We start from the raw sequence: 54,874 nt of genomic DNA, 5'->3' as shown, positions 1-54,874 counted from the left end.
CCGCCACCTCCACCGCTCCCGGCATCTTCGCCGGGGCGCTGAATTTGGAGCGTCTCCTCGCTATCGTCGTCGGTCAGCGCCACGAACTCGTCACCCGCATCTTGCTTATCGAGGTACCGCGTCCGAGAGAGGCTGTACAGGCCGTACTGTGTCCCACTCGATGCCGGATACCACTTGTACGTCACGTCAGCGCCGACATCCTCTCGGCCGGCCCCGACCTCGATCTCCGGCGTATCCGGGTCCGAGACGTGGATACCCACATCGCCGCTCTTGAGGCCGACCTCCATCGGGATCGTCGTCACCCGCGTCGTTCCTCCCGGCACCGCGTCCGGCAGGTACAGCGCCTGGTTACCGTCGGCGTCCAGGATCGTCTCGTCGTCCTCGTCCCACGAAGCGTCGTAGACGTAGTGAACCCGGTCACCTCGGTACGAATCGCCGACCGAGATGTGGAAGCCCAGCGCGACATCGTCGACACGAATCCCGGCGTCCAGCGACGGATCGCTCGGCTTCGTCGGGTCCGTCACCGTGATCTCGCCGTTCTCTACCTGAACCTTATAGCCCGCGGTCCGGACCGAGAGCTCGTCGCCCGCCTCGAAGCCCGGATCTCCATCGGTGTCATCGGCCTCGAGCGTGAGCGTGGTGCCGTCGGTCAGCTCCCACTTGTCGCTGGAGACGTTCGACCACTCGCCGCCGGTCACCGAGGTCTCGACGTACCGGATGTCGTGGATCGTTCGCGAGAACGGGATCGTCACGGTCATGTCCTCACGATCGCCAGCAAACGTGTGGTTAATCTCGTAGGACTCTTCCCAGCCGTTTGCCACGTACGAGGTTGATGCTTGGACTTCTGCGGAGTGGCGGTAGTCGAACCCGACCGCTGGCGTGGGTGCGTCGGACGAGAGCGACCCGTCACCGACCGAGACGTTGATCCTGTTCTGGCCGTCCTGAATCCAACTCGTATTTGTGTCGAGTTGGGCCGTCTCGCCTTCAGCGAGCGATCCGGTATAGTTGGCCCAGCGTCCGTTCACTTCGACAGAGGGGTCCCGGGTCTCGACCACCTCCTTGAGGCGCACGTCGACCCCGACCGTCGACCCGCCCGCCGTCGAGATCGTCGCCGTATCGTCGCCCGGCGAGAGACTCGACGCCTGATAGGTCGCCGTCTCGCCGTCCATCAACAGGCCCGAGTGCGAGACCTCATTAGTTCCGTCGCCGTCAAGGTCGACCGCTGGGTCCTGAGTCGCCGAGCGGTCGACATAGTCGAGCTTATAATTGAACTCGCCCGTCCCCGAGAAATCAAGTTGGGTCGCACTCGCCGACACATCAAACTCAGTGGTTGCCGTCTCTCCGTCCGCGAACGATCCGAAGTCGTGACTCGTGCCGTCATTGGCACTTGCAGAGATGTCCGGTTTATTTATCGCGGTTACATCGCCATACAAATCCCTCGTGAACGTCCGAGTTGTCAGATACGTCGACGACGCACCATCATCGGCCTGAATCTCCCAGGCTCCAGTTGACGAGTCGCCGCCCCCTGTCGTCTCGAACTCAACCGTTATCGGCCCTGAACCAACCTGATAATCCTGAATGTCAATCGTCTCAGATGATTGCACCGACGGACTCCAGCCCTCTTTGACCAGCGTTCCCTCTCCGTGATCGGTATCTGGCGTTTCCTCGACGATATACACATTTGCTGTGACGTTGCTCGCTCCATATCCTCCCCATCCAATCCGGAGGTCGGTTATCGTGTCTGGCGGCGAATCTAACCTGACCTCGCCCCCTATCTGGAGATTGTTGTCATACGCATTCCCGAGGATAGGCTTCGCGTCGAAATTCGACGAGAAATGACTGAACTCCTGATAGTAACCAGTCACTTCCAGGACGGGCTCACTGCCCGCGCTCGGCCCAGTCGGCTCAAGATTCCCGTCAACAGCAAGACTTGTCGAGTGCGGCGGGGAAACGCTCGACGCACTCGCCGTCTCCGACGTCTCAAATCCCTCGCCCGTTAGAACAACCTCGGGATCCCCGCCAGCCGGCCCGTGGACCTCGTGGCCCGCCGACTCGACCGCGAGCGTGTCGCCGTTCGCAAGACCCGACGCACTCGCGTTGTCCCACTCGGTCGTTTCTCGGCCGGTCACGTTGATATGGTAGTTTCCAACCTCGCTCGGGTTCCCCACGTCCACCGAGTAGCTCGAGCCATCCACCGCCGGGTCGCCCGTGATCGACACGGTCCCCTCGAAGGTGACCGAATTCGCCGAGAACTCTGGAATCTCGAAGATCAGCAGGCCATTGCGCGCTTCGACCTGCGCCGTCCACGACTCGCCGCTCTCGTGGACGCCGTGGACCACATTCGGCGTATGGCCGACCGCCTCCCGGATCGCCGACGCCGGCACCGCAACCTCGCGGCCCGCGTGGTTCGTCTCGTCCTGGAACACCAGCGCCGTGTCCCCAGACGCCCCGACCTCCGAACTGTTTACGTATTCGCCGGCTCGCTCCGGCGTCGTTACGATCACCTGGAGCGAGCTCGCGTTGTCGCTCGCCATCACCGAGCCCTTGAGGTCGCTCGCCGTCAGCGAGCGGTTCTCGGTGACCGGTAGGTCTTCGACGATGTTCGTGTCGGGTACGCCCACGAATCCGTCCGGCGCGTCCTGGGCGCCGACCGTCCCGATCGCCCCGACCATCGGCGACGCCACCAGCAGCACGACCACCAGGAGCGTCGTCGCTCGCGGTGCCAGCCGATTCATCGCGCCACCTCCAGCAGGGGGAGGGGGGTTGGCTTTACTCTCCTAGCTACGCGCGCGCCTGTACTGGCAGCCAGCGCCCGATTTCTCGACTCGCGTCGAATCGCTCCAGAAACCGATTTTCGGACTATCTCGCCGCCGTATTCGGCACATTCAGCATTCAGCACGTTTCGAGCACCTCCTGAACCTCCGGGAACCGGATATGGAGCTGGCCGGGGACCTTGAACTCGCTCGGCACGTCGGCCCAGCTGAACTTCGCGTGGTTCTGGCTGTTCCACGACAGCGCCTGACCCAGCTTGTAGTTCTGGGTGTAGTTGCGGTTCATCGGGGCCTCGCCCATCCCGAGCGTCTTGCCGGTCGGGTTGTCGATGCCCGCCATCGTGATCCGCCAGCGCATCTTCTTGCGCATGAGGTTGTGAACGTCGTCCATCTCGTGACCGACGCCGAACTGTGAGAACTTGTTCCGGCGAGCGTCGACGTACTTGTCGCGGTACGCCGAGATCCTGTCGTGGAGCTGGTGGTAGTCGTTGCTGGCGTGTTCGGGCATGAGGTTCCCGATCTCGTCGCAGAGCCACGACACCCAGATCGGCGGGCCGTGGTCGATCTTGTCGATCGCCCAGGCGAACCACCACATCTCGGCGGGCGTCACGTCGCTGGGCGCGAGCTCGTCGTCCACCGCCGCCGTCCACGCCGAGACGTGGCCGACCTCCTGGATCTCGTCGGCCTCGCGAAACGCCTCGGTCGCGCCGCGAAACTTCGGGTCCGGGTAGACGACGTGGAGCATCCCTTCCTCGAGGACCTCGTGGTTCAGTTGGCGGATGTCGTCGTACCGGACGACCTCGTGTACGGTCTCCTCGAGGTCGACCGAGATCGGGTCCATCTCGTCGCTCGGCGGGTCCAGCACGGCCTCGACGTCGAGCCCGCTCGGGAGACAGAGGCGCGTCCAGGCTCGGAGCGGGAGCCACTCGGCACGCGCCGGTGAGCCACGCCAGACCACCGCGTCCGGGTTGATCTCGAGGTTTCGGATCACCGGGAGCGCGATCGCCATCGTGCTCTTTCCCGAACCCTTCGGCCCGTAGGCGAGCCAGTCGGTCCCGCCGATCCGGAGGTCCGAGACGAGCTCGGGACGCTCGGCGAGCCACTTGAACAGCGCTCGGCGCTCCCGCGAGAGTCCCGAGAACTCCTCGTGCTCCAGCCTGAGCTTGTCCATGTCGTCGAGATGGATCAGATGATCGAGCATCGCTCGCGGATGCTCGACGATCGGGTGGCTCCCGTCCTCTCTCGCAGGATGGTCGGCGCGCTCCAGGCGCTCGAGCACGTCGCTCCACCGCGAGAAACCGAACGCGTGGCGGAGGTTCTCGCCGACCGTGTGGCGGTCGCCCTTGCCGGTGACCTCCCGCGTCTTGTCGAGATTCGGCGCGTCCATGCCCTCGATGCGAGCCTTCAGTAGCTCGCGGTCCTGCACGACCTCCAGCAGATCGTAGTCCTGTACGTCCGACTCTGCGACCGCTCCGGGCCGCGTCTCTTGGTCTGTCTTGCTCATGAGATAGATCCGCCTCCGGTTTCGCCGTGATACGCTTGCCCGGCCGTGACCTCGGTCGCTCGCTGGCCGAGCGCGTCGGCCGCTCGGTTGAACGCCGGGAGCAGGAACTCCGCCGCCCAGCTCTCTCGGATGAACTGGTCTTTCTCGCTCGGCTCGGTCCCGACGAGCCGCCGTCGGAGCCCCTGCTCGAAGTACGGCCGCGTCACCGTCTCGCGCTCGATCTTCGCGTAGCTCGCCCCGACGACCTGGAGCGACCACGCCAGCAGCGCCTCGGCGTTCTCGAAGCCCTCGAGCAGCTGCTCCAGCGCCGACTCCTGTTGGCCCGCGATCTCACCGAACGCCGGCCGCATCAACGGGTACTGCTGTTCCTGCGGGTCGATCGCCTCGGGATCGTCACCGTCGGCGTTGTCGTCCAGGTGATCGACGCGCTCAACAGCCGCCCAGCGAGCGACCTCGTGGCCCGCGTGGAACGCCGGCAGCAGATCCTTCGCGACGATCCCGCGCCGGATCTCGACGGCGAGCTCAGTCGGCATCGCCTCGCACGGCCCCCACGGCTCGCCGAGGAGCGCCGCGACCGTCGGGGCGTCCGAGGCCGTCCTGGTGAACCACTCGTCCTCGAGTTGGCCGACCGTCTGGATCACCAGCTCCTGCTCCCACTCCAGGATCTCCCGCCGACTCTCGAACCCACCGAGCAGATCCACCAGCAGGTCGGTCTGGTCGTGGGTGAGCTTCGCCGTGGCTGGCCGCGTCGGCGCGTCTACGCCAGCGCCTTCGAGCGCCGCGTGAATGCCCTCTCGGAGCTCCTCGGCTACGATGTCCGGGGTCGCGTCCGGGGGCTCGCTCGATTCACTGATAGCGCTCTCTGTGGCCTCCATCACCGTCTCGAACTCACCGACCATGTCCGCGCCTTCGACGCTCTCGGCCGGAAACGCCCCCTCCTCGAGCGGATCCTGCGCCTCAGTCATCCGCCGAGGCCTCCTGGCCGTTGTCGCGGACCGGCGCGTCGCCGTCGTCCTTCGCGACGTAGCGGTTGTACAGCTGCTCCAGTTGGCTCTCCGAACGGTCGTCCATCAACTCCTTGCGGTCCGCGTGGGTCTCGGCCTCGCTCTCGGCGTAGTTGCGGAACCAGTCGTCCCACGATTTGGCGTCGGCGAGCCCGCGGGCGTGGGTCAGCATCGATCCGACCGCGTGGTGGTAGTGGATCGGCGCGAGGTTCGCCGAGAGCTCGCCATCTCGGGGCTTCGCCACTTTGAACGCGAAGATCCCGAGCCCGCCGAGGAACAGCCCCAGCAGGCCGGAACCGGCCGCGAGTTGGCCCGCCATCCACGAGAACCCGAGCGTGACGCCGCCAGCGAGCCACGGCACCGGGTGGAGCTGACGGTTCCCGTCCTCGTCGTAGGTCACGAGATCGGGGAACTCGATCGCGTGATGCTCGGGCGTGTACTCCATCGGCTCCTCGTCCTCGGGATCCAGCAGGTACAGCTCCTCGATCGGGCCGTCCACGTCGATCTTCGTCTGCATGTTCCCGTCGGTCTCGAGGTCGGCGCGGGCGCCTCGAGCCCGCGCCCAGAACTTCCGGATGCCCTTCCGGATCACCGACCGCTCGCCCATGTCCCCGCGGGCGAACTTCGCGATCTTGAACCGGGCTTTCAACACGCCCGGCGCGTCCTTCGGGTCGCCCTTCGCGTCGTCGCCAGCGTCTTTCGCAGCATCCTCCACCGCATCCGGGTCGGTCGGGTCGAACCCGTCGGCGAGCTTGAACTGGAGGAACCCGGCGCCGTACGTCCGGCGCCCGAACCACTCCACCGCGATCACGCCCAACAGCACCCCGCCCGCGGCCGCCACGAGGTAGGGCGCTCGGATCAGCGTCGCCGAGAGCCAGTCCCACGCGACGATCACGAATAGGATGCCGGCGATCGCGACCAGCACCCACCAGAGCGCCGAGATCTGCGGGCCGGCCTTCGCCTTCTCGACCGCTTTCCGACCGCCGTAGAGGGTCACGACCGTGCTCCCGAAGAACGGCAACAACAGCGACAGGATGCCCCAGCCAAGTCGAGCGCCCGCGCTGTTCGTCTCGATCGGCAGCGTCGCCTTGCTGGACTTGTGGTAGAACGTCCAGCGCGTGTCCCCAGGGTTCGCGAGGCACGACGCCTCTCCGGGGTCGCGAGCGCACATGACCGTCCGGACCTGGCCGTCGTAGTGGCTCCGCAGGTCGATCTCAGCGTAGTCGTACCCGCCGCCGATCGAGACCGTCCGCTCGTAGGTGGTGACGTTCTTCGCGGCCTTCCGAGTCGCCGTGTCGCCGTTCTCGGTCGTGTACCGCTCCTGGCCGACCGAGTAGTGAGCGATCTCGACCACGTAGTCCTCGCTGTCCGCCCCGTAGGGGCGCTTGCTCCACAGCTGGAGGTGGTTGCGTTTGACGGTCTCTCCGGGACGGAGATACCGCCAGCTCTGGCTGTTCTCCGACTCGTCGACCATCAACCCGGTCGGCAGTACCTTCACGGCGAACTCGCCGTACCGGCCGTTCTGGCGGATGCTCGCCGGCGCGTTCGTCGGCTTGGTCCCGCCGGGCGCCAGCTCCTCCAGGGTGAGCTCGCGGGCCGCCGCGCCCGCGTCGCCGTCGTCTTGGGCGATCGCAACCATCGGCGCGGCGGCTCCACTCACCAGCAGTACGACGAGCGCCACGAGCGCGGCGGACCGGCTCACTGGAGACCGGCCTCCCCGAAGTCGGTCTTGAACGCGATCGCCACCAGCAGCGCCGCGCCCGCCAGCCCGAGGAAGTGGACCGGCCGGAGCACGATCACGTCCGAGAGTCCGATCACGCCCAGCGAGATGTTCACGATCGAGGCCGTCAGGATCGGGAAGTTCGGCGCCAGACCGAGCACGAATTGAATCGCCTCTGTGGCCGTGCTGAACGTCGTCGCTGCCCAGCCGGTGAACGTCACCAGCGTCACCAACACGACGTTCAGCGCGCCGCCGGTGCCACTCTTGGCTCGCGAACCGAACCCCTCGAGGGCCTCTCGGCCGTCGTCGGCCTCGTCGTAGGCCTCGTACGCCCAGACGATCGCGACCAGCGCCAGCACGCCAGTCAGCACCAGCGCCGGATTGGCCATCACCCAGGTGATCGGGTTTACTGCCACAAGTGGCTCACCTCTATTCGGTCGTTCTGTACGTCTCTCCGTCTGCACCGCCTGTTGTTGCATTTCATAGGTTCTCCGTTACTTCGTCTCGTTCGTCCCAGAGATCTGAGAGTCGGAAGCCGATGTACACCAACGACAGGAACAGGAACGGACCCCGGAGATCGGGGAGCCCCAGACCCGGTGCAAGATACCGGACGTAGGCCCCCGCGATGCTCATCCAGATCTCCTCGGTCTGTGCCATCCAAGCGAACAGGTTGCCGGCCACGCCTGCCACGGCCAGCGCGAGGTCTTTCGCGTTCATCGTAGCGACTCCAGACCGCCTTCAACGGCGTCACTGCCGGGAATCACTTTCAGCGTCGCGTACGCCACGACCGCCAGCACCGTCATCACGGCCATGACCGCGATCGCCGCCGCCGGTGGCCCGGCGAGCCCGGCGGCGTTTGCGACCCCTTCCGCGGCACTGTACACGACATTGATCGCTCCGACCGCCCCATTGCCGATGATCTCGAACGGCGTCGCGAGCGGACCTAGCCCGTCCAGGACGATCGTCGTCGTTCGCTCGATCGCGAAGAACGCCCAGCCGAGGGCGTACTGCACGGAATCGAGAATCCCGCCGACGATCCACTCCGCGACGATCTCCCGGACCCACGTCTCCGGGTCCGACGCGATCATGGTGAGCGTCGAGACCGCCCCGACGAGCGGCTTTAAGTTGAAGATCCATGTCGGCAGGACGTTCCCGCCGCTTCCGCCGCCGTCGTCCGGCACGCCCTCCACGGGCCCCGGCATCAGACCCACCTCCGGCGGGCGTACAGCAACAACGCCGCGACCAGGACGACTTCAACGCTCAGGATCACCGGGGCGAGGAGTCGGTTGGTCTCGACGGCCGCGCGGAACGCCGCGCCCCAGCTGGCCTGGACGGTCTCGGCGCCGCCGCCGACCGCGGCCTCGATGATCCGGACGTACATCGCGGCCACCGCGTCCAGAACCCGGACGTGGGCGGTGACGACCGCCTGCATGACCATGATCCAGCCCGCCGCGACGGTCAGCCAGGCCGCGCCCAGCAGCGTGCTGACGAGCTTCGCGATCTTGATCTCGCCGCCGTCGACGAACTCCCCGGCAGTCACGTAGTTGTCGCTCGACCCACCGAGGTCCGCTGGCTCGGAACCAGGCCCCGGCATCACCGCACACCTCCGACTATCCACCCGGATCCGGGTGGGGTCTCGCCGGCCGCGGTCCGAGGATGGCGGGCCGCCGACATGGTTAGAACTCGTCGTCCTGATCGCCGCCCTCGTCGAGCCCGATGACGGGGAGGTCGATCCCGGTGATGGTGTCGCCGTCGATCACGTCGAGATACCACAGCGGGATCGCGAGCCCGCCGACGAACGCCCCGCTGGCCGCCATAATCACGAACGGCCCGAGCGACAGCCACGGGTCCATCCCGAGCGCGATCGCCGCCGTGTTCCAGGCGTCCTGCAGGAACCGCGCCGGCGCTCCGAAAATCGCCTGGATCGATTCCGCCGTCACGACCGCGAACGCGTCGGTCGGCCGGATGATCAGGCCCGCGAGCGCCTCGCCGATACCGATAACGATGGTGAAGAACGCGACCACCACTCCGCCCGCGCCGTTGACGAAGCTCTGGCCGAACCCCCCGAGGGACTCGGACTTGTCGATATACGTCATGGCCTTCGCCAGACGCGGCCCGTCGTCGCTCGCGCTCATGACGGATCAGCTCCCTCGGGAGCCGAGACCGATCATCGCGAGCAGACCAGCGATGCCGCCCGCGATCCAGTTGTACATCGAAGCGAACGGACCGCCACCGCCGCCCGAGCTACCCCAGAAGCCTCCGCCGCCCTGCGTCGGCTGGAGCGCGTCGTACTGGCTTTCCTGGAGCTTCGCCTCCATCTGGACTACGTAGGTGGTGTCACTCTGGACCGTGCTGTCGGCGACGATCGTCTGGTTCCGGTCGCCGAGTTCGCCCGAGAGGTCGATCCACGAGCTCTCGCCGATGTCGCCGGTCTCAGTGTCACCGACACCCTCGGCGTAGCGGAACTGCGTATACCGTTCGCTCAGGAACGACTGCTCGGTCTTGAGTTCGAGGTTGCCGTGGGTGAGATCGTACGCCGTCGGGATCGTCTGGCGGTACGACACGTCGATCAGGTTCGGGTAGTTCGGGTAGTTGCTCGCTTCGGGGAACTCGATCGTCGACGCGTCCGCGTCGTCCTGCATCCGGTACTCGACGTTCAGGTACCGGAGTTTGTTGATCGCCGCGTCCGAGAACGTATCGCCCATCCCGGTCAGGTCCGAGGCGTTGATCTCGCCGCCCTCGGGCCGCTCGTACACCGTCTGGTCGGTGTAGTCGTCCTCATCGTCAGTCGACGTGTCCGGGACCCGCTCGTCGCCGAAGTCCCAGCGGCTCTTCTTCTGGACGTTCAGGCCCGTGATCGTGGCCGTCGCATCGCCGTCCTCGGCGACCACGCGGACCTCCTCGATCGCGTCGAGCGAACCGTCACCCGAGCCCGCCACCTCAAGCTGACCGAGCTGCTCCTGGAAGATCACGCCCGAGGCGGTCTGGTTCGCGATCACGTCGCCGGCGGTCGCGTCCCGGCTGGAGTTGACCACCGCGGCGACGTAGTCGCCGTCACCGTCGCGGACCTGGACCGAGAGCTGGGCGCCGCTATCGAGATCGTCGACGTTCGCGACGAGCTGGAGGTAGCGCTTTTCGACGTCGCTGGTGATCGACTGCTCGGTGTACGCGACGTGAGCGCTTGAGCCGTCGGTCAGCGAGCCGTCGGTCGTGACCTGGACGGCCTCCACGTCAGCGGCGGTCGACCCGTCGGCGTCAGTGACGGAGATCGACGCGCCGGACGCCGTCCAGTTGCCGGCGTTCAGCCAGGTGACGCTGTTGTTCTCCTCGTTGGAGACTCGCGGGTACTGACCGAGCTCGTCGGCGTCGATTCGGTCGGCTCGGTAGGCGACCATCGCGCCGCTCTCGGTTCCGTTGACGTGTGCAGGAACGGTCTTGATGTTCCCGTTGTCACCCTCGTACTCGAGCCAGTCCATGCTCGAGCGGTCGTGACTCTCGACAGTCAGCTGGTCTTCGACGAACTTCGTCTCGGGGTACTGGTCCGCGTCGGGGTTCGCGCCGAGGTCGCCCGCCGCGCCAGCGACAGGCGACGCCACGAGCGCGAACACCGCCAGCAGCGCCAGCACCGTCTTTCCGTTGAATTCCATGATTTCAGTAAGTGTTTCGGCGGTTCTGATCGCCACCCGCGTTCGCTTTGCTCTGGTCGATCGTTTCGTCTTGAACGTTCATGCGCGAGCTCTCCCGGCGATCGCCTTCGGCGCGAACCGAGGCGCGGCCTCCCCGTTCTGAATCAGCACAGCCTCGAGGTGACCGTCGCATAACTCGACCCGGACGCCGGCGACCTCGCAGACGGTCCCCTTGTCGCCGCACGGTCCCGCCGGTGTCTCGTAGAGACAGCCACCCTCTGAGTCTGGTTCTGCATCGATTCTCTCCGCTCGATCCTCCGAAAAGGAGGTTTTCGGCCTTAGCAGGCCGTTTTCTCGGGTCATAGTGTGAACCCCGGTCGCCGCCGCGGAGCTACCGAGACGACTGACCGTTGCTCACCGGTATGCGACGCGTTTGCCTATAATATCGGAAAATCAATACTTATAGGGTATAAAAGTGAGGCGAACTGAGCAGTTACGTTTTATGAGCCCCTCACCGGAATAGTGTATTCATGAGTACAGAACAACGAGAAGGAAGCCAGACAGGAGATTGCCTCTCTGAGAACGTGATGGAAAGCATGAGCGTCCAAGAGAACGACGGGACGTATCACGTCTCTATCCCGAAGGACGCTGCCCAGAGCCTCGGGCTCGAGAAGGGAACGCAAGTGTTGATCACGGGTGAGCAGGGCGCTCGGTCTCTCCGACTCCGGCCGTGTGTCGCGGTCCTCGGTGACGACTGATTTCCGGAGCAGCTGGTCCTACGTTAGCCCGACTTTTTTAAATGCTCAGAATTCCAAATCACATATTGAATATAGCGATTATAGATGAGTGAGAGCCAGAGAATCACTGTTTCGACGACGTATCACCAGTCACGAAATCATTGCCATCGTGCATGGAATCTTTCCTGTTTTGCGATAGCCAGTTCTTCTCCTCCCCCTGTATGTGAAGTTGACTCCGTTGAAGATGTCAATCATTCCTAGAAAAATACGATTGATTATATAACTAAGTTTAACACGCTCGATAGTCAACTAGCTGTTATATGGTACGGCGGACACGTCGCGAGTGGCTCCGAGATCTTGGATTAGTTGGTACTTGCAGTATAAGTGGTTGCATGTCTTCTGATGACAGTTCTCCAGCCGAGGAGACCGTAAGCCCAGAAGACGTAGCTACGGAAACAAGAGAGCGAACTAAGACTGAAACCGAGACAGAGACCGAGACTGAAACCGAGACAGAGACCGAGACTGAAACGGAACCCGAAATAAGCGGTTGGCCAATGTATCAGTCTGATCCGGCCAATGGGGGAACAACTACAGAATCTGGTCCTTCGGGAAAAGTCACCGAATATTGGACCTTCGAGACAGACGAAGATATACATTCATCGCCGGCAGTTATGAACGGGACTGTCTATGTAGGGAGTAACGATGAGAACCTCTATGCGGTGAATGCGGCTACCGGTGAGGAACAATGGGTGTACAAGACAAATAGTTCCATAGAATCCTCTCCAGCGGTCGTAGATGGGACTGTCTATGTAGGAAGTAATGACACTACTGTCTATGCTCTTGATGCGACTACCGGAAGCAAAGAGTGGTCGTTCAGTGCAGATGGTCCAGTAAAGACTAGCCCGGTAGTAATGGATGGCACAGTCTACATCGGAAGCGACGATACTAACCTCTATGCGATCGATGCCGCTACTGGAAACAAACAATGGGTATTCAATACTGGCGATGCTATCACGGCTTCTCCGGCAGTAGCTGATGGTACGGTGTTCTTCGGAAGTGAGGACTATCATCTCTACGCTGTGGATGTTGCTACTGGGGACAAACAGTGGTCCGTCGCATCTGAGAGCTACATAAATTCAGCACCAGCAGTCGCAGATGAAACAGTCTATTTCGGATGTGGGGATCACAGTGTGTACGCAGTCGCGGCCGAAACAGGTGATCAGCAGTGGTCCTTCGATACCGGTGGCCCGGTATGGGGGTCGCCAGTAGTGACCGAGGATTTAGTATATATTGGCAGCTACCACGACGCCTATACAAGGAATGTGTACGCAATAACTCGAGATTCCGGAGACCAACGCTGGGACTTACCTCTGAATTCAGGCATACCGGTGTCACCGGCACTAGCCGATGAAACAGTTTATCTCGCAACTACCGGAGGGAGTCTACACGCACTTGAGACATACACCGGTGATCGGGAATGGGATTTCCAGCTCGGGTCACGAATACATTCCTCGCCAGCGATAGCGGATAAACGAATCTATATCGGCTCTGGAAATACTCTGTATGCGCTTACTGAACAGGAACAATAAGCGCCCAGTAGGCACCAGATTTTAAATCCTTCTCACACTTTCGGTGGAGGATAAGATCTCGTTACGTATCAGTTGTTGCAAATGCGATTTCTTTATCCAGTCTTCGACGTGATTTTTTCGTGCCGATTCTCCCGTCACCCATGAGTTATCTCACCCGGTGATCTTCGTCTTCTTATCGGGCTTCTGACACTAATTCGAGCGAGGTTCGACGGGCTTCACTCGGAGCTCTCCGAAGCCGTACTTCGAGTGACTGCCGACCCGGAGTATGCGGCTCTTCGCGGTCTCCACCGGGCGGTCGCCCTCGTAGGCGACCACCTGCCCGTGATCCACCGTCTGGAGCTTGTACACCTCGCGTTGCTCCAGCACCTTCTCCTCGCGTTCACGGAGATCACGGCGATCCTCTTTCCACCACCACGGCACGTCCTGGTCGTGAGCGTTCGGGTACTCCGACTCCAGCACGAACGGCGTCACGAGTTCGAGGATGAACGCTTTGCCGTCTTCGAGACGGGAGTAGTCCAACGCCTCCAGGTCCACGACCTGCGTGTCTTTCGGCCGCGTGATGCCGTAGCCGTAGTTAGGCTTCCCGCCGAATTGAAGGCCATCCAGGGGGTTCCTCACGGAACGCGATCGGGAGTTGCTTGCTGATAAAGAGGGTGGGAACCGTTGGTATCAGGCTATCTCAGAAATCCGTTCTCGGATTGAAGAGAAACTATCAGCCGACGCAGAATTCCTCAAGGGGAATCACCCAGAACTTCTCGAAGGGCTTCGAGAAACCGTATGTGAAGGCCTAACCGCGGTCAGCGGTATGCCGCGCGGACGGCGTCCGCGAGGACGTCGGGGTCCCGGTAGTGCTTGGTCACCGGCGGGACCGTCTCGTCGAGGTCGAGCAGGTCGTAGACGGCGGTCATCGCTGACCGGACGGAGTACTCGACGGTGAATACGACGTCACGCGGCTGCTCGGCGTACTGTCCGAGGAACGCCAGATTGTTCGAACCGTCCGGGACGACCTCGGGTCGGTCACCGGGCTCCCGAGGCTGGAAGTGCGCCGTGATGAACGGCATCATCGCCGGGATACAGGTCACGTCGTCGAGCATCTCTGGGAGTTGGTCCTCGCACTGCAAGTGGTAACACAACTCCTCGAGAATCTCGCGGCCGGTACACTCGGACATCGGTTTCTCCACGTAGTTCCCCTCGCGATCCGGGAACAGCGCGTACCCCCAGAACACCTTCACGTCGTCGGGCTGGTTCTCGAAGTGCGGCTGGCCGGCGACGACCGTCGACAGCAGCCAGTTCGACCCGAGGTAGGTGACGAGGCCGTTGCCCGGTTCCTCCTGGGTGAACTCGACGATGTGGTCGAACAGTTCGGTGTTGTGCAGGGTGACGGTGAACGACTCCCACTTTGTCTCCGTGATATTGTCCGCGAACACCGACGGATTCCCGAACTGGGGGTTGTCCTCGGCGATGGACTTCCACAGCTCCCACGACGCGCCGGTCTCGTTCAGCTCGGGGGCTTCATCCATCCCGCCGATGGACGACCCGTCGGTCATCGACCCGTTCGTCACGAACACGAGGTCCGACGCGTCGACCTCGACGGACTCGGTCCCGCTGTCGGTCTCACAGTAGATGCGTTCGACGGTCCGCCCTCTCCGAGACGGGACGATGTCCATGTCCGTCACCTCGTGGCCGTACTCGAAGTTGACACCGCGGTCTTCGAGCCAGCGCCGGAGCGGGAGAATCATCGAGTCGTACTGGTTGTACTTCGTCCGGTCAACGCCCTCCATCGTGTGTAGCTGCGGGAACTCGTGGAGGAACCGGTACATGTACCGCCGGACCTCGGCGACGCTGTGCCAGGGCTGGAACGCGAAGATGGTCGCCCAGACGTACCAGAAGTTCGTCTCCAAGAACGACTCGTCGAACCACTCCTCGATGCGCGTGTCCCCGAGTTTCGCCTCGGGCGTGAGCAGCAGTCTGGCCAGCGACTGCCGGTGCTGGTCCGTCAGCCCGTACTCCGAGGCGTCGATTCGCTCGCCCTCGTACATCAGCCGCGTCTCCGCGTGCGAGGGGTTCGCGTCGTTGAACTCGTCCATCACGTCCTTGACCGACCGCGAGTCGTCTTCGAGGGACGGAATCGTCTCGAAGAGGTCCCAGGTACACTCGTAGGTCGGGTAGTTGAACATCCTGCCGCCCCGGATGAGGTACCCCTCCTCCGGGTCGCCAGCGCCGTCCATCGCGCCGCCAGTGACGTCCAGTTTCTCGTAGACGTGGATATTCTCGCCCGGCATGTTCCCGTCCCGAACGAGGAACGCTGCGCCGGCGAGCGAAGCGATACCGCCACCGACGAAGTGGGCGTGCCGGTCCGCGACGTGTGGCTGCTCATGGATTGTCATCGTTGGATCTCCTCACGTACTGCTACGCCCGAGTCACAGGTAACCGTTCCCGACATATATCCAGCCGTTTATGGGGGATGTCGTGTTGGCGGACGGCAGTCGGTCGGGGGCAGCTCGCGGTCACTGCTCGGAGCTGGCGACTGTGTGATCGACGAGCTTCCGCGTACCACGACGGAGCCGCTCAGAGAGCGCGGACGTGGTCACGTCGAGTTCCGCCGAGACCTCCGCGAGGTCGGCTGTCCGAGGGATGTCGAAGTATCCGTGCCGGTAGGCGGCTAACAGGGCTTCACGCTGAGGAGGCGTCAGCCCGTAGTCGTTCGGTGAGTGGTCTGCGGTGCAGAGACGGTGGGGCTGGAAGTCGATGGCGTCGCGCTGGCAGACATCATGGAACGCTTCGAGGTCGGTTCGGTCGGCGAACTCCGTGCTGACCTTCCACCCGTGTTCAGTCACGAACGCGCCCATCGGGTACGTCTGCCTGTCTACGAGGGCCGCGTACGTCTCGACGTGTGGCGTGTCGACGGCGACCCGGTACCGGGACTCGACGATGGCCGACTCCATGGCGACGAACTCGACGACGCAGTCATCGCGCAGCAGGGCCGCTTCGACGTCGTCCGGGTCGATCCGGGTCACGGAGAACACGAGTGCGGGCTGGCCGCTCGTTCCGGAGATAACGTTGTCGACCGTGAGCATTGCGTCGAGTTCGGCCGCCGTGTCACACAGCGGCAGGTCCGAGGACTCCAACTCGAACTCACAGACGAGACTCATGTTGGTCACTTCGAGCCGACGGAGCGTAAAACAAGGCCCGGTGATTTTCACGAACTAGTATCGGGATGCCGCAGTACATCTTGAATAAAGAAATCGCATTTGCAACAACTGGTAACGCAGCGACAGCTTCAGGGGCACGGATTTCCTGAGACATCTATTCTTTGAACGCTGTGAAATCAAGTTTGAGCACGACCACCGGGGGTTGTAAGACGACACAAATCGATCCCCGAAATTGCACACATCATTCGCGATCTACGTGTGCAAATCTGCGCGCGCGCCGCACCGCACACCCCGCGACCGCGTCGATCAGGCCGGGGCTCAAAACCTCTTTTATAAACTCCACCTGCTTCAGTTACCCGATAAAACTAGGAATCTGGAGGTCGTGTGCAAAAATATGCGACTCCGAATGACCGACTCGCGCGAACGACGACTCGACAACCTCCAAGAGGCGACCGGCGAGAACACCAAGAGCAAGGCGCTCGATCGCGCGGCCGAGTTCTATCTGCGAATGCGAGGGGACACCACCGCCGTTCCGACCGGTGCATTCACTGAGCTCATGGAGCGTGCTGAAAAGCAAGGGAGCGTCACGCCCGAGGAGATTGCCGAGATTTTGGACACTGACGATCTTCCCGTTAAGGCCGAAATCAGATGGTCTGTAGGAGATTCGTGATGGAGCGCGTTCTTCGGGTTTACCGCGTTTGATTCTTGCGACGACGAGTTTCCCATGAGTACGATCTGCCAGCCGGATGGTTAGTGAACCGAACGACCTCGAGTAAGATGGCATCTACTTTCGGATAGTACGCACATCCTAACTCTTCTCTAAGAGTGTAAGAGGATTCTTTAGGCACCTTAACACAGTTTTCTGGCAGCTTATTATCATTAGGCGGAGCATTGTCGACTGGGATGTCGGTTCGATACCGGCGGAAAAACGATGCAACGGCGAAAGTTCCTCAAGACGACGGGGAGTATAGGCGCGGCGGCGGCGATCGGTGGTAGCGGCATTCTTGCAATGTCCGGTGGCGCCGCAGCTTCCGACATCTCGATTACCGCAAGCAGTCCGGCCACCGTCCAAAACGACCGTGGTGACGTGAGTAAGGTCACCACTAATCCGCAGTTCGACGTTTCGTGGAAAAACCTCGACGACGCGGTCGCGAAAGTGTTCTTCCTGATCGAAGCCAACGTCGGCGGTCAGGGGTTCGTCCCTATTTACCGGGCTACCCCGTGGCTTCCGGCTGGCACCGAGAACAACAGCTACCTGAAAGCCGAGTCGGGGACGACCGGTCAGTACACCCTCAAGCATCCGCTCGTGAAAGTTCTCAATCAAGACGACCGGTTCGATGATGGAACTCCCCCGAACGAGTCCGCGAGCCCACTCGTTATCGCAGACGAAGACGGGAACCCCGATTACTCGGGTGCCGACTGGAGCAATTACGGGCCCGCATCCGAAAGCTCCTACATGAACGGTGTCTCGGTGGGAAGTGCTTCCGAGGCGGAAGCTTTCCTCGTCAATGACGAAGGGCTGGTGCTCCAGAACAACTATCCGGACATCGACTCCGGGTACTACGGTGCAGCCTCCGATACGAGCGTCCTCGATCACGAGACGGACGGCAAGAGCGACGATACGAAAGTCGTCCTCCGATACACGTTTGAGCTACAGCGTCCGAACAAATCGTGGGCAGCCAGCCGAACCAGCCTCGATTCGAGTGCTTCCAAGGAGGAGCTGGCCGCCGAGCTAGACGGGATCCAGCCTTCGGACATCGACGGCGGCAACTCGAAGATCGTGATGAACGGCGAGGACGGAAACACGAACTTCAACAACCCCGACGGCATTCCGTACTCGAACCTGCAGGCGAACGCCGACAGTCACGTCGGCATTCTCTCGACGACGGCCACGTTCAAAGTGACCGCGAAGAACGAGGGCGCCGAAAGCGGTGTGACGGGCAGCTCGAACACCAACGCCTCGTAACATCCGCGTCTTTATTTTTCAGAGCTCTCGTCGAGTCGTCGGTCTGGACTACAGAAAGTGTAGTATCACGAAAACTCGTCGCGGTACCCGAGACGAGATGTGAGTTCGAGTACGCAAAACTCGACTTACGGGAAGGTAATCATATCTGTGGGAAAACTTTAGCGTATTCCCGTCCATAGATGACGTACGCCATGTCGAAGTCCACAGACGAACGAGGACGAATCTACCTCCCGAAGGACGTTCGAGAGCGGTTCGGCGACCAGTACCGTATCGTTGAACTCCCGAGCCACATCGCACTCTTTCCCGTCGATGAGGATCCGCTGGAAGGGCTTCGAGACGCCGTCGGTGACGCCTTCGAAGGGGACGACACTGACGATCTGAAAACGGAGGCGCGCGAGGCCATCTCTCAGGAGGTTCGAGAGGAGAGCGAAAGCCGGTCGCGAGACACCGAGGAGTAGCTGTGTACGTCGAGACCGACTTCCTCACCGCGCTGGTGAAGGACGACGATTGGCTCCAAGAGGCGGCGGTTCAAGCCCTCGAAGAACGCGACGACGTCCATACCTCGATCCTCGCGTACGCCGAGGTCCTGGTGCTGTTCTACGACCGCGAAGCTGCAGAGTACGAAATCGACCCGACACGGGCGATCACCAACCTCCTGGAGCTCGTCCCGATCGTTCCCGAACATCACGAGGACACGGTTCTGGCCGCCGCAACGTTCCTCGACGAGTACGAGCTGACACCATTCGACGCGCTCCACGCCGGACTCGTCACTACTGGCGACGGACGTGTCCTTTCGAGCGAACGCGATTACGACACCGTTGGCCTCGATCGCATTCCGCTGGAGCCCGATTCGACCGAATAACTGCTTTCATCGGAGGGTGTCATAGAACAGTTCTCATACACCTCAGTCGTCACGGAGTGAATCGGTAGATACAGAGCGTCCATCTATCGTAGTTCGGCTGACCGATTGTCTCCGCTGGGTTTCCAAAACGCGATGACTATTCCAACGAGCATAATTACGGCGGCAATTGGTTCGATCCACGGGAGGAGCGAGGACTCAGTGGAGAGGAAATTGTGATAAAACACTCCAATGGATGCACCACTGAGGAACACAAGCATTCCAACTGTCCGACTTACAGTCCAGTCCTCCGTCCATGATTGATAGAGTGTGATAAGCCACGCAAGAGCAAATAGTCCAATAACCAGAAGCGTTATCCAGTCCATAGCCACCGATACCGAGTGCAGAACGAAAAATCCGGGTGATAAATTCGCACGCTCGTGCAAACGGCTGATTCACTCAGTTGTGGGTGCAAAGAATATCTTGTGAGTCGTTCTATGACACCCTCTTCGTCGACCTACGTGTGAACGTGTGGCCCCTGTTCTCATCGTTGTCATCATCGATACGCTGACCTGTTACTTTCACTTTCACTGTACTATCGAGCTTTCTTTATTACCTAACCCTCGGTAGAAATTGCTCGCATGGGAGTCGCTCAAGTGCAGATCACGAAGCAGTCCCAGAAGTGGCGGTATCGGTGTCCGAACGGCCACACCTCGTGGGAGATGACGAACAACCACATGTGGTGTCGGGCCTGCGCGAACCAGTTGGACGTCGACCCCGAGTTCTGGGAAGTCTACGATCAGAAATCCGGCGAGACGATTCCGCGCGAGCAGATCGTGCTGAAGGAGTAAGCGACCGTGCGAACCGCTTCGACTCTGAGTCGCCGGAAAGTCCAGATTGGAAACCGTTTTAGGCCGACCTAAATAACTACGGATGTCTCATGACGGTCACGAATTCGGAGGGATTAATGACAAGTGAGGGTGACGGACGATTGGCCGAGGGCGCGGTCGAATCTGTAGCGTTTCTTGCCCGTTCGAAACACCGCCTTCATGTGCTCGATCTCTTGGCCAACGGTGCCCGCCCCCGCGAGGAGCTAAGCGAACGGATGGATGCAACTCGAGTGACGCTGAGCCGCATCCTCGGTGACCTCGAAGACGAGGGTTTCGTCGAGCAAACGAACGCCGACCGCGAGTACGAGCTGACCACCTTCGGCGAACTCGTCTACCGTGATTTCGCCCGGCTACTGGGAACGGTATCAGTCGGTCAGATTCACCCCGATCTGGTCTCGCGGCTGCCGACCGACTGGTTCGACTTCGATCTCCGGTGTCTCGTCGACAGCGAGCACGTCCGCGGGAAGAGCGCGGATCCGTTCGCGGCCGCTCGCGTCGTCGCAAACGCTCTCAAAGACGGCTCCTCCTGTGAGGCGATCGTCGGTACGTTCACTTCGCTTCCGATGTACGCGCACGAGCAGGACATTCGGGACGGAACCGAATCCGAGGTGCGAGTCGTCTTCGACTCGGACGTGACCGCGACGATGCTTGAAGACCCATCGCTTCGGTCCAAGTGGCGCGAGATCGAGGCCGCCACCGACTCGACGGTCTATTACAGCCTCGACGAACGGCTTCCCTGCACGGTCGATCTCATCGACGGCGAGACCGTGTTCTTCACGATCGACCGGGTCGAAGACACCGGTTTCGACATCATCTCCTGTTCGCATCCCGACGTGCTGGCGTGGGCCGATCGTGTATGCAGTGAGCACCGCGACCGCGCAGTCCCGCTCCGTCAACTGGCAAACGACGCAGACTGACGGGACGAACGAACACGTCGTGTTACGGTTAACGCGCCGCGAACACCGTTCGCGGTATGTCACACTGAACAGCGAGAATCACTAAGTTGTTTTAGGCTAGCCTAAAGAACATGGTACGCAGACGCCAGTTGCTCGCGAGCAGTACCAGCCTCATCGCCGCCGGTTTTGCCGGCTGTTCGGGAAACACCGACGATGCATCGAACAGCACAGCACAGTCCACAGAAACCCGGACGAAGACCGGAACCGAAACGGAGGCCGAAGAAACCACAGCCTCGGGACCAACACCGTACACGGTCCACATCGAACCGAACGATCCCTACACCTTCGAGGAGGTACCCGAAACCTACGGCGTCGTCTCCGGCCCTATGCTCGATATCGGCATGGCGCTTGGCATTCATCCGAGCGCGACCACTGGTCTCGAACGCGCTCCCTTCAAGTTCTACGACCTCCTCGACCTCGAATTCGACGAAAGCCAGGTTGTCAAGCTCGCCAGCGACGCCGAGTCCGGCTACGATAAGGAAAACTTCTACACGGCGAACGCCGACGTCTGGCTCATTCCGCGATCGACCCTCTCCCGGTTCACAAACTGGGATGAGTCCGATTACCAGGAAATCGAGTCCCAGACCGGTCCCTTCCTCGGTACTCCACTTCGCTTCGCCCCGACCGCCGCCGTCTCCGACGACCCGAACCCCTACACACTCTACGACGCCTTCGAGAAAATCGCGACGGTCTTTCAGCGACAGAAACGGTTCCGAGCCTGGCGATCCCTCCACGACGATCTCATGAGCACCATCGAGGAGGGACTGCCTCCGGAAGACGAACGACCCACCGTCGCCGCAATCTGGCGGGGAGTCCGTCCTGACTCCGGCCAGTTCCGCGTCGCTCCGCTCCACCGCCTCGGCAACAACACCAAGTCATACTATCGCGTCGGATTACGGGACGCCTTCGAGGGGCAGTACCCCGACGGCCCTATCGGCTACGAGGAACTCCTTCGAGCCGATCCCGATTACATCGGCGCCGTCGGCGCGCTCACGTTCTCCACTCACGAGCAGTTCGTCACCAACGTCGTCGAACCGTTCGAAAACAACGAAAACGGACAGGATCTCACGGCCGTTCAGGAGGGCAACGTCATCCGCAGCAGCGGTCAGTATATGGGCCCTATCGTCGACATGTTTTCCACCGAGGCCGTCGCGAAGATGGTCTACCCCGAGGAGTTCGGCGAGTGGCCCGGCCCGGTCGGCGAACTGTCCGAAGAAGAGCAACTCTTTGACCGACAGCGCGTCCTCGATATCATCAACGGCGACCTGTAGGACCAATGGCCAAGTTCTTCGATAGGCTCGCGGAACGACGAGCGGCGGGCAGCGACTGGTACGCGAACTCGAAGCTAGCGGGCGTCGCGCTCGGCAGCCTCGCGGTCCTACTGGGTGCGACTTTGCTACAGGTGAGCTTCGGGGCCTATCCGCTGACGCTCCCAGAGGCGTGGAACACCGTCTTCGATCCCGAAATCCTTCTCACTCCGGAGACGTGGCGGGCGTTCCTCCTCGGAGGCGGCATCCCCAACTGGTTCACTCGCCAACAGCTCATCGTCTGGAACATCCGACTGCCGCGCATCCTCGTCGGCGTCCTCGTCGGCGCGAACCTCGCGGTCTCAGGAGCCATCTTTCAGATCATCACCAGAAACGAGCTCGCGAGCCCCTATATTCTCGGTGTGAGCGACGGCGCGGGTCTCGTCGTGCTCGTTGTCCTGACGACTTTCTCCGGTCTACTCCCGCTCATGCCGGTGCTGGCGGCCTTCGGAGGTGGTATCGCGTTCCTGCTGGTGTACGTCATCGCGTGGAAGAACGGGACCAGCCCCGTTCGCTTAGTGCTGGCAGGCGTCATCGTCGGGACCGTGTTCGGCTCCGTCCAACGGGCGCTGTTTTTCTTCATCGACGATCTCAGCACGGTGATGTCCGCGCAGGCGTGGCTCTCAGGCTCCCTACTCGGCACCGACTGGGCGCAGGTTCGGATCGCGTTACCGTTCACCCTGCTGGCGATGGCCCTCGCCTTCCTGGTAACTCGCGAACTCGACGTACTCGTACTCGGTGAGGAGACCGCAAAGTCGCTCGGGATGCCGGTCGAAAAGGTGCGATTCGCCGTCGCCGGCATCGCGGTGCTCTCGACGGCCGCGGCGATCGCGGTTGCGGGGCTCATCGGCTTCGTCGGGCTCATCGTTCCGCACATGGTCCGGAACATCATCGGAAGCGACTCCGAGCGACTCCTCCTCGGTTGTCTGTTCCTCGGCCCGGCGCTACTGGTCGGAGCCGACGTGGGTGCGCGCCTGGCGCTGAGCCCGATACAGCTCCCCGTCGGCATCATCACCGGACTCGTCGGCGGGCCGTACTTCCTGTATCTGATGCGCAAAACCGAAGACATGGGTGAAGTCTGATGGCCGAACGATCAACTCCCGAACGGGGCGACCAACCGAGAGAGAACGAGAAATACGGGACGGCCGACTCGGAGGAGGGGAACCGCGACCTCGATGGCTCCGAAAGGGATGCTCGGGCCGATCGAGGCCCCGTCTCCGAGTTCGCGGCCGACGACCTCGTCGTCGGCTACCCCGGGATCGACGAGCCCGTCATCGAGGGCGAGACGCTCCGGGTTCCGCCCGGGAAAGTGACCGCGCTAATCGGCCCGAACGGGAGCGGCAAGAGCACATTCCTCAAGGGGTGTGCACGTCAACTCACTCCCGAGAGCGGAGCCGTCCTGCTCGACGGGCGAACCGTGGAGTCGTTCGGTCCGAAAGAGTTCGCGCGCCGACTCGGTCTGCTCTCTCAGGAGAACACCTCGCCGGCTAGCATCTCCGTCGACGACCTCGTCGAGCGCGGACGCTATCCGCACAACGGCTTTCTCGAGTCACCAGGCAAGCACGACGAGAACGCCGTCGACGAGGCCATCTCGCTTGCCGGCATCGAACACCTTCGTGACCGAGAGGTAGGGAGCCTCAGCGGCGGGCAAAAACAGCTCGTCTGGATCGCGATGGCGCTCGCACAGGACACTGACGTGCTCCTGCTCGACGAGCCAACCACGTTCCTCGATCCCCACCACCAGCTCGAGGTGATGCAGATAGTCGAGCGACTCCGGGACGAAAGCCGGACGACCGTCGTGCTCGTGCTTCACGACATCGCGCAGGCGGCGCGATACGGTGACTATGTCGTCGCGCTCAAGGACGGGACGATCCGCGCCAGCGGCCCGCCCGAGACCGTCGTGACCCGAGAACTCCTCGCCGACGTCTTCGAGATCGACGCGGAGGTCATCGACACCGAGCACGGTCCGGTGGTGGTTCCGTTGGACCCGATTGGCGAGGACCACCCGAACCGGACGAGCGCGTCGGAGTCGATCCCGAGAGGAGACACCGAAGGGACGGACTCGGAGTAAACGACAGAGACGTTGGTTTCAGAAACCAGTTGATTCGGAGACGGCTCCATCGAACCGCCGTCCCGAGACTTCGGTCGGGACTAACCGATAGAACGTCATCGAGAGGTCTTCGGGGGACGTCTCGGACAGGACGTTGAGGGCGGGAATCTCCGCGTTGTCGGCCATCGCGGCCGCCGCCTGTGGTTGATCCGCGTCCGGAACCAGTTCGAGCCGCCCGCGGACGACGACGCTTTTTGTCGGGTTTTCAGTGAATACGGTGACGGTAGCGATCTCGGTCGCTTCGACGAAGGCCATTTTCTGACTGTCCTCGCTGTAGACAAACTGGAAATAGAGGCACTCTCCGTCGTACCCGTACGATTCGGGAATCGCGTACGTTTCCGTTCCGTCAGTCAACGATAGGACGCCAGCATTCGCGTCTACGAGAAACGACTCGATTTCTGACTGATCTAGCTGTTCTACCATTGTCTCGGCGGTGGATAGGCGATTATTTACGGCTGTCGTATCGGGAAGACTGTCCGAAACTGAGCTCGGAAGCACGCAGTTTTTGTTGGACGTGCTCGATCCGATCGTCAGATTGCGTGAGCCCGTCGATACGGCTCGCTTCGTCGGTTCTAATCGACTTGTTCGTCCATCCACTCGATTGCTTCATGGACGATGTCGAACGCGTCGACTGCGGATGCCGCCGCTGTACCGGGTGTCGTTATTCGGTGTCCTCGACGCGGTCGTTGTACCACGCGAGCGTCTCGCCGATCATGAGGCCCTCGGTCGGGATGGTTACGTCGACGGGCGTTCCTTCGAGGTGCGGCAGGAGTTCCTCGTAGTAGGCTTTGCCGGCGTGGACGACCGGCTCTGTGTCGGCGGTGAGCAGGCCGTGGTCGTCGAGATCGGTCGCGACCTGGTCGGCCCACTCGCGGCGGCGCGCGACGGGCGCGGTGGTCAGCGTCTCGTCGTAGGGCTCGATCGGCGGGCCGTCGGGATCGAGCAGGCCGTGTTTCGCCGAGAGGACGTACCACTCGTCGTGGGTCTGGCGACAGTACGCGCGGGCTTTCCTGAAGAGCGAGGACGGATCGTAGAGGTCTTTGGGCGGCGCGGGGGCGTCGCGTTTCGTCTTCGTGCAACTGACGAGACCGACTTGCATGTGGAGATAATCTGAGCGACGTACTTCTGTCGTTTGAAATTGAGGATTTCTACTACGACTGTGCGAGCTTGTCGGGAATATCCTCAACCAGATGTGCAGCTACATCTTCCTGCTCTTCGACCGCTTCAACGACACCAACCGACTTTCCAGTAAACTCCGCGAATACAATACAGGGTCTAACGGGTTTCGCTGGCTGTTTCTTTTCGCGGTACAGGGCAGTGTAGGAGAGCGCCTGACCGAGTGATTTGTAGTTGAGTATCTGTTTCACTTCACAAATCCAGATGGCGCGATCTGTTTCTACAATACCGTCTATCTGGACCATCCCTCTGGTAGGCGGAATATGATCTGGTAGATTATCTCTTGTAATTGTCACTTCATCGTATTCCGAGAATACTGGCCCAATTCCGAGCCAGTCTGGAGGATCAACCTGAAATGCTCTCCAGATAGCCTCTTCTTTCACACTCATACAGATAGTTAGTGTATCGAAAGTGAGTAAATACTATCGCTACTTCCACGGGTGCTGGGTCCGCAAGCGGCCGTCAAGTAGGAGATGAAAGAGATCATCTAGTTACGCTGTTTTTTTGAGTCGCTTTTGTGGCCCCTCGTTTTCGACATGTTGGACTAAAGATTCCCCGACTGCTTTCGCTAATCGAACTGGAACTGCATTGCCAATCAACTTGCCTACTGATACTACGCTTAGTTCCTCTTCGGATTCGACAAATGAGTAATCCCGAGGAAAGGTTTGGAGGATGGAACCCTCTCGAACAGAGATTGCGCGGTCTTCTTCTGGATGACCAAATCTCCCACTTCCATAATTGTAGAATCTTGTCGTAATAGTGGGGGCGGGTTCGTTCCACTCCATACGCCCATACGAAGAAATGTACTTACGGCCACTGTCTTTTTTGTGACAGGCCAGTTTCAGTTTCTCCGGCCAGTTTTCCCAGGTTCCCCCAGGCTCTGAATGTTTGATCCGTTCAATATTTTTATCAGAAAGCCCGCGAGCATTATGAAGGAAATCCGCATCAGAGGTTTCACCAGCCTCAAGTTCCGCTAGGTCATATTGCTCAAATTCTGACTTCACTGTTACTTTCTCGCGATCGTGTGTTGGATCTTGGAGTTCGATATGGCCGTACTTTGACGCCAGTAGGACTAACCGCTTCCGTTGTTGGGGCACTCCATAATTGGGGCACTCAACGACAGCATCCCAAATAAAATACCCCAGATTCTCCAGTTGAGAACAGAACTCATCGTAAGGTTCGTGTTTCTGGACTTGAGGTACGTTTTCCATAGTCACGAGATCTGGCTCAACTTCTCCAATGAGGTCTGCGAATTCATCCATTAAACCCCATTTCTCGTGATTATCTGCATGATTTTCATTGCCATTACTCATTGTAGAGTATGGCTGACATGGAGCACATCCCGCGAGAAGAGTATGGTCAAATCCATCCCCTGAAAAATGGGATTGTATATCTTTGGCAGAGACTTCGCTAGAGAGGTCTGCTTCTATAAACTCTACGCTATCATTGTTTTCTTCATATGGATAACGACATTCTGATTCGATGTCAAAACCGGCGCGGACGTCAATCCCCGCTTCCTGTAGGCCATACGTAAGACCACCGGCCCCGCAAAATAAATCGACAGCGCGAATGCTCATAAGTAACCCAAGTAGACCGGGGATTATAAAACTCGCCAAAGCGAGACGGAAGTAATAAAATTTTATGTAGAGAATCAGTCCTTATCTTAGGTAACCAGATCACGACTTAGAACTGAGCAATCCCCGCATTATGATAGCGAATGTATTTACCTTCTAAGTCGTGTCCTGGTGCAATTGACAGTTCAGTACCATCAATCTCTGATCGATCAGCGTGTTCAACTTCATAGGTTTGAGTATCAATTTTTGCGCGACCGTAATCGAAATCAGCATGGTGATTCGGGCAAAGAACAAGAATATTTGATTCCTCGTCTGGACCATTATGTGGTTTTCCGAGGGGTTGAACGTGATGTGCTTCTGCATACGGATCGCCGTTGTTACCTCGCCTCGTTTCACCACAAATTTGGCAATTATAGTCGTATTTTTCCTTTATTTCTTTTGTAAGCTGTGTATTTCGTATAATTCGGCTTACTGAGATGGACGTTTGTGGTGGCTGATGTATGTCTGGCGTATGTTCTTGACCATCTATATCGAGTGGAGTTTCAGATTTGTTTTTAATAGGCTCTAAAGTGAACTCGTAAATGTACCTTCCATTTCTGGGTTTGTATTCAAAACTCACTACGTTTACCATGCCTCGGTACTCCCAACCGTCTCTGCCAGCTGGCTGATAGAATAGAAAGATGGGAACAGGAGTATTGAGTGCCTCACGAAGAGCTGCATTCCCTCGTTTTAATTCTTGGTCCTCTTGTCCAGGGTTCTCAACTCCAGGTCCCTGTGGGTCTTCACCGGTGTATCGGAACTTATCTGTTCCAATATTATCGTCGTATCTGCCTGTCTCTTTTGCGAAGAGCCATAGATACTTTTGGCCTTTGTCATCATATCTAATTTCGATTCCTTTTCCCGTTGCCCCTTGTCCGAATACCTCTTTGAAGTCTGATTGGTTGAGTGTCTCGCCAGTTGTAATATCGACATTTTCTAGTCTCATATTTATCGAGGTGAATAAAGCACTTGAGTCCAATATTGATTGTGATACATTTAATACCCCATGATGTCTATCATCTGGACTGATGAGTAGGGCCACGGAGCGAGTAGGAACCATAACTCGACTCCAGACGATTGACCGCTACGAATTTGAGGATTTTGTAGCGGAGATGTTTGAACTCGCCGGGTGGGACACTGAGGTAACTCAGGACTCAAACGACGGCGGAGTTGACGTTACCGCTTTCAAAAACACCTTTTACGAGGAAAAGGCATCAATCCAAGTCAAACGTCCGGATCCCGGAAATAAAGTTGGACAGCCAGATGTACAACAGTATTCTGCAATTGACCGAGATGATACCGATACCGATGTCGTCGTAGTAGCTACCTCCGCCGCTTTTACTAGTGGAGGCTATGAATATGGTAGAGAAAATAATATAAAATTGATAGACGGCGCCATGTTGGCTGGCTTCGTCGAAGCACAAGAGGCAGAAGATGTACTCGATCAGTATGCGCCTCCAGCCAAAGATATTGATTTAGACGGTGAAGACGTATTCTCACCAGTCGAAAAACCACGCGAGCAATATCTGAGAAAGCGGCCAATTGAAGCCTCTGCTCGTATCTTCCGAGAAGAAAATCTCATTGATGCAGTAGAAGTGATTCAAAATACGGAAGTTGGCCTGAATCAAATAAACTGTCTTATCAAACTGAAAGAATCAATAGGGAATTCAAACGCTGATGCACCTAGCAATATATTTTTAGAATATCCACAATTAATCGATCAAAACTGGTATGATGTAGAACATCTGGATGATGTAGCCGATAAACTCGTTGAAGTTGCAAATGGAGGTCGGATAACACCCCCCGACTTTGAGGTACTATGTTTCTCTAACAGAGAGAACGTTTCTGTTTCAGTTTTTCTTTCTCCTACAAATCCCGTGGGGCACGAAGAATTCGAGTTTTTGGAAGCCTGTGTTGATGCTGTTGCTCAGTTATCTTCATCAGATGATAATCCAAATGGACGTATTTATGGCAGTAAATTAGAAGGAATTAATGAAAAAATTAGGAGAAATAAGAATTTTGGGATTAAGGCGAGCACATATTCTCAAGTGCTAAAACGGGCAGTCCTAGCAAATGACGAATTGCTTAGAGCAGTGCGGCCATATTTCTATGTCTCTGATGACCAAAAAACTATGGAGAAGATCAGTCAGCTCCAGGACGAAGTTAACCAAAATTGAAAATGACAGATACAAACCTCCCAACCACGGACGGCGACGTTGAACAGCCAGACCTGACAATGACACTGGATATGAACATTCTTCAACATCTTGGTCTGAAGATGTACACAAGTCTTCCAGCAGTCATTTCTGAGTACGTCGCAAATGCTTGGGACGCAGGTGCAACAGAGGTTGATATCTCAGTACCCACGGAAGAGTCCATGAGCGAAGACTACGAGATCACGGTCACCGACAATGGAGTCGGGATGTCTTATGATGAAGTGGAAGACAAATTCCTCGTGGTGGGACGAAACCGGCGCGAAGATGAAGATACGGATGTCGTCGAAGTTCGTGGTATGACACGGTCAGTTATGGGCCGCAAGGGGATTGGAAAACTCGCCGGATTCGGTGTTGCAGGAAAGGTCGTGATTACGACGTATAAAAATGGTAAGTACGTCGAATTCGAACTCGACTACGACCAGATGAAGGAAGAGGGGAACGAGGATAATCCCGCAGATACGAGTACATATGATCCAGAAGTAACGGATTGGGGAACGGACGGTGAGATGGAACACGGAACGAAAGTTACTCTGACCGATCTCAACCGAGAGAGAAGACCGACCCTTCGTTATATCAAGGAACGACTGGCTCGCCGATTCTCGGTCATTGACGAGAATTTCGTAATTCGTGTAAATGAGGAGCCAGTGGAGCCGACTGACCGGGGGATTAAGCGAGAATGTGGATACGTTCAGGAGTTTGAGGAGCCGATAGAAGACAACGCAGGGAATGAGTACGAAGTTGAAGGCTGGATCGGAACCATGGAGGAACCGATCAAGGACGATGAGCAGAAGGGTGTTGCTGTCATGGCGAGAGGGAAACTAGTCCAAGAGCCGACTTTCCTTGGAGTTACCATGACTACCGAGGGTCAATTTGCGCTTGAGTACGTTGTAGGTGAGATTCATGCAGACTTTATAGACAAGGATGATCTCGACTTGATTTCCACTGACCGGAGTAGCATTGCTTGGGGGAAGGAACCCGCTACACAACTCCGAGCATGGATTAAAGAACGAATTGTCGAGGTCGCTGATGAAGGCGCTGAGAAGCGTAGGGAAGAGAGTCTCTCTGAGGCAAAGGAAACAGAGAGTTATGATGAAAGAATCGAGGGTCTTCCAGATGAGAAGCAACAGGAGATCGATGAATTCATTGGAAAGGCCTCAGAACACCGTGAGTTCGAAACCGGTGAAAAAGATGAATTCATTGAAAAAGTGGCTGAGAGTGCTCAACAGGAGGTCTTTACGGATTTCCTTACCGATATGAAAGCAGTAGACGTGTCAAACACAGATGCGGTATTCGACCTCTTTGACAGATGGGAAGTTATTGATGCCCTTGAGTTGATGCAGGTTGCTCGAGGACGCCTAGAAACTATCTCGAAATTCCGCGAGTTGATTGAGTCGGACGCAAGAGACGATGAACAGGTCCACGAGTTCATCTCAGAAAATCCGTGGGTGCTTGAACCGCGATGGGACTATGTTGATGACGAACCAGAATACAGAGAAGAGGTGAGCGGGCAGTTCCCATCGGAGGACGTACACGATAATCCCGACGACCGGCTTAAGATTCTCTGTCTCGGGTACGGTGAAAATCTGAACGTCGTCGAGATACTACGACCGAATGATACTATCGAACGGCGACATCTGGAAAGTCTTGAGCTGTACGTAGACTATCTCCGAAACTATGTCGTCGAACAAGATGATATCTACCGGAGTGTAAGCGGCTATGTAATCGGAGGTAAAATCTCTGACGCGGCTGAACGTAAGGCGAGACGGCTTGAAAGGGACGATATATACGGTCGAACTTACGAGCGGATGCAGCAGATTGCAGAAAACACCTTCGATCAGTTCCTTGATGTGTTCAAGGAGAAGGCTGAGAAGACTGGCGATGAACGACTCATGAAGCGGGTAGAGAGCTTGGAAGAAGAGACTGCCGCCGATTAACGACCCCGATTCAGCCGCACCAATGCGACGTGTAGTTATTTCTCACTGTCTTCCAGTTCGCTGGCGTCAAGATCGCCAGCGAGATATTCGCGCCCCTGTTCAGTAATCCGAAAGTGCGTGCTATAATTCTCATCTCGCTTCACGAGTCCGTAGTTCTCTAAATCCTCCAGCGCGCGCTTTATCGTCCGATAACCCGGTCCAAGCTCATTATCGAGGACGCCGATAGGTACCGCAATATCGTGATCTTCCAAGAACTCTAAAACGGGGTCTGTCGCGGTATTCATCCAAGGACCCCGTTTCCGACGTGCCATTGGAGGTGGCAGAACAACACGATACTTACGGAATTTGGTTTGTCATCGTTGTGGCAGTTTAGCATGCAATATATGCAGTTTAGACTGCCAAATTATAAGTGGGTGGTGTCTCAACGTCGCTACTACGGAGACAAAATCGCGGACCCGTCCCTACGCGGCGGGTCCACCACAAAAGCGGACCCCGATGTTAGGGCCATCGGGTCCGCGTGAGCCTCCGTAAGGCAGTACGGAAGCCATGTACGCAATCGCTACGCGGGGACTTGAAACCCCCGAACGACGGCACGCACCGACTTCGAACCGCTCGCTCGCTGGCTCGCGCTTTAGTTTCACTTTCACCCTACTATCGAGGATTCTTGAAGGGGATCTCGGGAATAGCGTCCAGTCCCGATGGACCCACCGACCGACGCACCCGACCGGAACCGAGGTGACGGCCGCATGAGCGCCGAGATCGCGTTCACCGACCTCCACGCCTTCCGGCGCGACCTGCTCTACGCCGTCCGAACGCTCGAACGCGACGAGCCCCCAAAGGGCCTCGCCGTCAAGCAGCACCTCGAAGCCGACTACGGCGAGACAATCAACCACTCCCGGCTCTACCAGAACCTAGACGAGCTGGTCGAGCGCGGCCTGCTCGCGAAGGGCAAGAAGGACGACCGGACGAACGAGTACCAGACGACCGAGACCGCCCGCGCGCTACTCGAAGCCGCCACGAAGCGACGGGCGAACGCGCTCGGGCTGGCGGTCGAGGGAGGTGCGGAGCGATGACGGAGACGTCCGAGTGGGTCTGTGGCGGCTGCGGCGACAGCTTCGAGACCCCCGGCGAGCCGGAACTGCCCTGCCTGGTATGTGGCGTCGACGACTGGCAGGAGGTCGATGCAGAATGAGCGACCTCCGCGAACTGGACCCGGCGACGCTGTCGGACTCCTACGAGGTCGTCGACGAGAACGGCGACGTCAAGGCGAAGCACTGGACCGGCGACGACGGCCGGCGGCGCGTCTACGTCCGGATTCGCCGGCACGACGACTCCCGCCGGTTCGACGAGTTCTGGGTGCCCGTCAAGGACATCGACGAGGAGGAATCGGCATGAACTGCCCGCGCTGCGGCGAGTCGATCAACGGCCTTCTTGTGGAAGGCCAATAATATGCATGTTTTAATACACTATCACAACTCTTCAAGACTATCAAAAAAAGATAAAATTTGCTGTGTTGAAGGATGATTCTGATAATCGATATTTGTACACTGGAGTAAATTATGGATGAAAGAGTTAGTGTGACTCTCATACCCTAGCGTTATTTTAGCAATTTCAAGATGTACTTTTCCACGCACTATCGTTCCATGATGTTCTTCTAATTCGTTTTCAATGTTAATGAGAGCATCTTTTAAAGAATCAGAATCATTGATACCAGATTCGCTTATTCTTTGGACAGTTTGATCATCATCTAATAGTAATTTTAGAACATGGTCTTCAATAGCATGTCGTTCTATACTAAGTTCTGAGATATCTGGATCATTTGGCAATCCGGAATATCCTACTTGAACAATAGATCTATTTTTAATAGATATTTTATTATTATTTAATTTAGAGACATTACTATGGTTTCCTTCTAATTTATTATAGCATTTTTCATAAATATCATTAGGAGAATTATTATCTAAATCAAGTATTACTCCTATTCGAGGTAGCTCAATATCGACGAGTATATCCAGGGCTTCAAGTACTTTTGAGTCTCCACCCCGTTCTCTAATAACGTACTCTCCCTCAAATTCTCTAACAAGCTGGCGAATAAGTTCTTCATCACGTTCTCCCTCAACAAGTACGGGGATTCCGGGATCTGAAGTGAATATTTTGAGTCCGTTACTCATATTCTTTCAACCTCCGAGGGTCTATGCCGAGATCCTCTAGTACCTCTATATCTGGTGAGTCAATTGAACGAGTCTCTAATGTCCCATTCTCTAAATTTAGATGATAAATAGATATTTCTGTTTCTGTATCCTTGCATGATTTCAGTAGCGAATCTATCATTTCGTAACTGTGAGTAGCGATAAAAGTCTGTAACCCGTTTACCGTAGTATAATTTGTTAGTATATCTGATATGTTGCTATATGTCTTAGGATGCTGAGCATTTTCTGGTTCTTCTACCAAGATTGTGTTTGCATCGAAAGATTCTATGGAAGAAATAAGAGAAAATAGATATCTAAACCCATCACCAAGGCTATCAATTCTACTGGAATATTCTTCAAAAAGAACCCTCAATTCGAATCCTTCGTCTACAGGAACAAAAGTAAGCTGTTCTACCTCTGTATCATAGACCTCATTTAAATGATCGATTACAATCTTGTCTTTTCTATCAAAAACAAGGTTCTCCCAAACTTCTCTTTCTACCTGGGAAAGAACCTCAAAAATTCCTGAATGAAAATAGAGACTACTTCCAAAAGAATCATTCATGTCGCTATATAAATCGACATTTCCACGGACTAGATTTCTCCTTGAGAAGAGTTCGGATTTTCCATTATATTCATTACCGGTCTTTTCATCTATGAACCGTTTTCTTAATTCATTATCTTCATTATCGCTGGTTTCAAAAGAATAAAAACCATCGTTTATAACCCACAATTCATTGTCGAATTTCGTATTAATTAATTTATTACTATTTTTAAGTTTAAATTCAAACCCTATTTCTTTTTTGGTGTTATATTTGTAATGAAGTGCATTATTGTCAGGATATCCACCTTTTTTCGACATGAGATACTCGGGAATCGAATTTCCTAGTGGGTCTTCTATTGAAAATATATTAGAAAGAAGATATATTGAATCAAGGACTGTAGATTTGCCAGCATTATTTGGTCCCACAAAAACATTCACATCGGATAAGTCAGTTATTTTCCCGGATTTCACGCCTTTAAATCGATTAATTCTCAAGTCGGTTAACATAGATATATGCTGGCTGTAATGTCATAAATCACTTTTGGATTTCTACACGCCGATCGAGTAGATTCTGTATAGTCATCAGTTCCTAAGTTCAGTTGGACCATTACCGTCACAAAACATTTTATATATTACTATTCAACTCCACGAGTGTTATGGTCGCCAGCAAGGTACATACGGCCTTTTTCTGTCACTGAATAGAACGGATGCCCTCCTTCATCTTCTTTTTCAAGAAGATTTTCTTTGGACATCCGATTGCACTCTTTTCGAATATAGCCACCACTGTAACCGGTGTTTTTAGCGATATTAGTCGGAGTTAGGGAGAGATCACTCTCTGCAAGCAAACGGAGAATCGCTTTTTCAACATCTTTCGGTTCCCCGGAAGGCACCATACTGGATATGCACAAACGCGTAGAATAGTGTTACTGGTTTCAGATATTTTATCCGTCAATCCGTATATCCGGAAAACAGGATAAATTATTTAGTCCCGGGGTTAGGACGAGGTAGATAACGGAGACAAAACCGCGGACCCGTCGCTCGCCGATGGGTCCCACGCGAAAACGATGCGGACCCCGATGTTGGTGGCATCGGGTCCGCGTGAGCCTCCGTAAACAGGCTACGGAAGCCATGTACGCAATCTCGACACGGGAACTTGAAACTCCCGCACGACGACGCGCATTGACTCTCAACCGACTCTTTAGTTTCACTTTCACCCTACTATCGAGGATTCTTCAAGGGAATACTGCCAGTAGCATCGCTCACCGATGCACACGCAAGAACCCCCTGACGCGAGCCGAGGTGGTCGTCGCATGAGCGAGGCCGTCGAGATCGCGTTCGCCGAGCTCCACGCTTTCCGGCGCGACCTACTCTATGCTGTCCGAACACTCGAACGCGACGGTGAGGCGCCGAAGGGACTCGCGATCAAGCAGTACCTCGAAGAGGACTACCGCGAGGAGGTGAATCACTCCCGTCTCTATCAGAACCTCGACGGCCTGATTGAGCGCGGGCTCCTCGCGAAGGGCAAGAAGGACGACCGGACGAATGAGTACATGATCACCGAGGAAGGCCGGCGGCTGGTCGACCGCGACGCCGAGCGCCGTGCCGAGCAGGTGGGGCTGGCGGTCGAAAGAGGTGACGGCGAATGACCGCGCTCGACTGCGCTGGTAGTCCCGATCCGCGTACCGCCGATAGCTGGCGGGAGATGAGAGAATGAAGACCTACTCGTCGGCTTGGTCCAGGAGGCGCTGGATTACGTCGTCGAAGGTGTCGCCCGGTGCTTTCCGGGCGTTCAGTTCCTGCCACGTCTCGTTGCGTACCTGTATCGAGGTCACGTCGTCGGCCATTGTCGAATCAGTGGGCGCTGTAGGATATGGGCTTTTGGGTGCAATCGAGTACTGTAGTGCTATAGAACAATAGAACTATATTCATAGAATTATAGAACTGAGATACTATGGAAGATATGACCACCGTGTCTGTTTCCGCGGACACATGGAAACGGCTGAATCGTGCGAAAGAACCCGGAGAATCGTTCGATGAGGTTCTCCAGCGGATCATGAACGAAGAGGAATCGCCGTGACCGCGCTCGACTGGCCGACCGACTTCGGGCGTACCGAGCCGGCCGAGCGGACGCGAAACAACCACTACGGCGCGACGGTGCGCGAGACCGTCGACGATCTCGAAACCGAGTTCGACCGACTGAACGCGGACGGGTGGCAGCTCGCGACCGCCGCGCGCCACCAGAAGCAGAATCCGAAGTACCCGTACGCGGACGCGAGCCCCGACGACCCCGGTGCAGTGGTCCGGTGGACCATGAACGGCAGGCGGTACGCGGTCGCCTGCGACGCCTACTCGCGGCTCCGGGACAATCTGCGCACGCTCTATCTCTACGTCCACGAGAAGCGGAAGATGGAGCAGCGCCCCGTGAAGACCGGCGAGAGCGAGTTCGCGAACGCCCGGCTCCCGTCGGGCGAGGACGGGACCGACGCCCTCGTCGCGCGCGAGCCGCCCCACGAGGTCCTCGACGTCGCGCCGGACGCCGACGCGGCGGTCGTGGAGGCCGCGGCGCGCCGGCTCAAGAAGAGACACCACCCGGATGCGGGCGGGGACGAATCGCGGTTCAAGCGCGTCGTCGACGCCGAGGAGGCGATGCTGAATGAGTGAGGATCTCCAGCCGCTCGCGCCGCGCGAGGCGATGGAGATGTGGCTCGATCGGCAGCGCTCCGAGAAAGCCGAGGAGACGCTCCAGTCGTACTACTATCGGATCAGGAAGTTCGTGGAGTGGTGCGAGAGCGACGGCATCGAGAATCTGAACGAGCTGACCGGCCGGGATCTGTACCGGTTCGACTCCGACCAGCGCGCGGTGGACCTGAACCAGTCGACGCTGAACAACCAGCTCGGGACGCTCAAGTTGTTCATCAAGTTTTGCGCGGACGTCGAGGCCGTGCCGAGCGATCTCCCCGCGAAGCTCGAAGTCCCGAAGCTCACCAAAGGGGAGCGAACGAACGACGAGAAGCTCTCGGCGGAACGGGCGGAGGCGATTCTGGAGAATCTCGGACGCTACTCCTTCGCCTCCCGGGACCACGCGCTCTTCGCGCTCGGGTGGCATACGGGTGCACGCCTCGGTGGACTCCGGTCGCTGGACCTGGAGGACATCTACCTGACTGAGGACGACCTCGACCGACTCCGCCACCAGGACGACATCGACGACGAGATACTGGAGAAGGTCGAGCCGCCGTTCCTGTACTTCCGCCACCGACCGCCGGAGACGCCGCTGAAGAATCAAACGGACGGCGAGCGTCCGGTCAGTCTCTCGGACGAGATCGGCGAGGTGCTGTCGGAGTACATCGAAGTGAACCGTGTTCAGCTCACGGATGACGAGGGCCGCCGGCCGCTGTTCAGCACGGAGAAGGGCAAGGGACGCATGTCGAAGGGTTCGATTCGGAGTCGGTTCAACATCATCACCCAGCCGTGTCGCTACGGCGGCTGTCCGCACGGCCGGGAGGAGGCCAGTTGCGAGGCGCTGGAGCACGGCTACGAGTCGCGGTGTCCGAGTTCTCGGTCGCCCCATCCGATTCGAACCGGCTCGATCACCCACCACCGCGACCGCGGGTGGCCCGCGGAGGTGCTGGCCGAGCGGGTGAACGCGACGCCGGAGGTGATTCGGGCTCACTACGACCATCCCGAGCAACTGAAGCGGATGGAATCGCGGCGGAGTTTCCTCCAGAATCTCGAGGAGGACGAGTAAGATGCCGAGAAAATCGCGAGAAAGCGGCGGAGAACGCGCCGAACTCGAATCGCGGTACTCAGCGGTCCCATCACGAATTTTACGCCGAAGCGACGGTCGAGAGTCGAACGTACGTAGCGGTCGGGGTTCGACGGCCAGAGCCCTCCCTCGGCGAATATCGTCGGCCGGTACTCGACACCCCATCTGCGAAACGCTTTCGGTCGTCTCTCGTCTACCATCGGTATGTCCACGACCGTCGGGACGCCAGACGACGAGGAGTGTGCGTACTGTGGGTCGCGAATCTTCGACCACGATCCGATCTGTGTCCGTGATTGCGACGACGACTGCGGGTCGCCGGCGTACTTCTGTAACTACGCGTGTCTCGTGTCGTACGTAGACGAGAACGGTCTCACGACGGGCGATGCCTGCGAGTGGTCGCCCGACCGAGGCGGCCCCTGTTGATCGAAGCATCCCGAGCGGGTCCCAGATCGACCGACGCCATTCCGTCCGGACGAAGCGAGCGACTACTCGACGGGAGTCGCTCGTTCACCGATTCTCACGAGCGCAGTCGCAACCGACGCACCGATAGATTTTGGCCGGCCTAAAAACCGGAAGTACTATGACGTTTTAGGTTAGCCTAAATCCCATGGCGAACGACGACTCCGAGTACGAGAGACCGACGCGGCGTGAGTACGTGAAGTTCGGCGGAGCGATCGTCGGCGGTGGCCTGCTCGCCGGCTGTACGGGAGGCGAGGGGTCGACGCCGACCCAAACGACCACCGAGCCCGCCGAAGCGACCGCGGGCGAGACGACCACGGCCGGCGACGATTCGTACTCGGTGACGATGGCGCCGATGGGCGAAGTCGCCTTCGAGTCGGTGCCCGAGACGATATTCACCCGACTCACACATCTGGCGGGTATGGCGTTCGCGCTCGGGCGGGGCGAGGACGTGAACGCGATGCACGCGCCCGACTACTACGACGCGCTCTGGAACCAGTACACCCCGCGTCTCCCCGGCGTCGAACTCGACTGGTCGGGGCTGTACTCCTCGTGGAACGCGTCGAAGGAGAAGCTCTACGACCTCGACAGCGACGTCCACCTCGCGGACCCCGCGAGCGTGCTCGCGCTCGAGGAGTGGAACGCGGACGATATCGAGGAGATCCGCGAGCAGATCTCGCCGTGGTTCGGGAACCACTTCAGCAATCGCCACCTCGAACCTCCCGAGGAGTACGCAGACAGCTACGAGTATTACACCCTCTGGGAGATGTTCGAGAAGGTCGCGCGGGTCTTCCGAGCGACCGACCGGTACGAGGCGCTCGCCTCGATCCACGAGGACGTGCTCGAACGAATCGAGTCCGACCTCCCGTCCGAGCGCCCGAGCGTCGTCATGGGCGGGTTCAGCGAGCCGACCTCGCCCTACGTCTACAACGTCGACACGCCGGGGTTTCTCACCGCGCACGTCCGGCCCCTCCGACCCGTCGACGCGTTCGGGGACGCCGTCACCTCCGGATCGAAGGTCGATATGGAGGCGTTGCTCGAAGCCGACCCCGACGTGATCCTCTCGTTCGGCGGGATGCACCCCGAGACCGATATGGAGGAGGTCCGCACGACGCTCGAGAACGACTCGGTCGGCGGGCAACTCACCGCGGTGCAAGACGGCCGGGTCTACGCGCAGGGCGCGCGCTATCAGGGCCCAATTGTGAATCTCTTCCAGCTCGAGATGACGGCCAAACAGCTCTACCCCGACGTGTTCGGCGAGTGGCCGACGTACGTCGAAGGGGCGTATCCCGAGATTCCCGAAGACGAACGGTTCTTCGACCGACAGCGCGTCGCGAACGTCATCGACGGCGACTTCTGACCGAAACGACCCACGCGTCCGACGCTCCCCGCGGTGGGGCGCGCGGCGTGAGTCGACCCGGCCGGAGTGAGTGGCCGCTCACGAGTCGTCCCGGAACTCGAACCGGGCACCCCCCGTCGGGCTCTCGGTCACCGTCACCGTCCACTCGTAGACGTCGGCCAACTCGGCGACGAACGCCAGCCCCAACCCGGTGCCGCCGGTGTCGGAGGCGGTCGTGTACCCCACCTCGAACACCGTCTCGCGCTCCCCGGCCGGGATTCCCTCGCCGTCGTCGGCGACGTAGAATCCGTCCGGGAGATCGCCGACCGTGACGGTAACGTCGGCCCCACCGTGCTCGACGGCGTTCTCGAACAGGTTCCGAAACAGGTGACTGATGTACGTCTCGTCGGCCTCGATCGTCTTTTCGAGCGCCACGTCGACGGTCGCGTCCCGGGTCTGGGCTTCGGCCCACGCCTCCCGGGCGACCGCTTCGAGATGGATCGTCGCGTCGCCGCTGACGGCGTCGCGGCCCCGCGTCAACACGAGCATCACGTCGATCATATCCTCGATCCGGTCGAACGCCTCGGTGACGTACTCCACGGCCGTGGGGTCTGGGTCCGTCGACAACTGCTGGGTGTAGATCTGGCCGATGGTGACCGGGTTCCGGAGTTCGTGGGCGAGCATGCTCGCGAAGCTTTCGAGTCGCTCGTTTTGGGCCCGGAGTCGCTGTTCGCGCTCTTTGCGCTCGGAGATGTCCCGGACAATGCCGGCCCGAGCGTCCGTGTCGGTGTCGTACCGGTACGGGCCGAACCGACTCTCGACCGGGATCGTTCCGCCGTCTCTGGTCGGGAACTCCACCTCCATCGTCACGCGCCCGAGACCGTCGGCGACCTGCTCGCTCAGCTCGGCGGCCTCCCTGCTGACTCGCTCGCTGTGGACCACCGACGCGTGGCGGCCAAGCAGTTCCTGTCGGTCGTACCCCGTCAGCTCGCAGAACGCCTCGTTGACCAGGACGAACCGCTCGTCGGCGTCGAGCGCGAAGACGCCGTCGTCGGCCGTCTCGATGATGGTCTCGTAGCGTTCGAGCTGTTGTTCGCGCTCGTAGCGCCGAATGGCGCTCGTCAGGATGTTCGCCATGCTCTGGACGAACTGGACATCGTGGTCGGCGTACGACTGGCGGTCGGTGTCGTGGGTTCCCAGAATCCCCCACGGCTCGTCGTAGGACCCGACCACGGTGCTGATCCCTCCCTGAACGTCGTGGTCGGTCAGGAGCGCCGGGCCGCTGAATCGGTCTTCGCTCGCGAGGTCCTCGACCACCACCGGTTCCTCCGCGATGAGGGTGTACCCGGCCTGTGAGGACCGGTCGTCCGCGACCGTCGCCTCCCCGACGATGCCCTTGCGCCACCCGACGCCGTTTCGCAACCGGAGTTCGTCGGCCTCGGGGAGCAGTTCCAGCACCTTGCAGTAGTCGTGATCGAGGACGTCGGCGACGCGTTCGACCGCCTCGTCGAACAGTTCGTCGAGCGACCGATCTTCGAGCGCGTGCTGGGAGAACTCCGCGAGCGCCCGCTGTTGCTGGACGCGGTTCTGAAGCTCTCGCTCGCGGGCTTTCCGGTCGCTGACGTCCCGGACGGTACCGACGCGTTCGTCGGCGTCGTCGGTCGACCGAAGCACCCACGTCGCCTCCACCGGGATGCGATCGCCGTCCGCGGCTTCGAGCGTGCACTCGACGCTCGCCGACGAGCGGTCCCCGGTTCTCATCTCGGCCTCCAGTTGGGCCACCCCGTCCCAGACGTCGTCGGTGATGGTTCGGGCCGACGTGCCGAGGAGGTCCTCGCGGTCGTCCCCGATCAGTTCGGCGAGCGCGGAGTTCACCATCGTTAACTCGAGGTCGTCGTCGAGGGCGTAGATGCCGTCGTCGACCGTTTCGACGATGGTCTCGTAGCGTTCGAGTTCGCGTTCGCGGGCTTTCAGCTCGGTGATGTCCTGGGACATGCCGAGCGCGGCGAACACCTCGCCGTCGTCGGTGTGGACCGGGACCATCCGGAACTGATGGACGCGGTCGCCGAACGCCGACTGAAAGACGCGTTGCTCGCCGTCGAGCGCGGCCTCGTAGTGCGGGGCGATTTCGTCGACGATCTCGGGCGGCAGGCGCTCGCGGAGCGGTTGGCCTTCGAGGTCCTCGAGGTCGACCCCCGCCGATTCGATCGCGGTGCCGCCGACGGTGACGTACCGGAGTCTCCCGTCTTCGTCGGCGTCGACGAGCGCGACCGCCCCGTTCGGGAAGTGCTCGACGAGGGTCTGGTAGCGATTCCGGGCCTCCTCGAGTCGGGCCTCTCGCTCCTTGCGCTCGGTGATGTCCCGGAAGTAGATCGAGAGCCCGGTCTCGGAGGGGTACGCGCGGGCTTGGACCCACCCGCCGACCTCCGCCGACCGGGTCTCGAACGTGATCGGTCGCTGTGTCTCGATCGCCTCGTGATACCGCTCCCACGCGTCGGAGCCGACCTGTTCCGGGAACGCCTCCCAGAGATTCTTCCCGCGGAGGTCTGCGTCGGGACGGCCGAGGAGGTGCTTGGCGTGGTCGTTGACGTAGGTGACCGTCCAGTCGAGGTCGACCGCGAGCATCCCGTCGGTGATGCGCGTGAACACGTCGTCGAGTTCGAGCTGGAGCTGATCGCGTTGCCGGGCGAGCGCTCGCTCGGTCCGTTTTAGCGCCGTGATGTCCTTGCCGGTGACCACGACGCGTTCGAGGTCGCCGTCGGGGTCGAACAGCGGGGCGGCGTTGAGCGACACCCACCGCCGGTCGCCGTCCGGGGTCTCGTGTTGGATCACCTCCCCTCGGACCGGCTCGCCGGTTTCGAGCACGCGCGAGACGGGGTGGCGCTCGACGGGCAACGGATCGCCGTCCGGATCGTACACGTCGAAGTCGCCGAACTCGAACGCCGAGAGGTCCGCGTCCTCGCGGCCGAGTTCCCGACGGACCCGGGAGTTCATCCGCTCGACCGACCCGTCGGGCCGGAAGATGGCGAGGCGAATCGGCGCGGTCTCCAGCAGGCGGTCGGTGAGACTCCGCTCCTGAGCGAGCGCCTGCTCGGAGTGTTTCTGGTCGGTGATGTCGTAGTAGAGTTCGATGCGCCCGCCCGCGTACCGGCCGGCGTCGATGGGCTTGCTCCAGTGTTCGAGCCACCGGGGCTCGCGGTCCGCGCCCGGGGTGACCCGACACTCGAAGCACTCGGTGTCCGTGTTGTCGTCGTAGGTCGCGAGAACGGTGTCGGCGAACGCGGTCGCGTCGTCGACGCGGTCCGCGATGGAATCCTCGACGAGCCCGCGTTTGTCGCGACCGACGACGTCCTCGCGGTCGAGTCCGAAGTACCGCTCGGTGGCGTCGTTGATCCGCGCGACCTCGAAGTCCGCGTCGAGGACGAACACGCCGACCCCGGCGCCGTCGAGGACGTCGATCATCGACTCGACCCTCGGAGCAGTGGTCTCGGAGGGGGCGGTCGGCCGAGACGCGTCAGGGCGCCACCAGACGCGGGCACTCGCGCCGACCTTCTTGGTGGCGACGTCGCCACGCTCGGCGAGGGTATCGAGTCGTTTGTACGCGGTCCGCCGCGGAACGTCGAGGGCGTCGGCGACCTCGGTGGTACTGAGGGGTTCTGGTGCGTGTATCGACTCGCCGAACACCGCCAGCGTCTCGGCGTAGATTCCCTCGGATGGCCCGGGGGCAGACATACCGAGTAGGAGGCGAGCGGAGGCTAAAGGAGTTCCGCCGCCGGCATCGTTCCCGTGTTTGATACGTCCGAGAGAGCCAGTAAGCGCTCTGAATGGTTCGCATCGCCGGCCACCGGTCAGAGACGAACACCGTCGGTAGAGCCGCCTTCTCAGAGCCGATTTCCCTCGGTTTCGAGGCCCCCGCTCCGGCCAGAGGGCGCCTACATGGCAAAGAGGTTATGTATAGCGGATGGGAAGTAGCGTCCGAGCACGTATCGGCGCCGATCGAAATCGACCCCGCGAGTCGGCGAACGCCACCGCGTGTCGGCGCCGATGCAGTGCCGAGAGACCCAAACGATGAACCCGAAACAGTTACTCGCAGACGAGACCGGCGTTTCGCCGGTGATCGGCGTCGTCCTGCTGGTCGCCACCACCGCGGTTCTGTCCGCGCTCATCGGGACGTTCGTGCTCGGACTCGGTCAAGACGTCGACCAAACTGCCACCGCGGGGGTCTCCCCGACGGGAGACAGGACGGTGACGCTCAACTCGGTCGGTCCGAACACGGACGGCGTTCGGTGTTCGGACGCCGACGAGACCGGGGACGATCTGGACTCGTCGAACGACCGGTACGACGACGGCGACCGCCCCGGAGCGACCGAGACCGTCGGCGATTCGATCTCCTGTAGTTCGAACGCGAACTCCGTCGTGGCCTTCGGCGACGGAATCGGAGACGCAGTGGTCTACACCTTCGACGGGTAGCGGTTCGCGCTCTCGACGGTGAGTGTGACGCCGCGAGCAGTGCCGGCGTGTTCGTCGCGGTGAGAGCGAAGATAGGCTTCGAAAAGCGGGCGATTGCACCCGACGAGCGTTCTACACCCCACCGACCGTGTTATGTAATGACACTCAAACGCGTTCGTTTATATAAAACTTCACAATAATAAAGCCAGTATTTTATCTGTCAGGATTGTTTAGAAAATTTCACATATTTTTATCTAAAATTGTGGTATGCAATGTCCAAAACAGACATCGCAGACTACATCGCACAGAATCCGAGAATGGCCGGCGTCCTCTTTACGATCTGTCTGCTTTTGACACAAGCGGGCAACTCGGCGGCCGCGAATCTGGGCTCGACCGCCGGTCCCTGATCACAACTGCTCGACCGAGAGGTCGGTACTCCACCGCAGTTCCCCGTCGAAACGGATCGGAACCTCTTCGAGGCTCAGGAATCGACGCAGTTCGTCTTCCCCCATCGAGAACTCCTCGTCGACCCCCGACGTCAGAAAGTGCGTCTCGTTTTGCTCGATGTAAGGGATTATCAGCGTCCCCATCGCGGTCTGGGCGGTCGGGTACGTCTCCATCCGGAGGGTGAACGCGTCGCCGTCGCGTTCGATCTCACAGAGGTTCGGCGTCCCGCTCTCGGCCTGTGCGATCGAGAGGCCGCCGTCGCCGACCACGATGTACTTGCCCCCGACGATGCTCTCGTTCCGGGCGATGGTGAGCGCCGCCCGAAGCGGAAATCCGGCGTTGAGCAGGCGAGCCATCGTCCGGCCGACCCGGACCGCACCGGTGTTGATCACGTCGCTCAGGGTGACGACGCCGGCGATACTTCCCGCCTCGAGCAGGTGCATCCCCTGTGCGTACGACTGGCAGGCGTTCAGCAAGAACGCGTCCACGCCGACCGAATCGAGCGTCGTCGCGTCGAACTTCCCGTCGGCACACTCGAAGCCGCCGCCGTCGATGTGGCCGATGTAGTGGAGGAAGTCGGTCTGGCGAGCGAGGACGTCGCGGAGTTCGGTCGTGGTCAGATCGTGGTGGACGGTGACGTCGAACGGGAGCGTTTCGCGTGAGCCGTAGCCGGCGTCGACCGCGTCGCGCTCCTCGTTCATCTGTCGGTCGTTGCAGACGACCGTGATCTCGATGTCGCCCTCGGTCGGCGTCCGGTTGAGGTGGTTGCGGAACGCCGCGGTGGTCGCCTTGCTCGCGCCGATGGGCGTTCCGTCGCCGACCCACGTTTGTTCGAGCGAGTCGGCCGACTCCGGTTGGACGTAGGACTCGTCGGTCGGGGTCGTCCGATCGGTGCTCCGGGTGAACTCGGCGGCCTCGTCGGTCGCGCCCGTCCGGAAGAAATCTTCTACGGCCGCCGCTTCCTGTGTCGCGTCTGCGGGCTCGCGCTCCTTCGGGGTGTGAACGACGGCCAGATCCTCGACGACGAACGGTAGCGTTTCGATGCTGGTCGCTACGGGTTCGACGTGGGACGTCAGCTTCCACTCGGGGATCTCGGGTTCGACGACCGAGAACGGGACCGTGAGATACGCCTCCAACTGCTCGGCCGGCGACTGTTCGTACAGTCGCTCGAAATCGAGATCGACTCTCGGTTCGATCGCGCCCCGCTCGTGGAGATCGACCTGATAGTAGCCTTCCGTCCGAGTCAGACAGTCGAGGAAGAACGTCTGTTTCAGGAGCCGTTCGGCCTCGGCTTCCACGCCCCGTTCGGTGTCGAGGGGGTGTTCGAACCCCGTCTCGGTGACGACCCGCGGCCGATCGCCCTCGACCACCGTGGCTCCGAGATAGTAGGCCAGCGGCGCCGCGACGTAGACCGCGCGATACGTCGACGGGATCTCGATCCGGATTCCGGTGTCGGGGACGGTCAGCTCGTCGGGGATCTCCAGTTGGTCCCCGAGTTCGATCGTCGGCGGATGGCCCCGGAGGGTCGGATACGACCGCTCGCAGCTCGTGGTCTTGAGCGCGGAGCCGAACGTCGAGACCGCCGCCATCATATCGGTCGGGTCGGCCGTCGTGGTGACGGTCGCGGCCGGATGCTCGTGGTGCGAGCGCGCGCCGAGCAACACCTCCGTCTCCGAGCCGAACTCGAACTGCATGTGTTCCATGTCCGAGGTAACCGCGAGCGGACCGCTCACGTTCAGATAGAGCTTGATCGGGGCGTTGAGTTCGATGCTGTAGACGCCCTCGTCGAAGGCCTCGTCGGCGAAGTGTTCGGCCTCCGCGAGCATGTCGCCGGTCTGATCCCTGACGTAGACCGGGACGACCGTCGGGAGCGTGAGGCTCTCGGTCGTTATCGCGACACCCGCATCCGCGGGAAACAGAAAGTCGTCGACGTCCACGGGCGTGGGAGCGACCGGGCGGGAGGTCTCGACCGAGTAGCGGTGTCGCTCTATCGAGTCGACGACGGTGACGCCGCAGTCGCCCGCGTCGACTTCGAAAGAGAGCGTGCCGACGGCGGTCTCGTCCGGAGACGCGGAGCGCTCACCTCCCAAACTGTTCATCACACGCGGAATATTTCCGAACCAAATTGAAAAAACCCCCGGGTACTGAAATCGGCGGTATCAGTTATCGTGTACCGACGCGTCCGACGAATCGAAACAGCGCCACGTTCCGAAGCCGAGCGGCCGTCGGCGGCGTCCTCGAAAAAAGCGGGCGGTCACTCCTCGGACGCGGCGCGTCCGACGGCGTTGGTCGGACGCTCGACTCGACCCGACCGGCGGGTCAGTCGGTGACCGAGCGGTCGGGCGAGCAGGCCGACGCTGAGACCGGCGATCGCGGCCGCGACGGCCGTCGGATGCGCGAGCGCGAACAGCGCCAGCGGGACGAGCGCGCCGAACCCGACGTACAGGGCGAGGCCGGTCCACGTCCGGGGCGCGCGGTACTCTGGGCGGGCGGTTCGTGTCGATCGGTGCGGATCTCGTTGTTCGTTCATTGGCGGGGTGAGTGGGTGGTAGTCGGCGTGTCTGGCGAACGGGTTCGGAGGCCCCGCCACGGACGTACGCGGTACGTACTTCCCTGACTGGGCGCTGGGTCAACTGTGCTGGTCGTCCATCATGGGGATCGTATCATACAGGTGTTACAGTGTTAACATTTTCCGACCATTGCTACCAGCCCGCACGGTCTCGGCGGCGAGCCCGGAGAAAGGCGCCGTCCCTCTCCGGGATGCCAACAGATAAGCCGCTACTCGGACCAGTGTGGCGACGTGACTCCGTTCGGCTCCTCCGGACTCTCCGCTCGCGTACGTGCGGTCGCGTCGGATCTCGCGAGCGACGGGCGGGGACGGATTCTGTTCACCATCGCGTTCGGCTGGTTTCTCGGACTCGGGGTCAGGCTCTCGGCGCCGACGCTGGTTCCGTACATCCGCGCGGACTTCGGGATCGGACTCTCGACCGCGGGACTGCTCTTGAGCACGCTCTGGTTCACCTACGCGCTGTTGCAGTTCCCCGGCGGCGTCCTCGGCGACTGGATCGGCGAACGGGCCGTTCTGGTGGCGAGTTCGGCGCTCGCGATCGTGGCGCTCGCGGCCAGCGCGCTCGCGTGGTCGACGCTCGCGCTGTTCGCCGGCTTCGTCCTGCTGGGGTCGGCGACCGGCGTCTACGCGACCACCAGATTCACCTCGCTCGCGGACGTCTATCCCGATCGGACGGCGACGGCGATGGGGGTCAGCTCGGCCGCCGGGAACCTCGGGACCGTCCTCTTGCCGGCCGGGGCGGGCGTCGTGGCCGGCGCCGCGAGTTGGCGGCTCGGGTTCGCGGCCGCGACGCCGCTGTTCGCGCTGGCGGCCGTCGGACTCTGGGTCACCGTCCCCGCCCGCACCTCCGGCCAAGAGAGCGTGGCCGACGACCTCTCGGCGGACGCCCTCCGGCGGTTCGTCGCCGAAGTCACCGGGCGACAGACCCTCGTGCTCACCGCGGCGATGCTCCTGATGTCGATCGTCTATCAGGGGTTCACGAGCTTCTTCCCGACCTACCTCGTGTCGATAAAGGGGCTCTCGGAGGGCTCGGCGGCGCTCCTCTACAGCGCGTTTTTCGCGTCGGGCATCCTCGTCCAGCCGCTGGCCGGCGTGTTGGCCGACTCGGTCGGCGACAGGCCGACCCTACTCGGGTTCAGCTTCCTGTCGGCGGGCGCGATCGCGCTCCTGCTCGCGACCGACGAGGTCTGGCTGTTGGTGGTGCTCGCAGTCCTCGCGAGCGCACAGCTCGGGTTCTGGCCGATCGCACAGGCGGGCGTGGTCGACAGCCTGCCGACCGAGATGCAGGGGACCGGGTTCGGACTGCTCAGGACCGGGTACCTGTTGCTGGCGGCGACCTCCCCCACGATCGTCGGCGCGCTCGGCGACCGAGGTCGGTTCGACGAGGCGTTCGTGCTGTTGGCGGGATGCGCGCTCGGTAGCGCGCTGATCGGCCTGTTGTTCTGGGACGACGGGTGAGCCGATGCAGTCCCGAGAGCGCGCGCCGAGGCGCGTCGAGTTCGGCGAAGACGACGGTTTTCGGGGTGCAGACCCGCCGCGAGTGCGGTGGGCCGAAGGCTCTGGTCCGGTCGCGAGAGCCGGATCGAGTCCCGACTCGCGTTCGACTTGGGCGATTCGCCGGAGTTCTGAGGAGTCGCGATCGGTGTACTGTTTTATCTCGATGTCGTCGGGGTCGAGGACGGTGGTCTCGAGCGCGCTCACTCTCTCACCAAATCGCTCAACATAGATTTCGAGATAAGGATCCTCGTAGTCTCTCGCCATCGGTTAATTTTTCTATGGGACGGCTTAGACCCGTTTTAACCAGCCCTAATGCTATCTGTTGGGGGATAATGGGAAACGAAAAGAGCGAATAATATGACCACGCGTTTAGGTAGAGAAGTTTTTATATACTCGTGAGCTTAACGCTCACCTAAGCACGTATCATTACAGAGAAGTGTCGGACGTGGGGCGGCTTTGACAGGCTCTCCCCGCCGACGGACCAAAGTACTCGGTCGTTCGGCATAAAATGTGCGGCCACTTCTCAGAGATGATACCGTGCCAAACGAGAAACACAACTCATGAACTTCAAAAGCTTATTCACGGACGACGAGGCGGTGAGCCCGGTGATCGGGGTCATCCTGATGGTCGCCATCACGGTGATTCTGGCCGCCGTCATCGGCACGTTCGTGCTCGGTCTCGGTGAGAACGTCAACCAGAACGCCTCAGCAGGCGTTTCGGCGGCTAGTGGCACCAACGAAGTCACGCTTAATTCACTTGGCCCCAGTACGACTGGAATCAAATGCTCGGCCGTAGATGGTCCCGGTGACTCTGGTTGGGCAACTAAACACACTACTCAAGTCGGTCAGACCATCACTTGCAGTGGTAGTTCCAACTCCGTGGTAGCCTACAATGTCGATGGGAACGCTCAAAACGCTACCGTCTTCACCTTCGGTAGTTAGTTAAAACTTACACCCGGCACAAAGGTCACCGTACGCCCTTTTTAATTTCTGTTCTCCTCGACCAGCGTCCGCACCGAAGCCCGCTTCTCGCCGACCGTCGCGCCGACGAGCGCACCGATACCGGCCGCGGTGCTCGCGGCGTTCCGGCTGATTACCCCGCCCACGGCACCGCCGACCGCGGCGCCGACGGCCGCGTACTTGGCCCGGTTCATCGTTCGGATGAGACGATTGCGCATGATCGTAGTTCGACGAGTACGCAGATAAATGTATCCGACGACACGACCGTACGGTAGACGAGCTATGTCACCGACCGTCGACGACCTCCGAAACGAGATCCGACGCAGTGTGGGACGACACGACCGAATCGAGTCGACCGCGTTCACCAAAGAGGCCCTCGCGGCGATCTGTGACGCCGTGGGCCACGAGATCGACGGGAATCGGTTGCCGTCGAAGTCCCGAATGCGGGCCGGGATTCTCCGGGCGCTCGGCGAGTCCGACGAAGCCGATCCGACGGAGGCCGACCGCCCGTTCCGGAAGGCCGAACTCGAAGCGATCGCGAGCGCGCTCCGCGAGGAGTAGCGGCGCCGACCCGCCGAGAGCTTCCGCGTGGCGTCGTCGCGCCGGCGAGCGGGGTCCGGTCTGGGTACCCCGAGCCCGGCCCGCCGCCTCAGTCGTCGCCTTTGACGCCCGGGTTCGTCACCGCGCCCTCGGCGGCCGACCCGAACGTCGCGCCGTACTTCGCCAAGACGCCGTCGTCGTAGGCGGGCTCGGGCTCCTCGCGGGCGTCGAGCCGGGACTCGATCTCCGCGTCGGTGAGATCGGCCGCGAGCGTCCGGTCGGCGATGTCGACGACGACGTGGTCGCCGTCCTCCAGGGCACCGATCGGGCCACCGACGTACGACTCGGGGGCGACGTGGCCGATCATCGGCCCCCGGGTCGCGCCCGAGAACCGGCCGTCGGTCAACAGCGCCACGTCGTCCTCGTGGCCAGCGCCGACGACGGCGGCGGTGACGCCGAGCATCTCGCGCATCCCCGGGCCGCCCTGCGGGCCCTCGTTGCGGATGACGATGACGTCGCCCGACTCGATCCGGCCCTCCTGGACGTACGCCATCGCGTCTTCCTCGGACTCGAACACCCGGGCGGGGCCCTCGTGGTGGAAGTTGTCCTCGCCGGTCACCTTCAGCACCGCGCCGTCGGGCGCGAGGTTGCCGGTCAGGATCTTGATCGCGCCCTCCTCGTGGAACGGATCCTCGACCGGCCGGACGAAGTCGGCGTCGATCTCGTCGTCGTCGGGGAGGTCGAGCTCCGCGAGCTCCTCGGAGATCGTGCGACCCGTGATCGTCTCGGCGTCGCCGTCGAACAGGCCCGCCTCGACGAGCCGCCGGATCACGACCGGGACCCCGCCCTGCTCGTAGAGGTCGTACATCACGCGCTCGCCGCCGGGCTGGAGGTTGGCGATCTTCGGGGTTCGGCGCGAGATCTCGTCGAACTCCGCGATGTCCAACTCGACGCCGGCCTCGGCCGCGAGCGCGAGCAGGTGGAGGACGCCGTTGGTCGAGCCGCCGATCGCGACCTGGAGGGCGATTGCGTTCTCGAACGAGCGCTTGTCGAGGATGTCGGAGGGCCGGCGGTCTTCCTCGATGGCCTCGACCGCGAGGTCGCCCGCGCGCTCGGCGACGTCGTAGCGCTCGTCGAACTCGGCGGGCGCGCCCGCGCTCCCGAGGGGCGCGAGCCCGAGCGCCTCCGAGATCGACGCCATCGTGTTCGCGGTGAACATCCCGCCACACGAGCCCGCGCCGGGACAGGCGTGGCGTTCGAGGTCGTCGAGTTCGTCTTCGGACATCTCGCCCTGCGCGACCGCGCCGACCCCCTCGAAGACGTTCTGGACGGTGACCTCCCGGCCGTCGTGCTCGCCGGGCATGATCGAGCCGCCGTAGAGGAACACCGACGGGAGGTCGGTCCGGATCGCGGCCATCATCATCCCCGGGAGGTTCTTGTCACAGCCGGCGACGGTCACGAGGCCGTCGACGCGCTCGCCGAACGCGACCAGTTCGACGGAGTCGGCGATGACCTCCCGGGAGATGAGCGAGGCTCGCATCCCCTCGGTTCCCATCGAGATAGCGTCGGAGATGGTGATGGTCCCGAACTCGATGGGCATCCCGCCCGACTCGTCGACGCCGTCGTAGGCGGCCTCGGCGACGTCGTCGAGGTGGACGTTACACGGGGTCACGTCGGCCGCGGGGTTGGCCACCGCGACCATCGGCGAGGAGAGATCGTCGTCGTCGTAGCCCATCGCGCGGAACATCGCCCGATGCGGGGCGCGGTCCGGGCCCTCGGTGACTTCGCTGCTCCGGAGATCAGCCGGTTTCTCGGACATACGCGACGGTGAGCCCGGAGCGGCTTAAGTTGTCGTGCTCGGACAATCGTTGCTGTCGAATCCGACGGCGGTCGGTCGCCCGGATGCGGCGGGGTCGCCGGCCCGCCGACCGCCGACGAGTCAGCGATATTCCAGAAGGGGAACATACTTTTCGAGCGGCCGTCGAAGCACACGCATGGACCGGACGGTCGCCGTCGCGCACTACCCCGAGGGAGCGGGCCACGCGACGCGGATGCTCGGGGTCGCGCAGGCGCTCGAAGACGCGGGTGTCGAGGTCGTGCTCGCCGGCGGCGGTCCCGGTTCGCGCTTCATCGAGTGCAACGGCTACGAGGTGTTCCGGGCCGCCCCGGTCGACTACATCGGCGACTATCAGGAGGGGTCGCTCGGCCGCGTTTTGACCAGAAGCCTGCCGTACAGCGCCAAGCGAGTCGTCGACCTCGTGGGGTGGCTTCGCCGCGAGGAGCCCGCCGCACTGGTCACCGACGACATGTTCGGGGCGATGGCGGCCTCGCTGACCGGGACGCCCGTGTACGTCGTGACCCACAACGCCGCCTCCTACTACGACGCCGCGGTCGAGCAGGTGTTCACCTGGCTGTTGAACCGCTATCAGCTCTCGGTCGCCGAGTCGTTTCTCTACCCCGCGGTGTGGCCTCCCGACGAGGGCGACCCGCCGGGGGTCGAGCACGTCCCGCCGATCGCGCTCGACCCCACCGACTCCTCGGGGCCGGACGTCGACGTTGGCGTGCTGGTCGTCCCGAGCGTCTACTCGACGAACTTCGACGTGCTCGCCGAGACCCTCCGGACCGAGGGCCGGGACGTGACGCTCGTCGGCACCGACGCCTGGGAGGCGGTCCCCGCGCTCCTCCCCTGGATTCGGGCCGCCGACGTTGTGGTGTGTTCGGGCTACTCGACGGTGATGGAGGCGGCGGTCGGCGGGACGCCCTGCGTGGTCTACCCGTTCACCGACGAACAGCACGGCGTCACCCGGGTGCTCGAACGCCGGGGCGTCCGGGGCTTTCAGGTCGAACACTCGATCGCCCACGTCGCCCGGGCGGTCCGCCACCCGCCGGACTCGCCGAGCCACGACAACGGCGTCGACCGGGTCGCCGACCACGTCGTCGATCGGCTGGCCTGACAGTTTTGCCACTGTCGGAACCGGGAACCCGACGCCCCCGTAATCGGTGGTATGGTGCGCGTCTCGGTCGGGGGTCGGCTCCACTTTGGCTTCCAGAACCTCTCGCTGGCTCACGAGCGCCTCTACGGCTCGCTCGGGGTCGCGCTCGAGAGCCCGCGAGCGGTCGTGACCGCCGAGCCCGCCGACCGCGTCGACTGCGACCACCCGACCGCCCGCGAGTACGCCGCGCGCGCCGTCGACCTGCTCGACGCGCCCGGGGCGTCGGTGACCGTCGAGGAGACTCTTCCCCGTCACGTCGGACTCGGGAGCGGGACCCAACTCGCGCTCGCGGTCCTCGCGGCGGTCGCGACCGCCACCGGTACCGAGCCCCGGGTCCGCGAGCGAGCGCCCCGGCTCGGGCGGGGCGGCCGGTCGGGCGTCGGGGTGGCGGCGTTCGAGTCGGGCGGGTTCGTCCTCGACACCGGCCACCCGACCGAGCGGTTCACCGCCGACCGCCCGCCCCGCGGCGAGTGGTCGGTGCCGGCGGTCGCGGCCCGCCGCCCCGTGCCCGACGACTGGCGGTTCGTGCTCGCGCTCCCGGACGCCGAGCCGGGTCGGAACGGGGACGACGAGGACGACAGCATGCGCTCGGTGGTCGAGCGCGCCGACCCGGCCGTCGCCGATCGGATCGCCGCGCTCGTGAGCCGGCGGGTCCTCCCCGCGATCGCGGAGGGCGACCGCGCGGCGTTCGGCGCGGCGGTCGCGGAGGTCGGCCGACTCAACGGCGCGTGGTACGCCGACGAGCAGGGCGGCGTCTACCGCCCGCCGGTCGGCGAGGTGGTCGCGAGACTCGACGAGTCGCCGGCGATCGCGGGCGCGGGCCAGTCGTCGTGGGGCCCGGCGGTGTACGGGGTCACGGCGCGAGATCGCTCGGGGCCCGCCCGCGAGGCCGCCCGCGAGGCGCTCGCGGCCGCGGGCGTCGACGGCGAGGTGCTGGTCGCCGAACCCCGAAACCGCGGCGCCCGGATCGGCGATCGGTAGGCCGACAGACGAAAGACCCAAGCGCCCCGGCCGAGACGACCCGAGACGAGCGCATGGACCGAATCCCCTTCGGCGTCTCCCGGCTCGACTCGATCATCGGCGGCGGCGCACCGCCCGGAAGCGTGGTCCTGCTGGCGGGCGAGACCGGCGCGGGGGCCCGCGAGTTCCTCTACACCAGCGCGGCGATCAACGGGCTGGCCCACACCGACGACGAGCAGTTCGACCTCCACTACGGCGACGTCGACGACCGGGCCGCGGTCCCCGAGGAGATCCACTACGTCTCGTTCACCGCCAGCGGCGACGAACTCCGCCGAGAAGTCGAGTACACGATGGACGAGGAGATCGTCGAGTCGGCCCTCGATGCGGTCACGTTCGCCGACTTCAGCCAGGAGTACTTCCAGCTGTCGCCGATCCCCCGGGAGTGGTACACCCGCCGGACCCAGACCATCACCGACCTCGGACAGGGGAGCGAGCGCCGGGGCGTGCTGGAGGCGGTCGGCGAGCATCTCAACCGCAACGCCGCCAACAACCTCGTCGTGATCGACTCGCTGACCGACCTGACTCGCGCGCCCGAGGAACATCTCGGCTGGAGCGACGTGACCCTGCTGATGAAGGGCCTCCAGAAGGCCTCGCGGGCGTGGAGCGGGCTCATCCTCGTGTTGGTGAACCAGGACGCGCTCACCGACGTCGAGATGGGCGACCTGATGGGCGCGACCGACGGCACCATCGCCTTCGAGTGGGAGACCGGCGGGAGCGAGCGCGACCGAGTGATGTACGTCCGGGAGTTTCGCGGCGTGCTCTCGCGACTCGAAGCCGAGGACGTGATCCGCTTCGAGACCGAGATCCACGAGGCCGGGTTCGACATCAGCAACGTCCGGAAGATCCGATAGCGCCGGTGGGCTCGCCGCGAGCATCGTGTTTAGTTTGTGGAATTGTGCCAGACGGCAAAGGCTTGGAGCCATGTTTCAGCAGTTGCTGGTTCGACGTGGCTGAAACAGTTGCTGAACGAGGAGGTCCGGCGTTTTACCTCGCGGAA

General features: G+C 60.8%; 59 protein-coding genes and 2 pseudogenes (1 of these 61 cut by a window edge). 30 read left to right on the top strand and 31 right to left on the bottom strand.

Going from position 1 to position 54,874, the window contains the following annotated elements; all coding sequences use genetic code 11:
* The 11 genes from EPL04_RS13550 to EPL04_RS13500 form a co-directional block, all read right to left on the bottom strand.
* Nucleotides 1-2,735 carry the 5' portion of a hypothetical protein gene (locus EPL04_RS13550; RefSeq protein ID WP_245154572.1) on the bottom strand. 391 nt of this gene lie to the left of the window's left edge, so 2,735 of the gene's 3,126 nt are visible here — the first part of the coding sequence; its start codon is at nt 2,733-2,735; the stop codon falls past the left edge of the window.
* Between the two features lie 157 nt (nt 2,736-2,892).
* The gene (locus EPL04_RS13545; protein WP_134671730.1) at nt 2,893-4,275 is read right to left on the bottom strand and encodes a hypothetical protein; all 1,383 of its coding nucleotides are present in this window, start codon (nt 4,273-4,275) and stop codon (nt 2,893-2,895) included.
* Entirely contained in the window at nt 4,272-5,240 is a 969-nt protein-coding gene (locus tag EPL04_RS13540; protein ID WP_245154571.1) for a hypothetical protein, read from the bottom strand. The genes EPL04_RS13545 and EPL04_RS13540 overlap by 4 nt, the downstream gene beginning before the upstream one ends.
* Nucleotides 5,233-6,981: a hypothetical protein gene (locus EPL04_RS13535; protein ID WP_245154570.1), complete on the bottom strand. Its 1,749-nt coding sequence runs from the start codon at nt 6,979-6,981 to the stop codon at nt 5,233-5,235. Before EPL04_RS13535 ends, EPL04_RS13540 begins: the two co-directional genes overlap by 8 nt.
* The gene (locus tag EPL04_RS13530; RefSeq protein ID WP_245154569.1) at nt 6,978-7,415 is read right to left on the bottom strand and encodes a hypothetical protein; all 438 of its coding nucleotides are present in this window, start codon (nt 7,413-7,415) and stop codon (nt 6,978-6,980) included. The genes EPL04_RS13535 and EPL04_RS13530 overlap by 4 nt, the downstream gene beginning before the upstream one ends.
* A 64-nt stretch (nt 7,416-7,479) precedes the next feature.
* Nucleotides 7,480-7,716, bottom strand: coding sequence for a hypothetical protein (locus EPL04_RS13525; RefSeq protein ID WP_134671729.1), 237 nt, complete (start codon nt 7,714-7,716; stop codon nt 7,480-7,482).
* Nucleotides 7,713-8,201, bottom strand: a complete 489-nt coding sequence (locus EPL04_RS13520; RefSeq protein ID WP_134671728.1) for a hypothetical protein — start codon at nt 8,199-8,201, stop codon at nt 7,713-7,715. Before EPL04_RS13520 ends, EPL04_RS13525 begins: the two co-directional genes overlap by 4 nt.
* On the bottom strand, nt 8,201-8,593 hold the full coding sequence (locus EPL04_RS13515) for a hypothetical protein (RefSeq protein WP_134671727.1): 393 nt from the start codon (nt 8,591-8,593) through the stop codon (nt 8,201-8,203). The genes EPL04_RS13520 and EPL04_RS13515 overlap by 1 nt, the downstream gene beginning before the upstream one ends.
* A gap of 82 nt (nt 8,594-8,675) precedes the next feature.
* Complete coding sequence (locus EPL04_RS13510; RefSeq protein ID WP_134671726.1) at nt 8,676-9,134, bottom strand: hypothetical protein; 459 nt, start codon at nt 9,132-9,134, stop codon at nt 8,676-8,678.
* A 6-nt stretch (nt 9,135-9,140) separates the two neighbouring features.
* Complete coding sequence (locus EPL04_RS13505; RefSeq protein WP_134671725.1) at nt 9,141-10,646, bottom strand: hypothetical protein; 1,506 nt, start codon at nt 10,644-10,646, stop codon at nt 9,141-9,143.
* 78 nt (nt 10,647-10,724) lie between these two features.
* Complete coding sequence (locus EPL04_RS13500; RefSeq protein WP_134671724.1) at nt 10,725-10,988, bottom strand: hypothetical protein; 264 nt, start codon at nt 10,986-10,988, stop codon at nt 10,725-10,727.
* Nucleotides 10,989-11,155: 167 nt separating this feature from the next.
* Between EPL04_RS13500 and EPL04_RS13495 the strand changes: the two genes are divergently transcribed.
* Together EPL04_RS13495 and EPL04_RS13490 are read left to right on the top strand one after the other, a co-directional pair.
* Nucleotides 11,156-11,383, top strand: coding sequence for an AbrB/MazE/SpoVT family DNA-binding domain-containing protein (locus tag EPL04_RS13495; protein ID WP_134671723.1), 228 nt, complete (start codon nt 11,156-11,158; stop codon nt 11,381-11,383).
* Between the two features lie 371 nt (nt 11,384-11,754).
* On the top strand, nt 11,755-12,951 hold the full coding sequence (locus EPL04_RS13490) for an outer membrane protein assembly factor BamB family protein (RefSeq protein WP_167599477.1): 1,197 nt from the start codon (nt 11,755-11,757) through the stop codon (nt 12,949-12,951).
* A 189-nt stretch (nt 12,952-13,140) separates the two neighbouring features.
* Here the strand turns inward: EPL04_RS13490 and EPL04_RS13485 are convergent.
* The 3 genes and pseudogenes from EPL04_RS13485 to EPL04_RS13475 form a co-directional block, all read right to left on the bottom strand.
* A pseudogene (locus EPL04_RS13485) lies at nt 13,141-13,557 on the bottom strand (hypothetical protein); the annotation flags it as partial.
* 191 nt (nt 13,558-13,748) lie between these two features.
* A complete protein-coding gene (locus tag EPL04_RS13480) occupies nt 13,749-15,338 on the bottom strand; it encodes an oleate hydratase (RefSeq protein ID WP_134671721.1) in 1,590 nt (529 codons plus the stop codon).
* A 120-nt stretch (nt 15,339-15,458) separates the two neighbouring features.
* Nucleotides 15,459-16,079 carry a helix-turn-helix domain-containing protein gene (locus EPL04_RS13475; protein WP_245154567.1) on the bottom strand — a complete coding sequence of 207 codons (621 nt, stop codon included), beginning with the start codon at nt 16,077-16,079 and terminating at the stop codon, nt 15,459-15,461.
* A 430-nt stretch (nt 16,080-16,509) separates the two neighbouring features.
* Here EPL04_RS13475 and EPL04_RS13470 point away from each other — a divergent pair, with 430 nt between their 5' ends.
* The 4 genes from EPL04_RS13470 to EPL04_RS13455 all read left to right on the top strand — a co-directional run bounded on the left by EPL04_RS13470 (nt 16,510) and on the right by EPL04_RS13455 (nt 18,931).
* Nucleotides 16,510-16,773: a hypothetical protein gene (locus EPL04_RS13470; protein ID WP_245154566.1), complete on the top strand. Its 264-nt coding sequence runs from the start codon at nt 16,510-16,512 to the stop codon at nt 16,771-16,773.
* Between the two features lie 261 nt (nt 16,774-17,034).
* Nucleotides 17,035-18,069, top strand: a complete 1,035-nt coding sequence (locus tag EPL04_RS13465) for a twin-arginine translocation signal domain-containing protein (RefSeq protein WP_134671719.1) — start codon at nt 17,035-17,037, stop codon at nt 18,067-18,069.
* Nucleotides 18,070-18,260: 191 nt separating this feature from the next.
* Nucleotides 18,261-18,527, top strand: a complete 267-nt coding sequence (locus EPL04_RS13460) for an AbrB/MazE/SpoVT family DNA-binding domain-containing protein (protein WP_134671718.1) — start codon at nt 18,261-18,263, stop codon at nt 18,525-18,527.
* A 2-nt stretch (nt 18,528-18,529) separates the two neighbouring features.
* Nucleotides 18,530-18,931, top strand: a complete 402-nt coding sequence (locus tag EPL04_RS13455; protein WP_134671717.1) for a PIN domain-containing protein — start codon at nt 18,530-18,532, stop codon at nt 18,929-18,931.
* A gap of 83 nt (nt 18,932-19,014) precedes the next feature.
* Here EPL04_RS13455 and EPL04_RS13450 read toward each other — a convergent pair whose 3' ends face one another.
* Nucleotides 19,015-19,293 carry a hypothetical protein gene (locus EPL04_RS13450; RefSeq protein WP_134671716.1) on the bottom strand — a complete coding sequence of 93 codons (279 nt, stop codon included), beginning with the start codon at nt 19,291-19,293 and terminating at the stop codon, nt 19,015-19,017.
* 255 nt (nt 19,294-19,548) lie between these two features.
* Here EPL04_RS13450 and EPL04_RS13445 point away from each other — a divergent pair, with 255 nt between their 5' ends.
* The 5 genes from EPL04_RS13445 to EPL04_RS13425 all read left to right on the top strand — a co-directional run bounded on the left by EPL04_RS13445 (nt 19,549) and on the right by EPL04_RS13425 (nt 24,131).
* Complete coding sequence (locus EPL04_RS13445) at nt 19,549-19,758, top strand: hypothetical protein (protein ID WP_134671715.1); 210 nt, start codon at nt 19,549-19,551, stop codon at nt 19,756-19,758.
* Nucleotides 19,759-19,847: 89 nt separating this feature from the next.
* Entirely contained in the window at nt 19,848-20,714 is an 867-nt protein-coding gene (locus EPL04_RS13440) for a helix-turn-helix transcriptional regulator (RefSeq protein ID WP_449272293.1), read from the top strand.
* Nucleotides 20,715-20,824: 110 nt separating this feature from the next.
* Nucleotides 20,825-22,024, top strand: coding sequence for an ABC transporter substrate-binding protein (locus EPL04_RS13435; RefSeq protein WP_134671713.1), 1,200 nt, complete (start codon nt 20,825-20,827; stop codon nt 22,022-22,024).
* A gap of 5 nt (nt 22,025-22,029) precedes the next feature.
* Nucleotides 22,030-23,142 (top strand): FecCD family ABC transporter permease, encoded by a 1,113-nt coding sequence (locus tag EPL04_RS13430; RefSeq protein WP_134671712.1) that lies wholly within the window; start codon nt 22,030-22,032, stop codon nt 23,140-23,142.
* Entirely contained in the window at nt 23,142-24,131 is a 990-nt protein-coding gene (locus EPL04_RS13425; protein ID WP_134671711.1) for an ABC transporter ATP-binding protein, read from the top strand. The genes EPL04_RS13430 and EPL04_RS13425 overlap by 1 nt, the downstream gene beginning before the upstream one ends.
* Nucleotides 24,132-24,149: 18 nt before the next feature.
* Here the strand turns inward: EPL04_RS13425 and EPL04_RS13420 are convergent, their stop codons facing one another.
* The 5 genes from EPL04_RS13420 to EPL04_RS13400 all read right to left on the bottom strand — a co-directional run bounded on the left by EPL04_RS13420 (nt 24,150) and on the right by EPL04_RS13400 (nt 28,001).
* Nucleotides 24,150-24,593: a pyridoxamine 5'-phosphate oxidase family protein gene (locus EPL04_RS13420; RefSeq protein WP_134671710.1), complete on the bottom strand. Its 444-nt coding sequence runs from the start codon at nt 24,591-24,593 to the stop codon at nt 24,150-24,152.
* Between the two features lie 238 nt (nt 24,594-24,831).
* Nucleotides 24,832-25,269: a DUF6884 domain-containing protein gene (locus tag EPL04_RS13415; RefSeq protein ID WP_134671709.1), complete on the bottom strand. Its 438-nt coding sequence runs from the start codon at nt 25,267-25,269 to the stop codon at nt 24,832-24,834.
* Between the two features lie 52 nt (nt 25,270-25,321).
* The gene (locus EPL04_RS13410) at nt 25,322-25,735 is read right to left on the bottom strand and encodes a hypothetical protein (RefSeq protein WP_134671708.1); all 414 of its coding nucleotides are present in this window, start codon (nt 25,733-25,735) and stop codon (nt 25,322-25,324) included.
* Nucleotides 25,736-25,837: 102 nt separating this feature from the next.
* The gene (locus tag EPL04_RS13405) at nt 25,838-26,923 is read right to left on the bottom strand and encodes a DNA cytosine methyltransferase (RefSeq protein WP_134671707.1); all 1,086 of its coding nucleotides are present in this window, start codon (nt 26,921-26,923) and stop codon (nt 25,838-25,840) included.
* A 106-nt stretch (nt 26,924-27,029) separates the two neighbouring features.
* Nucleotides 27,030-28,001 carry an HNH endonuclease gene (locus tag EPL04_RS13400; protein WP_167599476.1) on the bottom strand — a complete coding sequence of 324 codons (972 nt, stop codon included), beginning with the start codon at nt 27,999-28,001 and terminating at the stop codon, nt 27,030-27,032.
* Here EPL04_RS13400 and EPL04_RS13395 point away from each other — a divergent pair.
* Together EPL04_RS13395 and EPL04_RS13390 are read left to right on the top strand one after the other, a co-directional pair.
* Nucleotides 27,988-29,136, top strand: coding sequence for a restriction endonuclease (locus EPL04_RS13395; RefSeq protein ID WP_134671705.1), 1,149 nt, complete (start codon nt 27,988-27,990; stop codon nt 29,134-29,136). The two genes, EPL04_RS13400 and EPL04_RS13395, sit on opposite strands and share 14 nt — an antisense overlap.
* Before the next feature lie 2 nt (nt 29,137-29,138).
* Nucleotides 29,139-31,109, top strand: a complete 1,971-nt coding sequence (locus EPL04_RS13390) for an ATP-binding protein (RefSeq protein ID WP_134671704.1) — start codon at nt 29,139-29,141, stop codon at nt 31,107-31,109.
* A gap of 35 nt (nt 31,110-31,144) precedes the next feature.
* On the opposite strand, the gene EPL04_RS13385 is transcribed toward EPL04_RS13390, so the two are convergent.
* Nucleotides 31,145-31,393 (bottom strand): ArsR family transcriptional regulator, encoded by a 249-nt coding sequence (locus tag EPL04_RS13385; RefSeq protein WP_134671703.1) that lies wholly within the window; start codon nt 31,391-31,393, stop codon nt 31,145-31,147.
* Nucleotides 31,394-31,855: 462 nt separating this feature from the next.
* Here EPL04_RS13385 and EPL04_RS13380 point away from each other — a divergent pair, with 462 nt between their 5' ends.
* Genes EPL04_RS13380 through EPL04_RS13375 form a run of 3 tightly spaced genes read left to right on the top strand, consistent with a single transcriptional unit; the run spans nt 31,856 to nt 32,504 of the window.
* A complete protein-coding gene (locus EPL04_RS13380) occupies nt 31,856-32,182 on the top strand; it encodes a helix-turn-helix transcriptional regulator (protein WP_134671702.1) in 327 nt (108 codons plus the stop codon).
* The gene (locus EPL04_RS19360; protein WP_280633728.1) at nt 32,179-32,301 is read left to right on the top strand and encodes a hypothetical protein; all 123 of its coding nucleotides are present in this window, start codon (nt 32,179-32,181) and stop codon (nt 32,299-32,301) included. The genes EPL04_RS13380 and EPL04_RS19360 overlap by 4 nt, the downstream gene beginning before the upstream one ends.
* A complete protein-coding gene (locus tag EPL04_RS13375; protein ID WP_134671701.1) occupies nt 32,298-32,504 on the top strand; it encodes a hypothetical protein in 207 nt (68 codons plus the stop codon). Before EPL04_RS19360 ends, EPL04_RS13375 begins: the two co-directional genes overlap by 4 nt.
* A 74-nt stretch (nt 32,505-32,578) precedes the next feature.
* On the opposite strand, the gene EPL04_RS13370 is transcribed toward EPL04_RS13375, so the two are convergent.
* The 3 genes from EPL04_RS13370 to EPL04_RS13360 form a co-directional block, all read right to left on the bottom strand.
* A complete protein-coding gene (locus EPL04_RS13370) occupies nt 32,579-33,280 on the bottom strand; it encodes a DUF3226 domain-containing protein (protein ID WP_134671700.1) in 702 nt (233 codons plus the stop codon).
* Nucleotides 33,273-34,349 (bottom strand): AAA family ATPase, encoded by a 1,077-nt coding sequence (locus tag EPL04_RS13365; protein WP_134671699.1) that lies wholly within the window; start codon nt 34,347-34,349, stop codon nt 33,273-33,275. The genes EPL04_RS13370 and EPL04_RS13365 overlap by 8 nt, the downstream gene beginning before the upstream one ends.
* A gap of 128 nt (nt 34,350-34,477) precedes the next feature.
* On the bottom strand, nt 34,478-34,732 hold the full coding sequence (locus EPL04_RS13360; RefSeq protein WP_245154564.1) for a winged helix-turn-helix domain-containing protein: 255 nt from the start codon (nt 34,730-34,732) through the stop codon (nt 34,478-34,480).
* A gap of 420 nt (nt 34,733-35,152) precedes the next feature.
* Here EPL04_RS13360 and EPL04_RS13355 point away from each other — a divergent pair, with 420 nt between their 5' ends.
* Nucleotides 35,153-35,488 carry a helix-turn-helix transcriptional regulator gene (locus EPL04_RS13355; RefSeq protein ID WP_134671697.1) on the top strand — a complete coding sequence of 112 codons (336 nt, stop codon included), beginning with the start codon at nt 35,153-35,155 and terminating at the stop codon, nt 35,486-35,488.
* A gap of 72 nt (nt 35,489-35,560) precedes the next feature.
* On the opposite strand, the gene EPL04_RS19220 is transcribed toward EPL04_RS13355, so the two are convergent.
* On the bottom strand, nt 35,561-35,686 hold the full coding sequence (locus EPL04_RS19220; RefSeq protein WP_244605579.1) for an antitoxin VapB family protein: 126 nt from the start codon (nt 35,684-35,686) through the stop codon (nt 35,561-35,563).
* Nucleotides 35,687-35,793: 107 nt separating this feature from the next.
* Here EPL04_RS19220 and EPL04_RS19450 point away from each other — a divergent pair, with 107 nt between their 5' ends.
* From EPL04_RS19450 to EPL04_RS13330, 5 genes are all read left to right on the top strand, one after another.
* Entirely contained in the window at nt 35,794-35,919 is a 126-nt protein-coding gene (locus EPL04_RS19450; protein ID WP_134671696.1) for a DUF7557 family protein, read from the top strand.
* Entirely contained in the window at nt 35,916-36,503 is a 588-nt protein-coding gene (locus tag EPL04_RS13345; protein ID WP_134671695.1) for a J domain-containing protein, read from the top strand. Before EPL04_RS19450 ends, EPL04_RS13345 begins: the two co-directional genes overlap by 4 nt.
* Nucleotides 36,496-37,587 (top strand): tyrosine-type recombinase/integrase, encoded by a 1,092-nt coding sequence (locus EPL04_RS13340; RefSeq protein ID WP_134671694.1) that lies wholly within the window; start codon nt 36,496-36,498, stop codon nt 37,585-37,587. The genes EPL04_RS13345 and EPL04_RS13340 overlap by 8 nt, the downstream gene beginning before the upstream one ends.
* 222 nt (nt 37,588-37,809) lie before the next feature.
* The gene (locus tag EPL04_RS13335; RefSeq protein ID WP_134671693.1) at nt 37,810-38,028 is read left to right on the top strand and encodes a hypothetical protein; all 219 of its coding nucleotides are present in this window, start codon (nt 37,810-37,812) and stop codon (nt 38,026-38,028) included.
* Between the two features lie 184 nt (nt 38,029-38,212).
* Nucleotides 38,213-39,424: an ABC transporter substrate-binding protein gene (locus EPL04_RS13330; RefSeq protein WP_134671692.1), complete on the top strand. Its 1,212-nt coding sequence runs from the start codon at nt 38,213-38,215 to the stop codon at nt 39,422-39,424.
* A 78-nt stretch (nt 39,425-39,502) separates the two neighbouring features.
* On the opposite strand, the gene EPL04_RS13325 is transcribed toward EPL04_RS13330, so the two are convergent.
* A complete protein-coding gene (locus tag EPL04_RS13325; RefSeq protein ID WP_134671691.1) occupies nt 39,503-43,135 on the bottom strand; it encodes a PAS domain S-box protein in 3,633 nt (1,210 codons plus the stop codon).
* A 336-nt stretch (nt 43,136-43,471) separates the two neighbouring features.
* Here EPL04_RS13325 and EPL04_RS13320 point away from each other — a divergent pair, with 336 nt between their 5' ends.
* The gene (locus tag EPL04_RS13320) at nt 43,472-43,873 is read left to right on the top strand and encodes a type IV pilin (RefSeq protein ID WP_134671690.1); all 402 of its coding nucleotides are present in this window, start codon (nt 43,472-43,474) and stop codon (nt 43,871-43,873) included.
* 251 nt (nt 43,874-44,124) lie between these two features.
* Complete coding sequence (locus tag EPL04_RS19355; RefSeq protein ID WP_280633727.1) at nt 44,125-44,259, top strand: DUF7503 family protein; 135 nt, start codon at nt 44,125-44,127, stop codon at nt 44,257-44,259.
* On the opposite strand, the gene EPL04_RS13315 is transcribed toward EPL04_RS19355, so the two are convergent.
* Together EPL04_RS13315 and EPL04_RS13310 are read right to left on the bottom strand one after the other, a co-directional pair.
* A complete protein-coding gene (locus tag EPL04_RS13315; RefSeq protein ID WP_134671689.1) occupies nt 44,260-46,398 on the bottom strand; it encodes a hypothetical protein in 2,139 nt (712 codons plus the stop codon).
* A gap of 155 nt (nt 46,399-46,553) precedes the next feature.
* On the bottom strand, nt 46,554-46,829 hold the full coding sequence (locus tag EPL04_RS13310; RefSeq protein ID WP_134671688.1) for a hypothetical protein: 276 nt from the start codon (nt 46,827-46,829) through the stop codon (nt 46,554-46,556).
* Between the two features lie 270 nt (nt 46,830-47,099).
* Here EPL04_RS13310 and EPL04_RS13305 point away from each other — a divergent pair, with 270 nt between their 5' ends.
* On the top strand, nt 47,100-48,326 hold the full coding sequence (locus EPL04_RS13305; RefSeq protein ID WP_167599475.1) for an MFS transporter: 1,227 nt from the start codon (nt 47,100-47,102) through the stop codon (nt 48,324-48,326).
* Between the two features lie 599 nt (nt 48,327-48,925).
* The gene (locus EPL04_RS19215; RefSeq protein ID WP_134671686.1) at nt 48,926-49,306 is read left to right on the top strand and encodes a type IV pilin; all 381 of its coding nucleotides are present in this window, start codon (nt 48,926-48,928) and stop codon (nt 49,304-49,306) included.
* 41 nt (nt 49,307-49,347) lie between these two features.
* Here EPL04_RS19215 and EPL04_RS13295 read toward each other — a convergent pair whose 3' ends face one another.
* Nucleotides 49,348-49,542, bottom strand: a complete 195-nt coding sequence (locus EPL04_RS13295) for a glycine zipper 2TM domain-containing protein (protein WP_134671685.1) — start codon at nt 49,540-49,542, stop codon at nt 49,348-49,350.
* Between the two features lie 64 nt (nt 49,543-49,606).
* On the opposite strand from EPL04_RS13295, the gene EPL04_RS13290 reads away from it, so the two are divergent.
* Nucleotides 49,607-49,885, top strand: a complete 279-nt coding sequence (locus tag EPL04_RS13290; protein ID WP_134671684.1) for a hypothetical protein — start codon at nt 49,607-49,609, stop codon at nt 49,883-49,885.
* Between the two features lie 88 nt (nt 49,886-49,973).
* Here EPL04_RS13290 and ilvD read toward each other — a convergent pair whose 3' ends face one another.
* Nucleotides 49,974-51,683 carry a dihydroxy-acid dehydratase gene (gene ilvD / locus EPL04_RS13285; protein WP_134671683.1) on the bottom strand — a complete coding sequence of 570 codons (1,710 nt, stop codon included), beginning with the start codon at nt 51,681-51,683 and terminating at the stop codon, nt 49,974-49,976.
* Nucleotides 51,684-51,858: 175 nt separating this feature from the next.
* Here ilvD and EPL04_RS13280 point away from each other — a divergent pair, with 175 nt between their 5' ends.
* Genes EPL04_RS13280 through EPL04_RS13270 form a run of 3 tightly spaced genes read left to right on the top strand, consistent with a single transcriptional unit; the run spans nt 51,859 to nt 54,728 of the window.
* Nucleotides 51,859-52,818, top strand: coding sequence for a glycosyltransferase (locus EPL04_RS13280; RefSeq protein ID WP_134671682.1), 960 nt, complete (start codon nt 51,859-51,861; stop codon nt 52,816-52,818).
* A 51-nt stretch (nt 52,819-52,869) separates the two neighbouring features.
* On the top strand, nt 52,870-53,838 hold the full coding sequence (locus tag EPL04_RS13275; RefSeq protein WP_134671681.1) for a beta-ribofuranosylaminobenzene 5'-phosphate synthase family protein: 969 nt from the start codon (nt 52,870-52,872) through the stop codon (nt 53,836-53,838).
* Nucleotides 53,839-53,891: 53 nt separating this feature from the next.
* Entirely contained in the window at nt 53,892-54,728 is an 837-nt protein-coding gene (locus EPL04_RS13270) for an RAD55 family ATPase (protein WP_134671680.1), read from the top strand.
* Between the two features lie 29 nt (nt 54,729-54,757).
* Here the strand turns inward: EPL04_RS13270 and EPL04_RS13265 are convergent.
* Nucleotides 54,758-54,874: pseudogene (locus EPL04_RS13265) on the bottom strand (IS6 family transposase); the annotation flags it as partial.

The organism is Halorussus marinus (genome assembly GCF_004521895.1).
Classification (GTDB): domain Archaea; phylum Halobacteriota; class Halobacteria; order Halobacteriales; family Haladaptataceae; genus Halorussus; species Halorussus marinus.
Note: the sequence above shows the minus strand (reverse complement) of the source record. Positions and strands in the feature narration are given on the sequence as shown.

Excerpts from the sequence above, each read along its gene's own strand:
- EPL04_RS13545 (WP_134671730.1), bottom strand. The coding sequence starts at position 4,275 with ATGAGCAAGACAGACCAAGAGACGCGGCCCGGAGCGGTCGCAGAGTCG.
- EPL04_RS13540 (WP_245154571.1), bottom strand. The coding sequence starts at position 5,240 with ATGACTGAGGCGCAGGATCCGCTCGAGGAGGGGGCGTTTCCGGCCGAG.
- EPL04_RS13525 (WP_134671729.1), bottom strand. The coding sequence starts at position 7,716 with ATGAACGCGAAAGACCTCGCGCTGGCCGTGGCAGGCGTGGCCGGCAAC.
- EPL04_RS13520 (WP_134671728.1), bottom strand. The coding sequence starts at position 8,201 with ATGCCGGGGCCCGTGGAGGGCGTGCCGGACGACGGCGGCGGAAGCGGC.
- EPL04_RS13515 (WP_134671727.1), bottom strand. The coding sequence starts at position 8,593 with ATGCCGGGGCCTGGTTCCGAGCCAGCGGACCTCGGTGGGTCGAGCGAC.
- EPL04_RS13510 (WP_134671726.1), bottom strand. The coding sequence starts at position 9,134 with ATGAGCGCGAGCGACGACGGGCCGCGTCTGGCGAAGGCCATGACGTAT.
- EPL04_RS13505 (WP_134671725.1), bottom strand. The coding sequence starts at position 10,646 with ATGGAATTCAACGGAAAGACGGTGCTGGCGCTGCTGGCGGTGTTCGCG.
- EPL04_RS13500 (WP_134671724.1), bottom strand. The coding sequence starts at position 10,988 with ATGACCCGAGAAAACGGCCTGCTAAGGCCGAAAACCTCCTTTTCGGAG.
- EPL04_RS13495 (WP_134671723.1), top strand. The coding sequence starts at position 11,156 with ATGAGTACAGAACAACGAGAAGGAAGCCAGACAGGAGATTGCCTCTCT.
- EPL04_RS13490 (WP_167599477.1), top strand. The coding sequence starts at position 11,755 with ATGTCTTCTGATGACAGTTCTCCAGCCGAGGAGACCGTAAGCCCAGAA.
- EPL04_RS13480 (WP_134671721.1), bottom strand. The coding sequence starts at position 15,338 with ATGACAATCCATGAGCAGCCACACGTCGCGGACCGGCACGCCCACTTC.
- EPL04_RS13470 (WP_245154566.1), top strand. The coding sequence starts at position 16,510 with ATGACCGACTCGCGCGAACGACGACTCGACAACCTCCAAGAGGCGACC.
- EPL04_RS13465 (WP_134671719.1), top strand. The coding sequence starts at position 17,035 with ATGCAACGGCGAAAGTTCCTCAAGACGACGGGGAGTATAGGCGCGGCG.
- EPL04_RS13460 (WP_134671718.1), top strand. The coding sequence starts at position 18,261 with ATGTCGAAGTCCACAGACGAACGAGGACGAATCTACCTCCCGAAGGAC.
- EPL04_RS13450 (WP_134671716.1), bottom strand. The coding sequence starts at position 19,293 with ATGGACTGGATAACGCTTCTGGTTATTGGACTATTTGCTCTTGCGTGG.
- EPL04_RS13445 (WP_134671715.1), top strand. The coding sequence starts at position 19,549 with ATGGGAGTCGCTCAAGTGCAGATCACGAAGCAGTCCCAGAAGTGGCGG.
- EPL04_RS13440 (WP_449272293.1), top strand. The coding sequence starts at position 19,848 with ATGACGGTCACGAATTCGGAGGGATTAATGACAAGTGAGGGTGACGGA.
- EPL04_RS13435 (WP_134671713.1), top strand. The coding sequence starts at position 20,825 with ATGGTACGCAGACGCCAGTTGCTCGCGAGCAGTACCAGCCTCATCGCC.
- EPL04_RS13430 (WP_134671712.1), top strand. The coding sequence starts at position 22,030 with ATGGCCAAGTTCTTCGATAGGCTCGCGGAACGACGAGCGGCGGGCAGC.
- EPL04_RS13425 (WP_134671711.1), top strand. The coding sequence starts at position 23,142 with ATGGCCGAACGATCAACTCCCGAACGGGGCGACCAACCGAGAGAGAAC.
- EPL04_RS13420 (WP_134671710.1), bottom strand. The coding sequence starts at position 24,593 with ATGGTAGAACAGCTAGATCAGTCAGAAATCGAGTCGTTTCTCGTAGAC.
- EPL04_RS13415 (WP_134671709.1), bottom strand. The coding sequence starts at position 25,269 with ATGCAAGTCGGTCTCGTCAGTTGCACGAAGACGAAACGCGACGCCCCC.
- EPL04_RS13410 (WP_134671708.1), bottom strand. The coding sequence starts at position 25,735 with ATGAGTGTGAAAGAAGAGGCTATCTGGAGAGCATTTCAGGTTGATCCT.
- EPL04_RS13405 (WP_134671707.1), bottom strand. The coding sequence starts at position 26,923 with ATGAGCATTCGCGCTGTCGATTTATTTTGCGGGGCCGGTGGTCTTACG.
- EPL04_RS13395 (WP_134671705.1), top strand. The coding sequence starts at position 27,988 with ATGAGTAGGGCCACGGAGCGAGTAGGAACCATAACTCGACTCCAGACG.
- EPL04_RS13390 (WP_134671704.1), top strand. The coding sequence starts at position 29,139 with ATGACAGATACAAACCTCCCAACCACGGACGGCGACGTTGAACAGCCA.
- EPL04_RS13385 (WP_134671703.1), bottom strand. The coding sequence starts at position 31,393 with ATGAATACCGCGACAGACCCCGTTTTAGAGTTCTTGGAAGATCACGAT.
- EPL04_RS13380 (WP_134671702.1), top strand. The coding sequence starts at position 31,856 with ATGAGCGCCGAGATCGCGTTCACCGACCTCCACGCCTTCCGGCGCGAC.
- EPL04_RS19360 (WP_280633728.1), top strand. The coding sequence starts at position 32,179 with ATGACGGAGACGTCCGAGTGGGTCTGTGGCGGCTGCGGCGACAGCTTC.
- EPL04_RS13375 (WP_134671701.1), top strand. The coding sequence starts at position 32,298 with ATGAGCGACCTCCGCGAACTGGACCCGGCGACGCTGTCGGACTCCTAC.
- EPL04_RS13370 (WP_134671700.1), bottom strand. The coding sequence starts at position 33,280 with ATGAGTAACGGACTCAAAATATTCACTTCAGATCCCGGAATCCCCGTA.
- EPL04_RS13365 (WP_134671699.1), bottom strand. The coding sequence starts at position 34,349 with ATGTTAACCGACTTGAGAATTAATCGATTTAAAGGCGTGAAATCCGGG.
- EPL04_RS13355 (WP_134671697.1), top strand. The coding sequence starts at position 35,153 with ATGAGCGAGGCCGTCGAGATCGCGTTCGCCGAGCTCCACGCTTTCCGG.
- EPL04_RS19220 (WP_244605579.1), bottom strand. The coding sequence starts at position 35,686 with ATGGCCGACGACGTGACCTCGATACAGGTACGCAACGAGACGTGGCAG.
- EPL04_RS19450 (WP_134671696.1), top strand. The coding sequence starts at position 35,794 with ATGGAAGATATGACCACCGTGTCTGTTTCCGCGGACACATGGAAACGG.
- EPL04_RS13340 (WP_134671694.1), top strand. The coding sequence starts at position 36,496 with ATGAGTGAGGATCTCCAGCCGCTCGCGCCGCGCGAGGCGATGGAGATG.
- EPL04_RS13335 (WP_134671693.1), top strand. The coding sequence starts at position 37,810 with ATGTCCACGACCGTCGGGACGCCAGACGACGAGGAGTGTGCGTACTGT.
- EPL04_RS13330 (WP_134671692.1), top strand. The coding sequence starts at position 38,213 with ATGGCGAACGACGACTCCGAGTACGAGAGACCGACGCGGCGTGAGTAC.
- EPL04_RS13325 (WP_134671691.1), bottom strand. The coding sequence starts at position 43,135 with ATGTCTGCCCCCGGGCCATCCGAGGGAATCTACGCCGAGACGCTGGCG.
- EPL04_RS13320 (WP_134671690.1), top strand. The coding sequence starts at position 43,472 with ATGAACCCGAAACAGTTACTCGCAGACGAGACCGGCGTTTCGCCGGTG.
- EPL04_RS19355 (WP_280633727.1), top strand. The coding sequence starts at position 44,125 with ATGTCCAAAACAGACATCGCAGACTACATCGCACAGAATCCGAGAATG.
- EPL04_RS13315 (WP_134671689.1), bottom strand. The coding sequence starts at position 46,398 with ATGAACAGTTTGGGAGGTGAGCGCTCCGCGTCTCCGGACGAGACCGCC.
- EPL04_RS13310 (WP_134671688.1), bottom strand. The coding sequence starts at position 46,829 with ATGAACGAACAACGAGATCCGCACCGATCGACACGAACCGCCCGCCCA.
- EPL04_RS19215 (WP_134671686.1), top strand. The coding sequence starts at position 48,926 with ATGAACTTCAAAAGCTTATTCACGGACGACGAGGCGGTGAGCCCGGTG.
- EPL04_RS13295 (WP_134671685.1), bottom strand. The coding sequence starts at position 49,542 with ATGCGCAATCGTCTCATCCGAACGATGAACCGGGCCAAGTACGCGGCC.
- EPL04_RS13290 (WP_134671684.1), top strand. The coding sequence starts at position 49,607 with ATGTCACCGACCGTCGACGACCTCCGAAACGAGATCCGACGCAGTGTG.
- ilvD (WP_134671683.1), bottom strand. The coding sequence starts at position 51,683 with ATGTCCGAGAAACCGGCTGATCTCCGGAGCAGCGAAGTCACCGAGGGC.
- EPL04_RS13280 (WP_134671682.1), top strand. The coding sequence starts at position 51,859 with ATGGACCGGACGGTCGCCGTCGCGCACTACCCCGAGGGAGCGGGCCAC.
- EPL04_RS13275 (WP_134671681.1), top strand. The coding sequence starts at position 52,870 with ATGGTGCGCGTCTCGGTCGGGGGTCGGCTCCACTTTGGCTTCCAGAAC.
- EPL04_RS13270 (WP_134671680.1), top strand. The coding sequence starts at position 53,892 with ATGGACCGAATCCCCTTCGGCGTCTCCCGGCTCGACTCGATCATCGGC.